General features: G+C 42.7%; 61 protein-coding genes (1 of these 61 cut by a window edge). 31 read left to right on the forward strand and 30 right to left on the reverse strand.

Features of this window, described 5'->3' with window-relative positions; genetic code table 11:
• The 9 genes from tssH to G337_RS0100800 all read right to left on the reverse strand — a co-directional run.
• Positions 1–36, reverse strand: the 5' end (the start) of a protein-coding gene (tssH, locus tag G337_RS0100760) for a type VI secretion system ATPase TssH (protein WP_028862170.1). 2,577 nt of this gene lie to the left of the window's left edge; the window shows 36 of its 2,613 coding nt (coding positions 1–36); the start codon lies at positions 34–36; its stop codon lies off the left edge, out of view.
• Positions 37–45: 9 nt separating this feature from the next.
• Positions 46–1,026 (reverse strand): type VI secretion system baseplate subunit TssG, encoded by a 981-nt coding sequence (locus G337_RS0100765; protein WP_028862171.1) that lies wholly within the window; start codon positions 1,024–1,026, stop codon positions 46–48.
• Positions 1,008–2,789 (reverse strand): type VI secretion system baseplate subunit TssF, encoded by a 1,782-nt coding sequence (tssF, locus tag G337_RS0100770; protein ID WP_028862172.1) that lies wholly within the window; start codon positions 2,787–2,789, stop codon positions 1,008–1,010. Before tssF ends, G337_RS0100765 begins: the two co-directional genes overlap by 19 nt.
• Positions 2,782–3,204: a type VI secretion system baseplate subunit TssE gene (tssE, locus tag G337_RS0100775; protein WP_028862173.1), complete on the reverse strand. Its 423-nt coding sequence runs from the start codon at positions 3,202–3,204 to the stop codon at positions 2,782–2,784. The genes tssF and tssE overlap by 8 nt, the downstream gene beginning before the upstream one ends.
• Positions 3,204–4,574 carry a type VI secretion system contractile sheath domain-containing protein gene (locus G337_RS0100780; RefSeq protein WP_028862174.1) on the reverse strand — a complete coding sequence of 457 codons (1,371 nt, stop codon included), beginning with the start codon at positions 4,572–4,574 and terminating at the stop codon, positions 3,204–3,206. The genes tssE and G337_RS0100780 overlap by 1 nt, the downstream gene beginning before the upstream one ends.
• Positions 4,575–4,613: 39 nt before the next feature.
• Complete coding sequence (tssC, locus tag G337_RS0100785; protein ID WP_028862175.1) at positions 4,614–6,095, reverse strand: type VI secretion system contractile sheath large subunit; 1,482 nt, start codon at positions 6,093–6,095, stop codon at positions 4,614–4,616.
• A complete protein-coding gene (gene tssB / locus G337_RS0100790) occupies positions 6,095–6,604 on the reverse strand; it encodes a type VI secretion system contractile sheath small subunit (RefSeq protein WP_028862176.1) in 510 nt (169 codons plus the stop codon). The genes tssC and tssB overlap by 1 nt, the downstream gene beginning before the upstream one ends.
• A gap of 83 nt (positions 6,605–6,687) precedes the next feature.
• Positions 6,688–7,206, reverse strand: coding sequence for an Hcp family type VI secretion system effector (locus G337_RS0100795; protein WP_028862177.1), 519 nt, complete (start codon positions 7,204–7,206; stop codon positions 6,688–6,690).
• Between the two features lie 43 nt (positions 7,207–7,249).
• Positions 7,250–8,608, reverse strand: a complete 1,359-nt coding sequence (locus G337_RS0100800) for a type VI secretion system protein TssA (protein ID WP_028862178.1) — start codon at positions 8,606–8,608, stop codon at positions 7,250–7,252.
• 926 nt (positions 8,609–9,534) lie between these two features.
• Here G337_RS0100800 and G337_RS0100805 point away from each other — a divergent pair.
• The 3 genes from G337_RS0100805 to G337_RS0100815 are packed head-to-tail and all read left to right on the forward strand — an operon-like array spanning position 9,535 to position 12,409.
• A complete protein-coding gene (locus G337_RS0100805; protein ID WP_028862179.1) occupies positions 9,535–11,541 on the forward strand; it encodes a type VI secretion system Vgr family protein in 2,007 nt (668 codons plus the stop codon).
• A complete protein-coding gene (locus G337_RS0100810; RefSeq protein WP_028862180.1) occupies positions 11,541–12,110 on the forward strand; it encodes a DUF6931 family protein in 570 nt (189 codons plus the stop codon). The genes G337_RS0100805 and G337_RS0100810 overlap by 1 nt, the downstream gene beginning before the upstream one ends.
• A gap of 2 nt (positions 12,111–12,112) precedes the next feature.
• The gene (locus tag G337_RS0100815; protein ID WP_028862181.1) at positions 12,113–12,409 is read left to right on the forward strand and encodes a PAAR domain-containing protein; all 297 of its coding nucleotides are present in this window, start codon (positions 12,113–12,115) and stop codon (positions 12,407–12,409) included.
• 86 nt (positions 12,410–12,495) lie between these two features.
• Here G337_RS0100815 and uvrB read toward each other — a convergent pair whose 3' ends face one another.
• Positions 12,496–14,508: an excinuclease ABC subunit UvrB gene (gene uvrB / locus G337_RS0100820; protein WP_028862182.1), complete on the reverse strand. Its 2,013-nt coding sequence runs from the start codon at positions 14,506–14,508 to the stop codon at positions 12,496–12,498.
• A gap of 952 nt (positions 14,509–15,460) precedes the next feature.
• Between uvrB and G337_RS0100825 the strand changes: the two genes are divergently transcribed.
• Both G337_RS0100825 and G337_RS0100830 read left to right on the forward strand, forming a co-directional pair.
• Positions 15,461–16,054 carry a YajG family lipoprotein gene (locus G337_RS0100825; RefSeq protein WP_028862183.1) on the forward strand — a complete coding sequence of 198 codons (594 nt, stop codon included), beginning with the start codon at positions 15,461–15,463 and terminating at the stop codon, positions 16,052–16,054.
• A gap of 224 nt (positions 16,055–16,278) precedes the next feature.
• The gene (locus G337_RS0100830; protein ID WP_037026792.1) at positions 16,279–16,839 is read left to right on the forward strand and encodes a peptidylprolyl isomerase; all 561 of its coding nucleotides are present in this window, start codon (positions 16,279–16,281) and stop codon (positions 16,837–16,839) included.
• A 70-nt stretch (positions 16,840–16,909) separates the two neighbouring features.
• On the opposite strand, the gene minE is transcribed toward G337_RS0100830, so the two are convergent.
• From minE to minC, 3 genes are read right to left on the reverse strand one after another with little or no spacing between them, the layout of a single operon-like run.
• Complete coding sequence (gene minE, locus G337_RS0100835) at positions 16,910–17,185, reverse strand: cell division topological specificity factor MinE (protein WP_028862185.1); 276 nt, start codon at positions 17,183–17,185, stop codon at positions 16,910–16,912.
• A 1-nt stretch (position 17,186) separates the two neighbouring features.
• Positions 17,187–17,999 (reverse strand): septum site-determining protein MinD, encoded by an 813-nt coding sequence (gene minD, locus G337_RS0100840; RefSeq protein ID WP_028862186.1) that lies wholly within the window; start codon positions 17,997–17,999, stop codon positions 17,187–17,189.
• Positions 18,000–18,012: 13 nt separating this feature from the next.
• On the reverse strand, positions 18,013–18,732 hold the full coding sequence (gene minC, locus G337_RS0100845) for a septum site-determining protein MinC (RefSeq protein ID WP_028862187.1): 720 nt from the start codon (positions 18,730–18,732) through the stop codon (positions 18,013–18,015).
• A 126-nt stretch (positions 18,733–18,858) separates the two neighbouring features.
• Between minC and G337_RS0100850 the strand changes: the two genes are divergently transcribed.
• From G337_RS0100850 to G337_RS0100870, 5 genes are all read left to right on the forward strand, one after another.
• A complete protein-coding gene (locus G337_RS0100850) occupies positions 18,859–19,158 on the forward strand; it encodes a YcgL domain-containing protein (RefSeq protein WP_028862188.1) in 300 nt (99 codons plus the stop codon).
• Positions 19,145–20,161: a lytic murein transglycosylase gene (locus tag G337_RS0100855; protein WP_037026796.1), complete on the forward strand. Its 1,017-nt coding sequence runs from the start codon at positions 19,145–19,147 to the stop codon at positions 20,159–20,161. The genes G337_RS0100850 and G337_RS0100855 overlap by 14 nt, the downstream gene beginning before the upstream one ends.
• 7 nt (positions 20,162–20,168) lie before the next feature.
• Complete coding sequence (locus G337_RS0100860; protein ID WP_028862190.1) at positions 20,169–20,609, forward strand: YcgN family cysteine cluster protein; 441 nt, start codon at positions 20,169–20,171, stop codon at positions 20,607–20,609.
• A gap of 99 nt (positions 20,610–20,708) precedes the next feature.
• The gene (gene arsC / locus G337_RS0100865) at positions 20,709–21,059 is read left to right on the forward strand and encodes an arsenate reductase (glutaredoxin) (protein WP_028862191.1); all 351 of its coding nucleotides are present in this window, start codon (positions 20,709–20,711) and stop codon (positions 21,057–21,059) included.
• 28 nt (positions 21,060–21,087) lie between these two features.
• Positions 21,088–21,486 carry a DUF2069 domain-containing protein gene (locus G337_RS0100870; RefSeq protein WP_028862192.1) on the forward strand — a complete coding sequence of 133 codons (399 nt, stop codon included), beginning with the start codon at positions 21,088–21,090 and terminating at the stop codon, positions 21,484–21,486.
• A gap of 17 nt (positions 21,487–21,503) precedes the next feature.
• On the opposite strand, the gene hda is transcribed toward G337_RS0100870, so the two are convergent.
• Together hda and G337_RS0100880 are read right to left on the reverse strand one after the other, a co-directional pair.
• On the reverse strand, positions 21,504–22,232 hold the full coding sequence (gene hda / locus G337_RS0100875; RefSeq protein ID WP_028862193.1) for a DnaA inactivator Hda: 729 nt from the start codon (positions 22,230–22,232) through the stop codon (positions 21,504–21,506).
• Positions 22,233–22,244: 12 nt separating this feature from the next.
• A complete protein-coding gene (locus tag G337_RS0100880; RefSeq protein WP_028862194.1) occupies positions 22,245–23,300 on the reverse strand; it encodes a DUF2066 domain-containing protein in 1,056 nt (351 codons plus the stop codon).
• A 298-nt stretch (positions 23,301–23,598) separates the two neighbouring features.
• Here G337_RS0100880 and purM point away from each other — a divergent pair, with 298 nt between their 5' ends.
• Together purM and purN are read left to right on the forward strand one after the other, a co-directional pair.
• Positions 23,599–24,639, forward strand: a complete 1,041-nt coding sequence (gene purM / locus G337_RS0100885) for a phosphoribosylformylglycinamidine cyclo-ligase (RefSeq protein WP_028862195.1) — start codon at positions 23,599–23,601, stop codon at positions 24,637–24,639.
• A 3-nt stretch (positions 24,640–24,642) separates the two neighbouring features.
• A complete protein-coding gene (gene purN, locus G337_RS0100890; protein ID WP_028862196.1) occupies positions 24,643–25,308 on the forward strand; it encodes a phosphoribosylglycinamide formyltransferase in 666 nt (221 codons plus the stop codon).
• Between the two features lie 132 nt (positions 25,309–25,440).
• On the opposite strand, the gene G337_RS0100895 is transcribed toward purN, so the two are convergent.
• Together G337_RS0100895 and G337_RS0100900 are read right to left on the reverse strand one after the other, a co-directional pair.
• Positions 25,441–26,118 carry an LrgB family protein gene (locus tag G337_RS0100895; RefSeq protein WP_028862197.1) on the reverse strand — a complete coding sequence of 226 codons (678 nt, stop codon included), beginning with the start codon at positions 26,116–26,118 and terminating at the stop codon, positions 25,441–25,443.
• Positions 26,119–26,120: 2 nt separating this feature from the next.
• Positions 26,121–26,483 carry a CidA/LrgA family protein gene (locus G337_RS0100900; RefSeq protein ID WP_028862198.1) on the reverse strand — a complete coding sequence of 121 codons (363 nt, stop codon included), beginning with the start codon at positions 26,481–26,483 and terminating at the stop codon, positions 26,121–26,123.
• A gap of 154 nt (positions 26,484–26,637) precedes the next feature.
• Here G337_RS0100900 and murQ point away from each other — a divergent pair, with 154 nt between their 5' ends.
• On the forward strand, positions 26,638–27,537 hold the full coding sequence (gene murQ, locus G337_RS0100905) for an N-acetylmuramic acid 6-phosphate etherase (protein ID WP_028862199.1): 900 nt from the start codon (positions 26,638–26,640) through the stop codon (positions 27,535–27,537).
• A gap of 75 nt (positions 27,538–27,612) precedes the next feature.
• On the opposite strand, the gene galU is transcribed toward murQ, so the two are convergent.
• The 4 genes from galU to rnm all read right to left on the reverse strand — a co-directional run bounded on the left by galU (position 27,613) and on the right by rnm (position 31,157).
• Complete coding sequence (galU, locus tag G337_RS0100910) at positions 27,613–28,437, reverse strand: UTP--glucose-1-phosphate uridylyltransferase GalU (RefSeq protein WP_028862200.1); 825 nt, start codon at positions 28,435–28,437, stop codon at positions 27,613–27,615.
• A 175-nt stretch (positions 28,438–28,612) separates the two neighbouring features.
• Positions 28,613–29,500, reverse strand: coding sequence for a 23S rRNA pseudouridine(2605) synthase RluB (gene rluB / locus G337_RS0100915; protein WP_028862201.1), 888 nt, complete (start codon positions 29,498–29,500; stop codon positions 28,613–28,615).
• Positions 29,501–29,670: 170 nt separating this feature from the next.
• On the reverse strand, positions 29,671–30,291 hold the full coding sequence (locus G337_RS0100920; RefSeq protein WP_028862202.1) for an L-threonylcarbamoyladenylate synthase: 621 nt from the start codon (positions 30,289–30,291) through the stop codon (positions 29,671–29,673).
• Positions 30,288–31,157: an RNase RNM gene (gene rnm, locus G337_RS0100925; RefSeq protein ID WP_028862203.1), complete on the reverse strand. Its 870-nt coding sequence runs from the start codon at positions 31,155–31,157 to the stop codon at positions 30,288–30,290. The genes G337_RS0100920 and rnm overlap by 4 nt, the downstream gene beginning before the upstream one ends.
• A 371-nt stretch (positions 31,158–31,528) precedes the next feature.
• On the opposite strand from rnm, the gene G337_RS0100935 reads away from it, so the two are divergent.
• The 8 genes from G337_RS0100935 (at position 31,529) to G337_RS0100970 (ending at position 39,375) form a co-directional block, all read left to right on the forward strand.
• On the forward strand, positions 31,529–33,130 hold the full coding sequence (locus G337_RS0100935; RefSeq protein WP_028862204.1) for an anthranilate synthase component 1: 1,602 nt from the start codon (positions 31,529–31,531) through the stop codon (positions 33,128–33,130).
• Positions 33,131–33,134: 4 nt separating this feature from the next.
• On the forward strand, positions 33,135–33,743 hold the full coding sequence (locus tag G337_RS0100940) for an aminodeoxychorismate/anthranilate synthase component II (RefSeq protein ID WP_028862205.1): 609 nt from the start codon (positions 33,135–33,137) through the stop codon (positions 33,741–33,743).
• Positions 33,744–34,766, forward strand: coding sequence for an anthranilate phosphoribosyltransferase (trpD, locus tag G337_RS0100945; RefSeq protein ID WP_028862206.1), 1,023 nt, complete (start codon positions 33,744–33,746; stop codon positions 34,764–34,766).
• Positions 34,760–36,166, forward strand: coding sequence for a bifunctional indole-3-glycerol-phosphate synthase TrpC/phosphoribosylanthranilate isomerase TrpF (gene trpCF / locus G337_RS0100950; RefSeq protein WP_028862207.1), 1,407 nt, complete (start codon positions 34,760–34,762; stop codon positions 36,164–36,166). Before trpD ends, trpCF begins: the two co-directional genes overlap by 7 nt.
• Before the next feature lie 295 nt (positions 36,167–36,461).
• Entirely contained in the window at positions 36,462–37,649 is a 1,188-nt protein-coding gene (gene trpB, locus G337_RS0100955; RefSeq protein WP_028862208.1) for a tryptophan synthase subunit beta, read from the forward strand.
• On the forward strand, positions 37,649–38,458 hold the full coding sequence (gene trpA, locus G337_RS0100960) for a tryptophan synthase subunit alpha (RefSeq protein ID WP_028862209.1): 810 nt from the start codon (positions 37,649–37,651) through the stop codon (positions 38,456–38,458). Before trpB ends, trpA begins: the two co-directional genes overlap by 1 nt.
• A gap of 42 nt (positions 38,459–38,500) precedes the next feature.
• Complete coding sequence (locus G337_RS0100965; protein ID WP_028862210.1) at positions 38,501–39,073, forward strand: septation protein A; 573 nt, start codon at positions 38,501–38,503, stop codon at positions 39,071–39,073.
• 2 nt (positions 39,074–39,075) lie between these two features.
• Complete coding sequence (locus G337_RS0100970; RefSeq protein ID WP_028862211.1) at positions 39,076–39,375, forward strand: YciI family protein; 300 nt, start codon at positions 39,076–39,078, stop codon at positions 39,373–39,375.
• Between the two features lie 134 nt (positions 39,376–39,509).
• Here G337_RS0100970 and dapD read toward each other — a convergent pair whose 3' ends face one another.
• The 3 genes from dapD to djlA all read right to left on the reverse strand — a co-directional run bounded on the left by dapD (position 39,510) and on the right by djlA (position 41,998).
• Positions 39,510–40,538, reverse strand: coding sequence for a 2,3,4,5-tetrahydropyridine-2,6-dicarboxylate N-succinyltransferase (gene dapD, locus G337_RS0100975; protein ID WP_028862212.1), 1,029 nt, complete (start codon positions 40,536–40,538; stop codon positions 39,510–39,512).
• A 134-nt stretch (positions 40,539–40,672) separates the two neighbouring features.
• Positions 40,673–41,200: a DUF2937 family protein gene (locus tag G337_RS0100980; RefSeq protein ID WP_028862213.1), complete on the reverse strand. Its 528-nt coding sequence runs from the start codon at positions 41,198–41,200 to the stop codon at positions 40,673–40,675.
• The gene (gene djlA / locus G337_RS0100985; protein WP_028862214.1) at positions 41,201–41,998 is read right to left on the reverse strand and encodes a co-chaperone DjlA; all 798 of its coding nucleotides are present in this window, start codon (positions 41,996–41,998) and stop codon (positions 41,201–41,203) included.
• Positions 41,999–42,266: 268 nt separating this feature from the next.
• On the opposite strand from djlA, the gene lptD reads away from it, so the two are divergent.
• Genes lptD through G337_RS0101010 form a run of 5 tightly spaced genes read left to right on the forward strand, consistent with a single transcriptional unit; the run spans position 42,267 to position 48,610 of the window.
• Entirely contained in the window at positions 42,267–44,636 is a 2,370-nt protein-coding gene (lptD, locus tag G337_RS0100990) for an LPS assembly protein LptD (RefSeq protein ID WP_028862215.1), read from the forward strand.
• Between the two features lie 10 nt (positions 44,637–44,646).
• Positions 44,647–45,966, forward strand: a complete 1,320-nt coding sequence (gene surA, locus G337_RS0100995; RefSeq protein ID WP_051302875.1) for a peptidylprolyl isomerase SurA — start codon at positions 44,647–44,649, stop codon at positions 45,964–45,966.
• The gene (gene pdxA / locus G337_RS0101000) at positions 45,966–46,949 is read left to right on the forward strand and encodes a 4-hydroxythreonine-4-phosphate dehydrogenase PdxA (protein ID WP_028862217.1); all 984 of its coding nucleotides are present in this window, start codon (positions 45,966–45,968) and stop codon (positions 46,947–46,949) included. The genes surA and pdxA overlap by 1 nt, the downstream gene beginning before the upstream one ends.
• 24 nt (positions 46,950–46,973) lie before the next feature.
• Positions 46,974–47,789: a 16S rRNA (adenine(1518)-N(6)/adenine(1519)-N(6))-dimethyltransferase RsmA gene (gene rsmA, locus G337_RS0101005; protein WP_028862218.1), complete on the forward strand. Its 816-nt coding sequence runs from the start codon at positions 46,974–46,976 to the stop codon at positions 47,787–47,789.
• Positions 47,789–48,610, forward strand: coding sequence for a symmetrical bis(5'-nucleosyl)-tetraphosphatase (locus G337_RS0101010; protein ID WP_028862219.1), 822 nt, complete (start codon positions 47,789–47,791; stop codon positions 48,608–48,610). Before rsmA ends, G337_RS0101010 begins: the two co-directional genes overlap by 1 nt.
• A gap of 30 nt (positions 48,611–48,640) precedes the next feature.
• On the opposite strand, the gene G337_RS0101015 is transcribed toward G337_RS0101010, so the two are convergent.
• Together G337_RS0101015 and folA are read right to left on the reverse strand one after the other, a co-directional pair.
• On the reverse strand, positions 48,641–49,909 hold the full coding sequence (locus tag G337_RS0101015) for a GGDEF domain-containing response regulator (protein ID WP_084605254.1): 1,269 nt from the start codon (positions 49,907–49,909) through the stop codon (positions 48,641–48,643).
• A 41-nt stretch (positions 49,910–49,950) separates the two neighbouring features.
• Positions 49,951–50,442, reverse strand: coding sequence for a type 3 dihydrofolate reductase (gene folA, locus G337_RS0101020; protein WP_028862221.1), 492 nt, complete (start codon positions 50,440–50,442; stop codon positions 49,951–49,953).
• A 164-nt stretch (positions 50,443–50,606) separates the two neighbouring features.
• On the opposite strand from folA, the gene G337_RS0101025 reads away from it, so the two are divergent.
• The 3 genes from G337_RS0101025 to G337_RS29125 are packed head-to-tail and all read left to right on the forward strand — an operon-like array spanning position 50,607 to position 52,270.
• Positions 50,607–51,596, forward strand: coding sequence for a DUF2333 family protein (locus G337_RS0101025; protein ID WP_028862222.1), 990 nt, complete (start codon positions 50,607–50,609; stop codon positions 51,594–51,596).
• A 22-nt stretch (positions 51,597–51,618) separates the two neighbouring features.
• Positions 51,619–52,032, forward strand: a complete 414-nt coding sequence (locus G337_RS0101030) for a hypothetical protein (RefSeq protein WP_028862223.1) — start codon at positions 51,619–51,621, stop codon at positions 52,030–52,032.
• Between the two features lie 34 nt (positions 52,033–52,066).
• Positions 52,067–52,270: a GDCCVxC domain-containing (seleno)protein gene (locus tag G337_RS29125; protein WP_483826408.1), complete on the forward strand. Its 204-nt coding sequence runs from the start codon at positions 52,067–52,069 to the stop codon at positions 52,268–52,270.
• A 147-nt stretch (positions 52,271–52,417) separates the two neighbouring features.
• Here G337_RS29125 and G337_RS0101035 read toward each other — a convergent pair whose 3' ends face one another.
• From G337_RS0101035 to G337_RS0101050, 4 genes are all read right to left on the reverse strand, one after another.
• Entirely contained in the window at positions 52,418–52,753 is a 336-nt protein-coding gene (locus tag G337_RS0101035; protein ID WP_028862224.1) for a PBPRA1643 family SWIM/SEC-C metal-binding motif protein, read from the reverse strand.
• 110 nt (positions 52,754–52,863) lie between these two features.
• Positions 52,864–53,328: a threonine/serine exporter family protein gene (locus tag G337_RS0101040; RefSeq protein WP_028862225.1), complete on the reverse strand. Its 465-nt coding sequence runs from the start codon at positions 53,326–53,328 to the stop codon at positions 52,864–52,866.
• The gene (locus G337_RS0101045) at positions 53,328–54,104 is read right to left on the reverse strand and encodes a threonine/serine exporter family protein (RefSeq protein ID WP_028862226.1); all 777 of its coding nucleotides are present in this window, start codon (positions 54,102–54,104) and stop codon (positions 53,328–53,330) included. The genes G337_RS0101040 and G337_RS0101045 overlap by 1 nt, the downstream gene beginning before the upstream one ends.
• Before the next feature lie 30 nt (positions 54,105–54,134).
• Positions 54,135–55,091, reverse strand: a complete 957-nt coding sequence (locus tag G337_RS0101050) for a methylenetetrahydrofolate reductase (protein WP_028862227.1) — start codon at positions 55,089–55,091, stop codon at positions 54,135–54,137.
• 170 nt (positions 55,092–55,261) lie between these two features.
• On the opposite strand from G337_RS0101050, the gene rsmE reads away from it, so the two are divergent.
• Together rsmE and gshB are read left to right on the forward strand one after the other, a co-directional pair.
• Entirely contained in the window at positions 55,262–55,990 is a 729-nt protein-coding gene (gene rsmE, locus G337_RS0101055; protein WP_028862228.1) for a 16S rRNA (uracil(1498)-N(3))-methyltransferase, read from the forward strand.
• A 28-nt stretch (positions 55,991–56,018) separates the two neighbouring features.
• The gene (gshB, locus tag G337_RS0101060) at positions 56,019–56,975 is read left to right on the forward strand and encodes a glutathione synthase (RefSeq protein WP_028862229.1); all 957 of its coding nucleotides are present in this window, start codon (positions 56,019–56,021) and stop codon (positions 56,973–56,975) included.
• Positions 56,976–57,149: the final 174 nt, after the last annotated feature.

Consider the following 57,149-nt stretch of genomic DNA (forward strand, 5'->3'; position numbering starts at 1 on the left):
TCGTTTAATCAGGCTTTGTAATTCAACGTTTATCATGCTTTTTCCCTATTTTTTTAACGGCATTACCACGTATTCTGAGCTTATCTGCCGCGGTGCAAGCCAGGTAGACTGAGCCAGACGAATGCTGGTTTTACTGTTTGTGGTGAGTTGTAATCCGGGCAGGTATTTACCAGCCACCTTGATTTTTAGTTTGAGCTTAATATCGACACCGATGTAATGGCGGATTAACGAATCAAGCGCATTGAACAGCTGCTTATCATTTCTAATTTGATTAAACTGCCGGTAATTGTTCGGTTTGACCAGTACATCCAGACGCTGAAAAGCAGTTACTGCACTTTTTCCAACTAAAGCACCGAATCCCAGCTGATTATTCTGCCCGTTTTTGCCCAGTTTAGTGAGGCTGCAGGGCAGCAGAGGCAGATAATCAACATCGCCGTACTGTACTTCAAAGTCATATTCAAAATAATCCGCCAGCAGCTCCTGCAGTGCATGCGGGCAGGAAAGTTTTAACCCCAGCAGTCCGGAATACTGAATCAGATGCGCAGCAGGCAGGCTGTGGTTATTACCCAGACCGCCGTATAAATTAGCTAACATAGTCGTTAATGACTGATCGTGAGACTTCCAGCTGAAATGCTCTTCTTCCGCCTGCGCAGATAAATTATTTTTTAATTCACTTTGACAGTGCAGCCGGTAATAGCGGCTGTTAAAACCATTGAAGAAATCAACCAGTGCATAATTACCCTGTTCAAAAAGTTCTTTCAATGATTCGCTGTAATTATAACGGGGCATCACTCCCTGACTGCCGGATAAAGCCGGCATATCACAGGTAAACTTCCATTTAGCAGCGCTCGGGTGCTGTACTTCGGTAATATCGGCCTGCTGATAAGCGGGCAGTAAATTTGCTGAAAATGACACTTCAGGCCTTTGCCCGAGACTGGCCGCATCATGCTTAACAAGCTGCATAGCGCAATGCAGTTCAAATGCCCCCGGGTCGTTAACAAGCTGATTTAGAGCATATTTCGGCACCCGGACCTCCTTGGAAAGACTTTATATTCGCCTTCAGTACCGGCAGTCAAAATCACCACCTGAGTAAAACTGTTAAAGCCGGCAAAATAAGCAAAAAAACGATCCAGCAGACGCCCTAACAATTCAACCCCGCCGCCTAACTCTTTACTATTAATGGTTATGCTTAGACGCGTTCCATAAGCAAAACAGCTTTTCCCTGAAATACGCACAGGTGCTACAACCTGTTCCTGCTCGAGTCCCCGGATTGAATTTATATAAGCGTTGTTCTGCGCACTGTCGTTATGATTGTATAAAGTAAGCATCGCTTTTAATGCTGATACCGGATCATCCGAGCCGAGTAAAGCATGATAATTAAAATGCAGATGTGCCAGCAGCGGCCAGGCATTCTGCTCCGATGCTGTAATTCTCACCTGACTGCTCGGACGGCGTAATAACTTTAAATCTGCCGGCAGCGAAATAGAATCACGACAGCTGACTTCGCTGGAAACCGACAGCTGACTTGCTAACGCACCATTGGAGCAGGTCGCAGAAATCAGCCAGGTACGAACATCACTGGCGGCACTGCTGTGATCCAGATCGGCGACACGCAGACTGCTTTGTAAACAGGTATCAGTCTGCCACTCCTGCAGCAGCTGCCACCTCTGTCCGATTTCCGCACCACGGTATTTCTCACCATACAATGGAGGCACAATACGGCTCTGCTGCTCAGTAACATCGGTCACCTGCTCAACGGCAAATAACTGCAGCTGCTGGCGGCCGCCCGCATCAAGCACTATCGGATACTTAGGCTGGCCGAAATTGATCGACAAGGGCTCAGTAGTTAAGCTGTGTAAATTAACAATAGGCGTACAGAAAAGATGGAAATTGTCGGCTCCCAGACTGCGCGACAAATCAACGGCCATCTCATCAAGAAAAATATGAATCTTGATTGTATTAGTCTGCGCATAACGTAATGACTGACCAAAATCTAACAAAACAGACTGAAAACGTTCTGCAAACATAAAGAATTCAGTGAGCAGTTTAAAGCCGCCGAAACTGCGTGAGCTGTAGGGAAGCACCTGATCCTGACCGCCAAAACCAACTGGACTTAGTGCATCAGCGCCGAGTTCAAGGCGCTGTTCGCCATACTGAATACAAACCTGTTTTATACCGGAAAAGAGGTGATCATAAAGCCTCAATACCGACTGCGTTTCACCACGAATAAACAGTTCCAGTGAGGACAAGTCGAGATCTGCAAACATAATACCCGGATCCGTTGTCTGCAGCTCAATCTCCAGCAGCGCAGTGGCATGCTCTGCACCTTTAGGTTTATCTACATCAAAAGGGGCCGTTGCCACCTGTGCCGCACTGAGACTAACCGGATACAAAACTACATCCTGACAGGTACGAAAAACAGTATCTTCAACCTCGCTGTCAGAAATGCCTAAATGCGTGCCTTTAGGAATAAAGTGTCTGGCACTGACATCCTCTAACGGGTTCATTTTCAAAATACTATATGAGGGGATCGGGCGCAGGTAATGCGGAAACAACAGGCGCAATAAGCTGTCAGTCAGCTGCGGAAATGAATCGTCGAGCTTCTGCTGCAGGCGGGCATTAAGCAGTGCCACACTGTCAATTAAACGTGATATCTGCGGATCATCAATACTGTCATCACTAATACCCAGTGATTTCGCAGAGCCGGGGTGACGGCGGCAGAAATCACCGGCTTCCTGGCGGATAAAAGCCAGCTCCTGTTCAAAATAGCTTAATAATGATTCAGACAAGATTGGTTTTCCTTACGTCTAAGCTGCTGGTCGTAAAATCAAGGCTGGAGTCAAAAACGACCAGCTCTTCGCCAAATTTACTACTGATAATACCCTCAATGCGAAACTTCAGTTTATTGCTGTCAGCCGTGTTTTCATCCAGCTCAACCAGCACCTCTTTTAAACGCGGTTCAAAGCGGATAATTAAATTTTTTACTTCATGCAGGATCCGGTCAGCGCTGCTTTTCCCCTGACTTAACTGCTGATTCGCCATACCGAATGCAGTGATAGAATTTTCTGCCAGCGGACTTATCTGCATGCCCTGCCAGACCGGAGCCCGGGCCGACAACAGAGCTGAAAGGTTTTCGATTATCGCATCACGAACACTGTCGATATCACCGTTCCACTGCTCTTTAAGTTTAGCCAGCAGACTCATTATGCTTCTCCCAGTTCACTTGCAGAAACATCGCTGCTCAGAGTGATATGCGTATCTAGCATCTCATACTGATACTGCGGCTGCAGTTTGATACGGCAGTGATAACGAGTTGCATCATTATGATCTTCAATAAAAGTCACTTCCGCATGTTTAAGGGGATAACGCGCCATAATGGTTTCATCACCATAATCAACGTTACTGATATAATTCTGCAGCCATTTATCCAGATCCCGCTGACAGCTGGCGGCACTGTCAAAGCTGCCCACCCGGTCGCGCATCTGCGCTTTAATATAGTGTCCAAAACGGCAGGCCATTAAATTGGTCTGCAGCATAGCGCTGGTTTTAGCCGTTTCATCAGCAGGTTTCCACACCGACTGATTGCTGAATAAACCAAGCTGACCGCTTAAATAAATACTCGATACGGGCACAAACCCCTGATCCGCCCAGAAGCCGTCACTTTCACAAAAAATATCAATACGCGCGCGCAGCGGTGAACAGATACTGTCTTTGACATCAATCAGCGCGCCGTAAGAGCCGCTTGTATCATGCGCTCTTAGGAAACCAAACCAGCTGATACGGTCAAACTCGCGGATCACGTTGGCAGCCAGCAGGTAAGCCGAGTTACCCCACAATACGCTGTGGTTACTGTTTTTCTCATTAAAAACGAAACCGGCAGAATAATTCTGACGCGGCTCTCGAATACGGTACTCAGGTAATACCAGATGTAAAAAACGGCTGGCACTGCGGCTGCGCAGCAGCTGCCAGCTCTGCAGATCCAAACTGTTTAAAATTCGTTTGATACGGCTATGGTCATGCATCAGCCTGGCCGGATCATCACCAAAAAAGTCATTCGCAACACCAAGCACTACAGGGCATAATGAACGCTCACCTAATTCAGCCAGCAGCTGCAGTGTATACAGATCATCAAAATCAGCATCCGCATCTAAATCGGACTGAATATGATGATCCGCAACCAGCAGTCCGAAAGGCTGACCGCCAGCAGTATCTAATTCATTCGCATAGGTTTTTTTAAATAATGCACTGCGGTTGACTGCAAATGACTGGTTAAGATCCGTTGACAGCATCTTCCAGCTGAAATCAAGCAGCTTAACTTTAATTCGCCGGTTAGAAACCGGCAGCTGCACTAAACTGTGCACTCCTGACCAGCTGGCTTCGAGTTTCTTAAACTGAGGGGCTTCAATAACAGCAGACAGCTGCTCACTCATCAGCTGATCCAGCTGCGTAATAATACGGCACAGCTGTACTTTGAAACGAGATGAATCCTGCTCCTGCGCGTGCTCTAACAGCATTCGCCACTGCCCTGAATCAATTAAGACATTGGCGAATGATGTTGGACTCTTTACTGCCATAGTTACTCCACTCGGGAGCCGAAGCTCCCGAGATTAAAATCAGCTTGGAATATTAGCGACCATGCGTAATGAGGTCGTTAATTCTTCCATCTGCAGCCACGGACGAAGATGTGCAACTGCAGAGTAGCTGCCTGGACGGCCGGCCTGCTCAACAACACTCACACGTGCTTCAACAAGCGGATACTGTGCTTTTGCTTCATTGCCGATAGCATTCGGGTTAACATACTGCTGAACCCAGTCTGTCAGTTCTTTCTCAATATTGCCTGCATCAATATTAGAGCCGACACGATCACGTCCCATCACTTTCAAATACTGTGCGATACGGCTGCTGGCCATAGTGTACGGCAGGCGCGCAGAGATAGCAGCATTTGAAGTCGCATCAGGATCTGTATAAGTTTTTGGTTTATGAGTCGTCTGTGCGCCCATAAATACCGCATAGTTGCTGTTTTTGTAATGAACCAGAGGAAGGAAACCAAGATCACTCAGTTCTTTTTCCCGTTCATCGGTCAAGTTAACTTCGGTTGGACACTGCTGCAGCAGATCGCCGCCTGGAGAGTCATAGGTAAAGTTAGCAAGATTTTCAACTTTACCGCCGTTATCTGCACCACGAATAGCAGTACACCAGCCGTACTTAGTATAAGCCTGGGTTAATAATAAACCGAATTCATAAGCAGCATTGCTCCATACAAAATCATCTTGTGATTCAGGAGCCGCTTTACCGTTAGCGTCCAAGCCCAGCTCTTCAAAATCAAAAGAACGTACAGGCACTGTACCTTTACCGTATGGCAGACGAGCAATCGTTTTAGGCATAGTTAACGCCACATAACGGGAGTCGTCACTGGCACGAAATGCATTCCAGCTCGCGTAGGCAGGAGAGTCAAAACCGGCCGCAACAGGTTTACCCTCATAAAAAGTCTCAAAAGAGTTAAAGTCAAACATGCTCGCACTTGCAGCCGCAATAAACGGAGAGTGCGAAGCGGCCGCGACTTCTCCCATGTAACGAAGCAGTGCAACATCTTCATCACCATAACCGAATTCATAATCACCCAGCAGCGCACCGTAAGGCTGACCGCCTGCTGTACCAAATTCCTGCTGGTAAATCATATTAAAGAAACGGCTGCGGTCAATAGCAGGCGCATCTTCAAACTGCTCAAGCAGCTCATCTTTAGTGTAATCGGCTAGTTTTATCTTCAGATCTGCACCCAGTTCACTGTTTTTTACCAGTTTCTGCAGACCTAACCAGGTACCTTCCAGCTTCTGAAAGTCTGGATTCTTCATTGTTGCAGACAGCTGTGAAGAAATTTTTACATCCAGCGCCGCAATTGCTTTTTCAATAGTCAGCGTTAAATTTTTATCCCAGGTCACAGTACCGTCAAGCGCCTGTGAAGTCAGAGAGGATAATAATTCTTTTGTTGTATCAACAGGAGTCTGAGTGGTGGCAGTAATCGCACGCTCAAGAAAACTTACTTCACCTTCAGCAGCTTCTGCCTGCTGAGCCGTTTTTTGTTGTTCAGTAGACATTATTCAGCCTCCCCTTTCTGCACACCTAGTTCACCGGCAAGATGCTGAATAGCATCCGCACTCTGCAGTAATTCTTTAAGCAGTTTTTCCAGATCGCGAGAACGATCCGCTTTGCTTAGTAACACTTTTAACTGGTTACGTGTTTCAACCAGCTGTTTTAAAGGCTCGATATTCTCAACAAGATTTTCCGGCTGAAAATCTTTCATTGATTTGAAATTAAGATTCACTTCAAACTGGCTGTTATCATCCGCTAATTTATTATCAACTTTATAAGATAAGCTCGGGTTAATCTGCCCCATTACTGAATCAAAATTATCTTTGTCGACCCCGGTAAATTCACGCTCTTCCAGATCCACTTTTTCACTTTCTGGTTTGTGACCAGAAAAATCACCAATTACGCCTACGACAAAAGGCAGTTCTTTGGTTTCTGTTGCACCATTTGTTTCTACGTCATACGTTATACTAACGCGGTTTTTGCTAACACGTTTGTGTTGTGAGTTGACAGCCATACTTCCCTACCTTTATTGAGCTATAATTAGAACCTGACAAAACTGTTGTTATGCGCCGCTTTAGCAGCGGCGCAGGCCGCAGGTTATTTAGCACCTGACAGCATCTTACCTTGCGGTACGTTATAAGAAACAAGACCGCCTTTTTCCATTTTACCGCCGTCGTCTTCATGCCAGTGCAGCTGATCTAACTGGATGTAAGACATTGAAATGCTTTCAAAAGGCTGAGAACCGTCAGAACCGCTAACGTTGTAAGAAACTACACGCGCTTTTTCTAACTTCACTTGAAAGTAAATATCGCTGCCTGAACCGTCGCGAGAAGGTTTAGTGAAAACGATTTCTACATTTTTACCTTCAAGACCTGGACTAAACAGGAAAGACAGCAGATCTTCCGATGCTCCGTCTGTTTCTTTAGTGATATTAACTTCACTCATAGCCACCATGCCCGAATCGGCATTTGTACCATTACCAATATCCATCGCAACTGAACGCACTGCGCCCCAGCTGTATGAACTTAGTGCAAACCAGCCGTCGCCTGGTAGACCTTCAACTGTTGCACCACCGGTAACTTTAACGCCTTCGATCCGCATGTAAATACTCGCCATAATAACTTTCCTCTTTATTATATTTAATTAATCACAGCTGCAACTACCACAGTGATTCACTGCTTGATTTCTGCTGTGTGTCTGGTGGAGCCTGGTTATCCGTTTTTTCTGTTTCAGGAACAGCAAAAACAGGTTTGTTATCTGCCGGCAGCTGACGCTGCTGTGCAGGTAGAACTCGCGCTGCGCCTGTGCTGTTATTATCATTAGGCAGCGCAGTTTGTCCTTGTTCATCTAATCCCGTTAAATTAAACACGCGATCTATAGTATCTTGTTGATTTGAAAGCAGCTCTGTCATTAATTCCGGCAGCGGCATATACCCCCAGCGGATTGACTTGTCTAACAGATAGGCCACCGGACTATGCGGTTCCGTCTGTCTGAAATAATCAGCAATTTCACGAAGCTGCTGAAATGCCTGATCTCGATTAAACTCCTGCTGTTTGGCCAGTGAAGTAAACGAGACGGGCGCAGGAGCCGATTGAGGGTTTTCCATCGCTGCATTCTCCACATTACAAATATTTTCAGCACTATTTTCTACATTCTCAGCGCTGTCCGGCACATCCTGTACAGGTGCCGTTACGGCCGGAGCTGACGATGTCGGTTTTAATCCCGATATAAATTCAACGGCCCGCAGCATCTTATCAATAATGCTGATTACAAATTGAAACCCGGGCGGTGAAAGTAAATACTGCTGACAAACAGCCTTAACCTGCTTTTCTATCGCTGCAATACTGTTTTTAAATTTCTCAAGATTTTCAATTAATTCCACAACCGGGGCGCGGTCTGCAAGTGCAGCTGCACGATAACGGCTGCGGATTTCAGCCAGATTGCCTTTATGCTCCTCACTTTGATAGCGGGAAAAGTCCAAATCAGCAATTAAAGGAGTCATCAGCAGCGGAGAGTATAATAATCCGCTGTCTTCACTTTCACCCAGCAGCTGTACAAAGGCTTTCACTTTAAAACTATTGATCTCAGCTTGTATTGCGCTTTCATCTGTGGATTTTATTTTATTATCCGGTAATATCGGCTGCAGCGAATCCCAATGAGAACTGACCAGCTCCTCAAGCCATAAACTAGTCTGCAGCGCACCGCTTAGGCTGGGATCAATAACCACCTGAGCAGCCGTCATCCAGCCGGCTAGTTCAATATCTCGAGATGAATCAGCAAATACATCCGCTAAGCTTCCTGATAACTGATTCCAGTTATTTTTATTATCTTCCAGCAGCGCATCCAGCTCATCAGCCTCAGGATTCTGATTAAGCTTTCGCAGCGACGTCTGCGCTAAATTAAATTCATTACGAAGCGGCCGGAAGGACTGCCGATCAGATTTTAAATACACACCGCAGAAATTATTTTCTGCCAAAGGCGATAACAGAGTCTGGCGCTGACTTTCAGTAAGTATCATCGTATCCATTACTTTATTTGATTAAAAGTTGTTATGTAAAAAGTGAAAGCTGTAAATCGAATATTTAAAAAGACAATGTTTATTATATCTACACTGCCAGTCTAACCCGCCTTATTTTGTCACCTCAAAATATATATATAACAAACACTAACAGTTAACTAACGAACTAAACAAGCATTTTTTCATCATAAAAACACTCAGATTACAGGGGCAGAAGCACACCGGTAAATTACTGCCGTCAGTAGGAATTTCAATTAGACCGGGCAAACGATAAAAGAAAAGCAAATTTCCATACCTGCAGCTGGTAAACTTGGGCTCACAGCACACTAACATACACAGCGGCTTGTTTGATAATACGGCAGTCTGAAAACCCAATTTTTCATTATACGTAATCCATACGCAATCTACCATAGCTCAGCGCATTAATCTTCTTACAAGGCACTGATATTAGGACACTGAAAGTGTTCTGCTAATTACGATTTTAATTATTCACTGATTATTTTTAAAATAAACATCCTGGATCACACTGCGTAAACTCATGTCTCCAGAACCCTATATTTCTTTTTGATTTTTGATCAAAAGCTCATATTGTAAGAAAGTGGCTTAATATCAACAGATATCCACTGTCACGTTCGTCAGGATAAATTTAAAATCAAAGCAGCCTAACTGACAATAATTACTTAATTGCAGAGAACAGATCAACATTAACAAATGTAATCATAAAAAATAGGCTTTACCCTTAAACAATGAATAATAAATTGCCGGAATATGTTCTGTGATAACATTTAATTCCAGCAGCAGGCACAAAACAAAGGTAAGCTAGATTTGCTTGATATTAATAGTTAAATAATAAGCCTGTCCCTCAATATGGATTCTGCTTTAGACGAACTGCCGGGATATGCACTATAACAATAAGAGAATTGAATATGTCAGTGACCAGTTACAATGAAAAAAACCGCCCTGTTCAGGCAAAACTGGATGGCAAAGGCCCGTACATAGTTACGCAGTTAACGGTAAAGGAACAAGTTTCAGGCAGATCTGATTTTAGCGCCGTTTTTTTCTGTAAAGAAAAAATATCCGAGAAAGTGCTGGGCAAAGTACTTGATATCCAGTATTCCCCCGGTATCGAAGAAGAGAGAAATAAAGCGCGCAGTTTTTTAGCTTTAATCTCGTCGCTGGAAAACATTGAATTTAATATGTCCAAGCAGCTTTATATGTACCGGGTTGAAGCGGTCGACCCGCTTTCTATTTTTGCCTACCGCACCACCAGCCGCACCTTTCAGGACATGACCAGCAAACAGATCATAGAAAAGGTTCTATCCGATTCCGGTCTTAAAAATTATTTCAAAGTATCCCCCCGGAGTGCCGGAATAAAACGCAGCTGCTGTATTCAGTTTAATGAAAGCGACTTGAATTTCATTAAACGCCTATTAGCCTCTGAAGGCTGGCATTATCACTGTAACCATCAAGGAAGCCAGCCCGTCGTTACCATTGCTGACAGCAACCAGGATTTTGCCAAAGCGAACGATGATAAGGTCCCTTTTATCGTTGAAGCTAAAGCAAAAACTTTTTCAATCACTCACTGGAACTATCGGGAACAGTTAGGTGTCAGTAAATTACTGTTAGCCGATCACAGTGAAGAGTTAGCCGAATGCTTAAACAGCGGCGAAAGAAACACCACATCCTCAGTAAAAAACAGTGCCTTAAGTGAATACTTTTTCGGGCAGGGTAACAGTGATAAAAGCACCATTCGTGATGCCGGAAAACGGCAGATGGAAAGCCGGGACTGCGGCAGAATAATCATTAACGCCCGCTCTTCGGTTCCATCATTAGGCGCTGGTTTATGCTTTACTTTAAGCGAGCATACGCAGTCCGAATATAACCAGGAATATCTGATCACCCGGGCAGAGCATTATTTTAACGGTAATGAAACGGGCACTAATATTGAATATACAAACAGCTTCCAATGCATACCTGCAGGCACACCATGGCGTCCGCCTTTTATCAATAAACCCTGCATAACGAATATTCAAAGCGCAGAAGTCACAGGTCCGAGCGGGGAAGAGGTCAATCAAGATAAATCCGGACGTATAAAAGTACATTTTCACTGGGATAAGGACGGTAAGAAAGATGAAAACAGCTCCTGCTGGATCCCGGTAGCACAGTCGACGGCAGGTAATGGATTCGGCATGCAGTTTATTCCGCGTATTGGGGATGAAGTACTGATCAGCTTTATTGACGGGGATCCCGACCGCCCGGTTGTTTCCGGATCCATTTATAATGAAAAAAATAAGCAGCCCTACAGCAGCGCCACACAAAGCGGCATAAAAACACGCAGCACTCCCAGCGGTAATAGTGATACCGCTAACGAACTGCGCTTTGAAGATAAAAAAGATAAAGAAGAGCTGTTTCTGCAGGCAGAAAAGGATATGACGGTTAATGTCAAAAATGATCTGAAACAGACCATCAAAGGGCTGGCTGATTTTGATATTGAAAAAACCCTAGACTGGAAAAGCAAAGAAGCAATGAGCCTGAGCAGTGAAGATGCACTCAATGCCAGCGCCAAAAAAGATCTGTCCTTAAAGTCAGATGCCGGGATCAGCTGCAGTGCTTCTAAAGGCGCACAGTTAAGTGCCGGCTCAAGCGTAGAAATCGACGGACAAAGTATCGAACTCTCTGGAAAAACCAGCATTAAACTATCCGTCGGCAGTTCATCTATTGAACTGAGTCCAAGCGGTATAAAAATTTCCGGTGCGCAGATTTCTGTCGCTGGACAGGCAAAAGCGGAAATAAAAGCGGCTATGGTTGATATAACCAGTCAGGCCAAAGCCAGTGTTAAAGGTGCAATAGTCGAAGTAAACGGGAGTGCTATGACACAGGTAAAAGCCGGTGCTATGGTACAAATTCAAGGCGCAATCGCGAAGGTAAACTGATGAGTTATTTAAAAATCCCCCACCACAGCGCGGCTGATATTCTCAGTCTTTATGAAGCAGGCGATGAATTTATCGAACTGGCTCAGCAGCACAGTGATCCGGCATCTTTAATTGACAGCGCTGTCGAGCAGCAGCTGTTCAGTGATGTTGTGATATTTATTGCGCACGCACTGCCGGTTCGAGAAGCGGTCTGGTGGGCATGCTGCTGTGCTGCCAGCAGGACAGACTGGAATGAAAATGAAGCCAATGCAGTTCGAGCGGCTAAAGCATGGGTCCACGCTCCCGATGAAACATCACGACGCCTTGCGGAGCAGATGGCGGCTAAAGCTGAATTACAGTCTGGCGCCGGCTGGACCGCGCAGGCAGCATTCTGGAGCGGCGGCAGCATGATAGCGGCTGGAGAGCCGGTTATTCCCCCGCCGGAATATTTATATTCTCATGCCGTTGCCGGCGCAGTTAATTTATCAGCGGTAATGCCTGACGGACAGGACGCACAAGCACGTTATGAAAACTACTTAAAAATAGGCTTGAATATCGCCAGTGGCGGAAACGGCCAGACAGGAGAATAACCATGCTGCCAGCAGCCAGAGCAACCGATATGCACGTATGTCCCATGCAGACCCCTGCTGTTGTCCCTATTCCGCATGTCGGCGGGCCGTTACTGCCGTTACCGTCAACGGTACTGATAGGTAATATGCCGGCCGCCACTTTAGGTCAAATGTGTGTCTGTGTCGGGCCGCCGGATTCCGTGATAAAAGGCAGCGCAACCGTATTAATCAACAGCAAGCCGGCTGCCAGAATGGGAGATACTACCGCTCATGGCGGCACAATTGTACTCGGCATGCCGACCGTCCTGATCGGCGGTTAAACTGCTGATTCCGAGATAATCGGCTTTACTCTTTGCTGTATATGAATCAGAGAGATAAGCCGGTTATAAAAACGCACAGACAGCTTCTACCCCATAGTCACCAGCAGTTCATGCAGCTTTGCTACTTCGTCCCTTATTTGAGCCGCTTTCTCAAACTCTAAATCTTTAGCATAAGCAAACATCTGTTTTTCTTTTTCAGCTATCTGTTTAAGCACATCCTGCTCGCTGCTTATATGATAATCAGCTCTAGATTCCGCAACTTTATCCTGCTTAGTTTTAGCTTTTTTAAGGTTACGCTGTCCGAGCTGCATTACATCATTGACTTGTTTTGTTAATCCCTGCGGAATAATACCGTTGTCCCGGTTAAACTCATCCTGCAGCGCCCGTCTGTCTTCTGTTACTTTTATAGCTTTGTGCATAGATCCGGTAATACGGTCGGCATAGAGAATCGCTTTACCTTTTAAATTACGCGCGGCCCGGCCCATGGTCTGAATCAGCGAGCGTTCTGAGCGTAAAAAACCCTCTTTATCTGCGTCTAATACTGCCACTAACGACACCTCGGGAATATCCAGTCCTTCGCGCAGCAGGTTAATGCCTATTAGTACGTCAAAAATGCCCAGGCGCAGGTCACGAATAATCTCCACCCGTTCAACCGTATCAACATCTGAATGCAGATAACGCACCTTTATACCGTGTTCATGCAGATATTCAGTAAGATCCTCTGCCATACGTTTAGTCAACGTCGTTACCAGAACCCGCTCTTTAAGGGGAATACGCAGATTAATCTCAGAAAGCAGATCATCAACCTGGGTATTAACCGGACGTACTTCAATTTCCGGATCCAGCAGACCGGTCGGACGAATAACCTGGCGAACGATATCTCCCTGAGATTTATCTACCTCATACTCACTGGGTGTGGCTGAAACATAAATAGTCTGCGGGGCGAGGGCTTCAAACTCTGCAAATTTAAGCGGCCGGTTATCTAAGGCAGAAGGTAAACGAAAGCCGTAATTAACCAGGTTTTCCTTACGCGAGCGGTCTCCTTTATACATAGCACCAATCTGCGGCACTGTCACATGACTTTCATCGATAATTAATAAGCCGTCTTTAGGCAGATAATCAAACAGCGTCGGCGGCGCATCACCATGACCTCTTCCGGACAAATAGCGAGAGTAATTTTCAATACCCGAGCAGTACCCCAGCTCATTCATCATCTCAATATCATACAGAGTGCGTTGTGAAATACGCTGTTCTTCAACTAATTTATTCTGCTCTAAAAATTCTTTTTTCCGTTCATTTAACTCCTCTTTTATAGCGTCAACTGCTTTCAGAATCTGCTCTCGAGGTGTAACGTAATGAGTTTTAGGGTAGATAGTAACACGCGCAAGCTTATCTAACTGCTGACCAGTCAGCGGGTCAAAGACACTGATGTTTTCAACTTCATCATCAAACAGCTCAATACGAAAAGCTTCCTTTTCTGAATCAGCAGGAAAAATGTCAATCACTTCTCCGCGCACCCGGAAGGTACCACGGCTTAACTCAGTTTCATTACGGTTATATTGTAAATCAACTAAACGCTGCAGGATTTCGCGGCTGGAAATGATCTCCCCGACACTCAGATGAAGCATCATCTCTAAATAAGCACTAGGATCGCCTAAACCATAGATAGCAGAAACAGACGCCACCAGCACCACATCTTTGCGCTCTAACAGCGCTTTAGTTGCCGACAGACGCATCTGCTCGATATGAGCATTAACAGCGGCATCTTTCTCAATAAAAGAATCTGAGCTTGGTACATAAGCTTCAGGCTGGTAATAATCATAATATGAAACAAAATACTCAACCGCATTATCCGGAAAAAACTCTTTCATCTCACCATACAGCTGCGCGGCTAAGGTTTTATTAGGAGCAAGGATTAATGTCGGACGGTTGAGCTGTGCAATGGTATTAGCTAAAGTAAATGTTTTACCCGATCCGGTTACCCCGAGCAGGGTTTGAAAAGCCAGGCCCGACTCAATACCTTCCACTAACTGCTCGATAGCCTGAGGCTGATCACCTGCGGGTGAAAACGACGATGATAACTGAAACTGTTTTTCCATAATAACCTCAAGTTTAGAACACGGCATATCTATCCTTCTGAGCAATTGAATATGCATCCTCAATAACTGAGGATAGAACTGACAGTTTAACATATCACAAGTACAGATAACTGTGCGCATAACAAGGTGTACAACGGTAATTAACAGCGCTTCAAGCAGCTGCGCAGAAGAAAACACCTAAAAAACACCCATTAGCTGCAATTTATATTGGAAAGTCTCTTTTTTACTTATTATATGTAAATAATCAGCCTCTATATGCAGTTTTAAATTTAAGATCTTTACCCTCGACTCAAGGCATATTCACATTTTTTATATGCAATAATGATAAATAACCTTTAGCTTAGGTTTATAAAACGAACAATAAAAACTCCGCTATTTAACTAATTGTCAATTATTTTTTTCAATTTAATTTAAAAATAATTCACAGAAAATTATTGACTTTCAAACAAACAAATAGTGCAGAAAAAACATCAAACAAAAACTATTTACACTCTATTGACATTGCTAACTCATTGTATTTAAAAGCAGTTTTATTTTGTTTGTTTTTAGTGCAAGGTAAAGCAAAGCAAGTGATAACGGGGGCTTCAGGCACTTTTACGAAAAACTCCCACAGAGTTATCCACAGAAAAAGTGGATAACCCGGGTAAAGCCAGAAACCATCAGTGCTGCAGTCCGACAATGTACTTTTCGTCAGGATCTTCTTTAAAGCTTGAATATTGTAAGCTGGTCATATTTTATACAAAAACACAAAATACTCATAAATAATAACAACGCCTGTCAGGCTGTAAAAAAGAATCAAAAGCACAACAAGATTAACCTTAAAGGAGCACTTATTTAACAAATAACATAACAGCAGCTCAAAAAGCCTGCTTTTTATGCAGTAAAAAAAACAGACAAATCAAACCGATTTGATATGATCTTTATCCCTCAATCTGTTATAGGAATTACTATTATGCTTAACCCACGGCTCAAACCTGTCCGCCTGCTGACACTTATACTAAGCAGTGCTTTATTGTTCTCCTGCAGCGGCACTCCCACAAGCACGCAGCTGCAGCCTCAATTATCCAGCATTGATAATAATAAAAGCCTTGAGAGCAGTATAAACTGGTCTGTAAGCAGTCAGGATCGCCGTATTGCGCATTATTTAATTGAAATAAGCACAGGAGATGATGCGGCAGTTCTTATTAATGAATCGGCAGGCAGTAAACAAATTATTGAACAGGCTCTACGCAGACAATGGCTGAAACAGGGCATGACTCTAGTGTCATCCAGTCCGTATCAGATAGATATTCAGGTTATTAAACTGCTGTCACAGGTAAAGCAGTCAACTCTTAGTCATGAAATAGATTCGAATATCGTTATAAAAGTACAGCTAAACTCCGAAACTAAAACATTCAGCAAAACATTTAAGGCGAAATATTCTGCACAGGCGCCGTTTCAAGCTGACATAGATGAATTAAGTGAAAAATTAAATACTCAGTTATCACAACTTTTGAATGAAATAGTTCAGGATCCTGAGCTTAAGAGTAAACTTCTGCAACTTTAAAATAATACCAAACCCACTAATTTTCTATTCATTGATGCTTGTTAAAATGGACGCTAGCTTCGTTCTTGATTTTGTAATTAGAATAACTAGTTACTGCAATCAACGCCTTGCTTTCATCCATTTTTCCTACGCCTAAATAGAACACCTAATTAATGGAATTGGTATAACTTAAGACAAGTACGGAAATAACTATTTCCATATATAGCCAGTCAAGGAATTAAATAATGAAACATTTTCTATCTGTATTTTTACTTTTAATCAGCAGCTCGGTATTCAGCGCAGATAATCCCGTCGTTGAAATGGATACTTCAGCAGGCAAAATAATTATTGAACTCTTCCCGGAACAGTCACCAGAAACGGTTGCGAACTTTTTAGCTTATGTTGAAAGTGACGGTTTTAAAAAAACCACTTTTCATCGGGTCATTAATGATTTTATGATCCAGGGTGGTGGTTTTAAAGAGTCGGGACAAAGAGCGCCGTCTTCAGCACCGATTAAAAACGAATCCTTAAACGGTTTAAGTAATAAACGCGGCACGATTGCAATGGCAAGAACCGAAGAGCCGCATTCAGCAACGCGCCAGTTCTTTATTAACCATAAAGATAACGGCTTTTTAGATGCCAACGGCGGCAAGTATGGTTATGCCGTATTTGGCAAAGTAAGCTTAGGCATGGATGTTGTAGATAAAATTGCAGTCGTTGATACAGGTATTGCAGACAGGCCGCTTCGTATGGTTATCATCAACAGCGTGAGTTTAATAAACACAGAGCCGAATAAGGCAGAATAAAAGTCAGGCAGGAAATTAAAAGATGCGGCGGCTCAGCCGCATCTTTATCTTTTATCACAGCATATTCTATCTAAAAAGGTGTGTGCTGCTTCGGTAATGCAACATTTACTTCCAGTACAGAGATATCATCATCTGCTTTATCGGTAAACTCACATTTTACGTCATTGCTTGAAATCTCCATATATTTACGAATTACAGCAACAATCTCTTTCTGCATTTCTGGTAAATATGCAGGTCTGGCCGCTGATGAATGCTCATGTGCAACAATAATCTGTAAACGGTCTTTAGCAAGTTTGGCGCTGCCTTTTTTAGGCTTTTCCTGTCTGAAATATTGTAATAATCCCATTTTAACCTCCAAATATGCGGCTTAAAAAACTTTTCTTTTCATAGGTTACAAAACGAAGATCCCGCTCTATACCCATTAAACGATCCACCGCATCCTGGTATGCTTTACCTGCATCACATTCCTGATTCAAAATGATAGGTTCGCCTAAATTCGATGCATTTAATACATCCTGTGATTCTGGAATCACACCTAACAGATCGATACCTAACAGATCGTCGATATCATCAATACTTAACATCTCTTCTTTTTCAACACGCTCCGGGCAGTAACGGGTAATTAACAGATGCACTTTAACCGGGGTCAGCTGCTGTTCAGATCGATATGACTTACTTGAAAGCATACCGGTAATACGATCTGAATCACGCACTGAAGAGACTTCAGGGTTAGTGGTTACCACCGCTTCATCTGCAAAGTACAAGGCCATCATCGCACCTTGTTCGATGCCGGCCGGTGAATCACAAATGATATATTCAAAACCGTCGGCTTTTAAATCATGAATGACTTTTTCCACACCTTCTTTGGTTAACGCGTCTTTATTCCTGGTTTGCGATGCCGGCATAATGTAAAGATCACTGCTGCGTTTATCTTTAACTAATGCCTGCTGCAAATTTGCTTCACCGTTAATCACATTAATCAAATCGTACACAACACGGCGTTCACAGCCCATGATCAAATCTAAATTACGTAAACCGATATCAAAATCAATAATTACGGTTTTCGCACCAGACATTGCAAGACCGGTACCGATTGCCGCACTGCTTGTTGTTTTACCGACACCACCTTTACCTGATGTCACGACAATAACTTTTGCCATTATTATTCCTTAGCTAATTAATCTGACTTAAATTTGTTAATACGATCTGTTCATCTTGTAATGAAACGATGCTGCTTTTACCGGCAAACTCATGCGCTAAATCATCACTCAGTTTATAAACTCCGGCGATGGAAACCAGTTCAGGGCTGAGTGCCTGGCAGAAAATTGAAGCGCTCTGATCGCCCATAGCACCGGCTAATGCTTTACCGCGTAATGCGCCGTAAATATGAATATTGCCGTCAGCAATCACCTCAGCCCCGGCACCAACATCGCCGTTAATAACCAGATCACACTCTTTAGCATAAATCTGCTGACCGGAACGAACTCGCCCAGTATGAATTTTAGTCTTTATATAACTGCTTAATACAGGCGGCTCGGCTTCAGCTGCCGGCACTTGTTGTTGTTCTTGTTCAGTTTTAACTGCAGCTTTGGCAGCATGACGCCTTGAGCTGCGTAAAACAGCAATATTCTGCGTATTGATAAGCTCTTTCTGAGGCTCTGATAACTCTCCAGAAATGCCCACTAATAAAAATCCCTGTTCACTCACGACATTCTTTAACTGGGTAAAATCTAAATTCAGCGTTTCACTTTCAATATTGACGACAACGGGAGCATTGCTGAAAAAATCAGGGGCCATCATACGTTTTTTATTAAGCTCTTCTGCTAATATAGAAAGCTCTTCACTATCAACATTCACCACAAGCAGGGTGAAATTTAACGATTTTAATGTCATAACTGTCCTGTCTTTATTCATCTTTATGATTTGACTTAAAATTCAGCTAATTTCTATAAAAATTAAAGCAGATAACATGTTATAGTTTGCAGCCAAAATAGGCAAGTAAAGGGCTGAATTAGTATTATGTTATGTGCTGTATATAAAAGTATTCGCAAACCGCAAACCTATCTTTTTATCGCTAAAAGAGATGATTTTTCACCTGTTCCCGATCCTCTTTTAGAACAATTCGGTCCGCCGCAGTTAGTTTCTCTGCTAAATATTAAAAAAGATACAAATCTAGCCCTTGCAGATGCTGAAAAAGTACTCTCTTCGATTGCCGGTAATGGTTATTATCTGCAGCTTCCTCCTCCGCCTGTTAACCACTTAAAAGAACATAAAAAGTGGAAAAAACAACAACAAGGGATCCAAGATGAAAATATATAAATTTACCGGTTTTTTCTCTGTGCTGAGTATCTGTTCCGCATCCTTAATGCTTCAAGTCGTTAATGCGGCCGAGGTAGAAAAAATCCCTTTTGAAGAGTACGTTGAAAATATCAAAATTGAAGCCAAAGAAAACGGCATTGATGCGGCCGTTGTTGACCGTGCCTTTACTGACGTAGAATTTTTACAGCGCAGTGTCAAATCAGACAAGGAGCAGCCGGAATTCAAACTGACCTTAGATACCTATATTCCCCGCGCGGTGCCTGACTGGAAAATAGAGCAGGCGCGGGAAGCTTACCAGAAGCATTATCATCTGCTCCATAAAATTGGTAAAGAGTACGGTGTACAGCCGAGGTTTATTGTTGCTCTGTGGGGTATTGAAACCAATTTCGGCCGCTTGACCGGCCGTCATTATATTATCTCATCTTTAACAACAATGGCTTACGAAGGACGTCGGGAAGCGTTATTTAAAAAACAGCTGTTTGCAGCATTAACCATTTTAGAAGAAGGCCATATCGAGCAGGATAAATTTATCGGTTCATGGGCCGGTGCGATGGGTCAGGTGCAGTTTATGCCGACTTCCTACCTTAACTATGCGGTGGATTATGACGGTGACGGTAAAAAAGATATCTGGAACAATTATTCAGATGTCTTTGCTTCGGCCGCTAACTATTTAAAAACTGAAGGCTGGAATTATGATGAAACCTGGGGACGTCAGGTTTTATTACCCGAGAATTTTGACAGCGAATTAGCCGGCATCAAAAAACAGAAAAAACTTGCACAATGGCAGGAGCTGGGAGTACGACGCTTTGACGGCACAGCTCTGCCTAAAGTTGATCTTGATGCATCAATTGTTATACCCGATGATGCCAGCGGCAGGGTTTACCTTGCCTACAACAACTATAAAGTATTAATGCACTGGAACCGTTCATATTACTTTGCAACAGCGGTCAGTTATTTATCTGAACGAATTAATCACCCGCGCATTACAGCTCCAACTGAATAAGGTACACATGAGTAACTTCTGGGAAAAGAAAACACTGTCACAAATGTCACAACAGGAGTGGGAATCACTTTGTGACGGCTGCGGTAAATGCTGTTTAAACAAAATCATTGACGATGACACCGAAGAGCTGCATTTTACTAATGTGGCTTGTCATCTGCTGCATACAAAAACATGTAAATGTAGAAAATACCAACAGCGCTTTAAGTTAGTTAAAGACTGTGTAAAAGTTTCACTCGATGATATTGAGCAGTTTCACTGGCTGCCGGCAAGTTGCGCCTACCGCTTATTAGTTGAAGAAAAACCATTACCAGACTGGCACCCTTTAATTACCGGCAGTCAGTCGGCAATGCATAAAGTCGGATGCTCAATTCGAGGAAAAATCATTTCAGAAACAGCAGTGGATCCTGAAAATCTCGAAGATTATATTGTTACCTGGCCGGCAGAATAATTCTTATAAACACGGCGGTTAAACTTAAAGTGATTATATCCGGCTGCACAAGCGGATAAATACAGCAAAGTAAAACCGCGACTTCCAAAAGGAATAAAGATGACCGATATTACTATTTACCATAATCCGCGCTGTTCAAAGAGCCGTGCGGCATTAGCCCTGATTGATAATAAAACAGATAACCTAACCGTGGTTGAATACCTGAAAACACCGCCAAGTTTAGAAACGTTAAAACAGATTATTGAACTGTTAGGTTTCAACAGTGCAAGACAGTTAATGCGTACTAACGAAGATATCTATAAAACGCTGGCATTGAAAGATGTACAGGATGAAGAGAAACTATTACAGGTTATGCTGGAAAATCCGAAACTGATTGAACGCCCTATTGTATTAGCAAACGGAAAAGCAGCTATTGGACGCCCGCCGGAAAGCGTTCTGGATATCATTTAATGTTATTACCCGCAGCCGGAAACTAACTATGAATAAAACCGAGTTTTTTAAATTACTGGCAAAAACCGGCTATTTCGGACTGCTTATTTTTGTTCCTGCCTGGCACCTGTGGCTGTCACCGCCGGCGCTGGGTATCAGTCCCTGGCTGGTTACTGCGCTGTGGTTTGTACCTTTATTATTCCCGCTGAAAGGAATTTTGCAGAGCAATCCTTATACATATGCCTGGAGCGCTTTTGTTGCTCTGTTGTACCTGATGCACAGTATGGTTATTTTATTAACCGATCCGGCTCAGAGGATGCTCGCTGTTGTTGAGCTGATACTGACCTGTTTATTTCTCTCCGGTAATATCTACTTTGCGAAATACAGAGGGCGAGAAATGGGCTTGAGCATCCGCAAAAAGAAGGCTGCACAAAAAATTAACAAGTAGGTTGTAAAGTCTTAGAGTTAAAGCTCTAAGACTTCTTTAACAAAAGGAATAGTAAGTTTACGTTGTGCTTCAAGCGAAGCATTATCTAAACGATCCAGTGTTGTTAACAGCGTATTCATATCTCGTGATAAACGATTCAATAAAAACCGTCCGACATCAACGGGCAGTTTCATACCTTTCAGCTGCGCCCGCAGCTGCAGCGCTCCCAGTTTTTCTTCATCATTCAGCGGCGCTAAATGATGACAGGCTCCCCATTCAAATCGGGACACAAGATCATTGAGCTTTATACCTAACTGTTTGGGCAGATCACCGGCAGATAATACTAAACTGGCCCCCGGCGGACGGTTGTCTTTATTGTCTAACCAGCGGTTGTAAAAATCAAAAAGTGCTTTTTCCCATTTTTTATCACCGGCGACTGCATCTACATTATCAATACACACCAGAGTGACTCTTTCCATATTTTCAAAAATATCCAGGGTCATGCCCTGATAGTGATGCAGAGGGATATAAGCAACACTGTCGCCGCGCTCGTCAACTTCACTGCATAAAGCATGTAACAGATGTGAGCGCCCGCTGCCGGACTCTCCCCACATATACAGGACAGGTTCACCGAGCCCTACCACACTGTTTTTCAGCTGAGTCAGTAAAGCGGCATTTTGTCCCGGGTAAAAACTCGCAAAAGTTTCATCATCAGGAAATTTAAGTGCTAATAATGGATATTGAAAGCGTAACTCATCTTGAGGCATGGGTTTCCTTAATTAACGCCAGTAAAAATGAAATTTTTCATTATTAGAAAGATCTTCCTGCAAAGCCGGCTGGACTGACAGTGCATTTGCAAAACTATGCAGACCGCCGTTAACTTTAACATTAATTGTGACCTGCTGATCTTGTACTGACACAACTTCAAATGAAGCAATAGCTAATAACCCGGATAAAAGATCATTCACTTTTGTTAACTGCGCTAATGAAGTAATACCTTTAATATAAATGGTTTGTTTAAACTTCTCATCTTCGCTTTCCAGCACCGCATACTGCCCTGCATAATAATCCGCAATAGAATTAGTCATTTTTGCCAGAAGCTGTGATTTCTCACCGTAAATTTTATCTGATAATAATATTTCGTTTTGTTTAGTCAGAGTGTCAGACTGGACTAATACCCAGTCTAAATACCAGTTATCTTGCGACACCTTTTTCAAATTAGCGGCAACAAAATGATTCATTGCATAACGTGCACTGGCGGCTGCAATCGGCGTATAAAAACGCCCGGCAACATCAGATACAGATAATGCCAGATTATCATCCAGATCCATTAAAGGAAACTGCAGAGTAATACCGCGATCATGCTGCTGGGACTGCAGCAGTGAAGAGAGTTTCGATTCTGTACTGTTATTAATCATATAGTCAGAAAGCAGTTTACGAGTACCCTGCTCATCTTTAATTAACCAGACTAACGTTGTCGGCCGAGTATCTCCCCAGACAGGCTGCTGCATATCCTTTAACGCCTGATTGATTTTACGCTGATCAAAAACGGCAAAAAAGTAACGCTGCTCTTTAAACATTCGGTAACCAAACTGAGATAACAAAGTCTGCACTTTTTTTAACAGCAGTTTACTTTCAGCCAGTTTAACCACCTCAGTATTACCGGATACTTTTACCAGCACTTGTTTTAAAGCCTGTTTTTTGAGCAGATCTTCACTCTGTTTCCCGACAGCAATATTGCCCTGATAAGGGTTATCAAATTGAGCGGCAGATAACTGCGATGTAAATGCGATAAGCAGGATAAACAGACTGCGTGTTAAGAAAATGAATTTCATTAAGTTAACTACCATTTTAAATAATAAAACTTGATCATAAGCAGATCTAACTCTATTGCAAGATGATAATTATAATAAACGCATTATATTCACCAACTAACTGAAACTTAAATCAATTCAGCTCCTTTGAAAATACAGATAATTCCCCCGGCTGGAGAAAGATTCACCATAAAGCAGAAAATCAGTGCATAAATAGTTAGCTCCCAGGCATATAGATGCTAAAATGCCGCCAGTTCCAATTCATCAAACTCTATAAAAGCCTAAACAGCTTTTTCAATTAATTTTGCGGGGAATGCAAGTGAGCAACGACAAAACCTCTTTAAGCTATAAAGACGCTGGCGTAGATATTGACGCGGGTACAGCATTAGTTGAGCGTATTAAAGGTGTAGCTAAACGCACTAAACGACCAGAAGTTATGGGCGGATTAGGTGGTTTCGGCGCATTATGCCAGCTACCAACAGGGTATAAAGAGCCTTTATTAGTTGCAGGTACTGACGGTGTCGGTACAAAACTGCGTTTGGCAATTGACCTTAAAAAACACGACACTGTCGGTATTGATTTAGTGGCAATGTGTGTAAACGATCTTATCGTTCAAGGTGCAGAGCCTCTGTTTTTCTTAGACTATTACGCAACAGGTAAACTGGATATTGACGTAGCTGCTGATGTTGTCACGGGTATCGGCGCCGGCTGTGAACTTTCTAACTGTTCACTTATCGGCGGTGAAACTGCTGAAATGCCGGGCATGTACGAAGGTGATGATTACGATATCGCCGGTTTCTGTGTCGGTGTGGTAGAAAAAGCTGATGTTATTGACGGTACTAAAGTGGCGGCTGGAGATGCTTTAATCGCGGTGGGTTCAAGCGGACCGCATTCAAACGGTTACTCCTTAGTGCGTAAAATTTTAGAAGTATCTAAAGCAGATACCAGCGCGCCGTTCGGTGATTCAACGCTTGGTGAAACTTTATTAACACCAACTAAGATTTACGTTAAGTCCACTCTGGAATTAATTAAAAACTGTCCGGTACACGCTATTTCACATATTACCGGTGGTGGTTTCTGGGAAAATATTCCCCGTGTATTACCTAAAGGCAGCAAAGCGGTGGTTGACGGCAGCAGCTGGCAATGGCCTGCTGTTTTCAACTGGCTCCAGGAAAATGGTAATGTAGAAACAGAAGAGATGTACCGAACATTTAACTGTGGTGTTGGTCTAATGATCGTTGTTCCTGCTTCTGAAAAAGAAAAAGCAGTAGAAATCCTGACAGCTCAAGGTGAAAATGCCTGGGTATTAGGCCATATCGAAGATGCCCGTGAAGATGAAGCACAAGTAGAGATTAAATAAAAAATGAGCACGACTTTACCCAGCAAAAAAATTGTTGTACTTATCTCAGGTACCGGAACTAATCTGCAGGTTATCATTGATAAGCTGCATAACAGCACCATTGCAGATCAGCACATTGAAGTTACAGCCGTAATCAGTAACAAAAGTGACGCCCTAGGTCTGCAGCGCGCTGCTGATGCAGGCATCAATACTCAGATAATAGCCAGCCAGGGTATCGACACCCGTGAAGAATACGATGCTTTATTAACTGAAGCACTGGATAAATACCAGCCGGATTTAATTCTGATGGCCGGATTTATGCGTATTTTAAGCACAGAGTTTGTTAATAAATACCTTGGTAAAATGCTTAATATCCACCCTTCACTGCTGCCTAAATATCAAGGAACCAATACACACCAGCGTGTCATTGATGCCGGCGATCTCGAGCATGGTGCAAGTGTGCATTTTGTAACACCGGAACTCGACTCAGGTCCGACGGTATTACAGGCTAAAGTACCTGTTTTTGCTGAGGATAGTGCAGAAGATCTACGCGAACGGGTGCTTACTCAAGAGCACTCTATTTTCCCGTTAGCCGCTCAGTGGTTTTTAACCGGACGCTTAGCAATGGAAAATAACCAGGCAATACTTGACGGCAAACTGCTGCCGCAAAATGGTTATGCAGCCGATTAGTGATAACTGCTTATAATATCAGCCAAAAGCCGAAGTTAGACTTCGGCTTTTTTATACTTATACCATTCCGTCTTGCTATCACACATTTTTCCGGCGCAATTTCAAACCATTTAATTAAGTGAAAGGATATTGTTAAAAAAGCAGTGCATATAACAGCGGCATCAGTAATGCCGACAAAACGGCACATATAATCAATGCAATCGAAGAAAATGCTCCCGCTACTTTATCAACTTCCAGCACTTTAGCCGTACCCAGCGCATGTGATGCACAGCCGACCGCAATACCCTGCGCCTGTTTATCTTTAACACCAGAGAACTGCAGAAATCCAAGCCCGATACTTGCTCCAATTATTCCGGCAAAAATAACCATAGCGGCCGTTAATGAGATGATTCCCTGCAGGCTTTTACTAATTTCCATGGCGATCGGTGTGGTCACCGACTGAGGCGCAAATGATGCGGCTGTAATTAAATCCGCTCCTAATAAAGGCATGATATAAAAAGCACAGGCAAAGGCTGTCAATACAGAAAGCAGGCAGGCGGACAGTATGATATTCAGTTTAGCCTTGATAAGGTGAAGCTGCAGATACAGGGGTAATGCTAATACAACAACTGCCGGCTCTAATAAACTGGTTAGCAAAAAGGTGCCTTTTTCATATTCCGCATAATCTAGGCCAAGAAGAATATGCATCACTATCAGGCTTAAAATTGATAATAAAACCGGGTTAAAAAACGGCCAGGGTTTATAAGCATAAAGACGTTTACCGGCAAAAAAGATCAGCAAGGTTAAAGGAAGCGCTATATATAAAAACAAAATCAGACCTCTTTATTTCTATTAAGATACTGAAAAAAATGCCCGACTAATAACATAATGAGCAGCGTGGTAAAAAACAGAGAAAACACAATAACCAGCCAGTGAGTAAAAATTAATTCCAGGTAATTCAACAGACCGACACCTATTGGAATAAACAACAGCGCCATATATTTTAAAATAAAGTTACCCGACATTAAGATCCACTCAACTTTGACCAGCTGTACTGATAAAGCGATAAACAGCAGAATCAAACCGATAATACTGCCCGGAAAAGCAATAGGCAGATAACTGCTGATTAACTTACCGGCGGCCAGAAAAAGCATAATCAACAGAAAACCACGAAAAAAATCAAAAGCACCTGCCATAAGGGTACTCAGTCTGGGACGTCCTAACCTGTTTTTACATTTCATAATGTGATATTGAACTCGTTAGTATAATTAAGTTTGTTATTATATATAAATCGACAAGTTAACGCTCTTATACTTAGCCATTTACCCTATTAAAATACAGATTAAACCTATGTCTATTGCAAATATGATCACTGAAAGTTCTAACCCAGCCAGCAGCAGTATTGATACCTTATCAACCTTGGAAATGCTGACTGTCATTAATAATGAAGATCACAAAGTTACTGAAGCAGTACAGGCCGTTTTACCGGAAATAGCACTCGCAGTTGATTTAATCAGTTATGCTTTTCAACATGGCGGACGGCTTGTCTACTGCGGAGCAGGCACCTCGGGGCGCTTAGGTATTTTAGATGCCAGTGAATGCCCGCCTACTTTCGGCAGCGATCCGCAGCAGGTAATAGGAATAATTGCCGGCGGACATCAGGCTATTTTAAATGCAGTCGAAAATGCTGAAGACAATCAGCAGGCTGGACAAACTGATTTAGAAAATATTAACTTTACTGAACATGATGTACTGATTGCTATTGCAGCCAGCGGACGAACGCCTTATGTTTTAAGCGCTATGTCCTATGCTAAATCCCAGCAGGCAAAGGTAGTAAGCATTAACTGCAATCCGCAAAGTCCCATGTCGAACATTAGCGATATTGATATCTGCGCCGTTGTCGGGCCGGAAGTTATCAGCGGATCTTCACGCATGAAAGCCGGCACAGCACAAAAACTAATTTTAAATATGCTCAGCACCGGCAGCATGATCAGAACGGGTAAGGTATTCGGCAATTTAATGGTTGATGTAAAAGCCAGCAATACAAAACTGCTTGAACGGCAGAAAAATATTGTTATAAAAGCGACAGACTGTACATATCAGCAGGCCGAGCAGGCGCTCCTGGAGAGCAGTAATCATTGTAAAACCGCCATTGTAATGCTGTTAACCGGCAGGGATGCATCGCAGGCAAAAACATTATTAGCAGAAAAAAACGGTTTTATACGCAGGGCAATTCAGGAAGCTCCCTAGTTTCTAGATATAAAGTTTCTAGATATAAAAAATCCCGACTTAGCCGGGATTTTTTATATCTCTACATTTTACTGATTACTCATGGTAGAGATTATCGTATACATAATTCGTTGCTTCAATAAAACCAGGTACACTGCCGCAGTCAAAACGTTTACCTTTAAATTTGTAAGCAAGTACACAGCCTTTCTTAGCCTGCGTTAATAAGGCGTCGGTGATCTGAATTTCACCGCCCTTACCCGGGGGAGTCTCTTTAATAATATCAAAAATATCCGGTGTTAATATATAGCGGCCGATTATGGCCATATTACTCGGCGCAGTACCCGGCTCAGGTTTTTCAACCATATCATCCACACGGTAGATATCATCTTTAATCATTTCGCCTTTTATCACACCGTATTTATGGGTCTCTTCATCGGGCACCTCTTCCACTGCCACAATTGAACAGCGGAACTGGTTGTATAGCGCAACCATCTGCTTTAAAACACCTTCATCTTCATTGACACAAAGGTCATCCGCAAGAACCACTGCAAAGGGTTCATCACCGATTAACTTTCTGCCGGTTAAAATAGCGTGTCCAAGACCTTTCATTTCACGCTGGCGAATAAAAGTAAAATGCGCACTGTGCATTATGGAGCGAATGTCCTTCAGCTGCTCTTCTTTTGCGGTACCGCTGATCTGGTGCTCTAATTCATAATTAATATCAAAATGGTCCATTAATGAATGTTTGCCGCGGCCGGTAACAATACACATACCGGTCATGCCTGCTTCTAACGCCTCATCAACACCAAACTCAATTAAGGGTTTGTTAACAATCGGCATCATCTCTTTAGGCATTGATTTAGTTGCAGGTAAAAACCGGGTTCCGTAACCAGCTGCTGGAAATAAACATTTTGTTATCATGAAATCTCTACTTATTTTTATTTAATAAATTCATTATATTACCTAATACAAATTTAGCATTGTTTGATAGGTTTGACACCCGGCTAATTAAGCAAAATGCGAGGCTAATTTTCTTAAACATACAAAAAAGCATACCTTAAGTATGCTTTTTGGATGGTTATTATAACCGCATTGATTATTTACGCGTACGGCTGGTACTGCGGCGGCGTTCACCTGCTTTGCGGTGCTGCGTATGTTTTTTCACCGCGCGGCGGATACGTGCCTGGGTATTTTTCACTTTCTTTTCATCAACACGCACCTTAGTTTCCGTTTCTTTAGGCATATCAACTAATTTACGCAGGTAATTAACCTCTTTCAGGTTAAGCTCAGACCAGCCGCCCTGCGGCAGCTGCTTATCTAGGTGAATATTACCGTAACGAACACGCATTAAACGACTCACCTGCACGCCCTGACTTTCCCATAAACGACGCACTTCTCGAGTACGCCCCTCAGTTAATACCACATGGTACCAGCGGTTAATACCTTCACCACCCGCTTCTTTACCGGACTCTTTAATAGATAAAAACTTAGCTTCACCGTCTTCAAGCTGCACGCCCATGCGCAGGCGGTTAAGCATAGCTTCATCCACTTCACCAAATACCCGCACTGCGTATTCACGTTCAACTTCATGACTCGGATGCATCATTTTATTGGCAAATTCACCGTCGGTTGTGAACAATAACAAACCGGATGTATTAATATCTAAACGACCGATTGAGATCCAGCGCGCCCCTTTCAGATGTGGCAGACGTTCAAAAACGGTTTTACGCCCTTCTTCATCGCTGCGCGTACAGATTTCACCTTCCGGCTTATTATATGCCAGAATTCGGCAGACAACATTTTCCGGCGTGGTGCTTTTTATAATATGCCCGTCAACACGAATAACCTGCTCTTCGCTTACACGTTCACCAAGCCCGACCACTTTACCATCAATACTGACACGCCCTTCCTGAATAACCACTTCCATTTTACGGCGTGAACCAAGTCCTGATCGTGCTAATACTTTCTGTAATTTTTCACTCATATTCTATTTCCCTTGGGTAATTCTCATTATGCCAACCCGGCACTGGTTATTTTAAGCAGTCTCGGTGTTGGAAGTGCTCATTTATAATAATAAATTCCGCGCTTCCGCCTAGAGACAGCATAAAATACCGGCGTGCTGGTAACTCTTTATTAAACTTTATCTAAAATGTACTATTGAAACGGGGTTAAATCACCGGCACCTTCACGGGTGATAACCACATCATCATCAGAAAAATCAATCACAGTGGTTGGAGCTTCGCCCAGATAACCGCCGTTTAAGATTAATTCAACCTGATGCTCTAACTGATCGCGAATATCTTCAGGATCAAATTCTGTACTGTCTTTACCCGGAAGAATCAAACTGGTGGTCATTAACGGCTCACTTAACTCTTCAAGTAATGCTAATGCAATAGCGTTATCCGGAATACGAATACCGATAGTACGTTTAGCCGGATTCATTAGACGTTTAGGCAAATCTTTAGTTGATTTAAAAATAAACGTATAAGCGCCCGGGGTATTATTTTTTAAAGCCCGGTAAGCCTGGTTATCCACACGTGCATAGGTGGCAATCTCCGCAAGATCGCGGCATACCAGGGTAAAATTATGCTTTTTATCTAAATCACGAATTTGACAGATTTTATCCAGACCGCGTTTATTATCCATAGTACAGCCTAAGGCATAACCGGAATCGGTCGGATAAATAATAACCCCGCCTTTTTTTAATATTTCAACCGCCTGTTTCATTAAACGAATCTGTGGATTTTCTGGGTGTACGTAAAAAAACTGACTCATAATATAACTTCTTTTTTTTCTGATAATAACAAATAGCTCGGCCAGTCAAACCAGACTGGTTTTGCTATGTCAGGTAAATGCAGTGCCTTACCTAAATCCCGCCAGCGGCCGACAAAATGAAAATCGCTGCCCTGTGAAGCTAATAAATCATATTCCTTGCTCCACATTGCTAATTGTAGGCGCATCTGCGGTGACTGCTGTCCCATTGCAACTTCCATCGCATCACCATCAGCCTGTTTAAACTCGGTAAATAAGCGGCGCATCCACTTATTTGATAAATGATAATGATTCGGATGTGCTAAAACAGCCTGTCCGCCGGCAAGGTGGATAACGTTAATTGCCTCTTCCATAGACACCCAGTTATGCGGCACATAACCGGTATTACCGCGGCTTAAATATTTATCGAACACTTTAGGAAATGTCGGAGCAGCACCGATTTCAACTAAATAACGCGCAAAATGAGCACGCGTAATTGCTCCTTCACCAGCTAAGGCTTTTGCCCCTTCATACACGCCGGGAATTTTAGCTTTTGCAAGACGGCGCCCCATTTCAACAGCACGAGATTCCCGTTTATCTTTCTGCGTTTCGATTAATGTTAATAAAGCTTCATTGTCAGGGGCGATATTTAACCCGACCACATGGATTTCATGATTCAGCCAGTTAGTGGTGATTTCAATACCGTTAATCAGGGTTAATTTTAATTCCTGCTCAATAATAACCTGCCGGGCCTGCGCTAATCCGTCAACACTATCGTGATCAGTAATTGCTAACATATCCACCTGCCGGTTGACAGCTCGTACCACTAATTCCTCAGGTGTCAGCTGTCCGTCTGAAGCATTACTGTGTGAGTGAAGATCAATTAACATGAATATCCTAAAAATCACCTTGACATTAAAGGCGGAATCGCAAAAAATGGATGTCTAAATTTATGGGACGCATGATATATGATTTTAAATACAATTACTCTTAAAGATTATTCTTGGTGGCACTCATTCTCTTAAGCGAGCAATGAGGTTTTTGTATATTTAAAATTTTCCCAAAAAACCAAATTTAAAAGCTCGCACATTGCGGGCTTTTTTTTTATCTAATTCCGCACAAATGTAAGAGTAAATTAAAAACCCGATAAAATAGAGAAAGCTGATGAGCAAAATAAAAAACATCCTGAAACAGTCCTGGCGATGGCAGTCATAAATCTTTAGCAGACGATTATCGACTTAATTTTAAAGGACAAAGACAAATGAATACTCTACACCCGATTGGGGTTTTAAAAAGCATTGAAAATAGCTGTGAATACATTAGTGATTCACTGGGTTTATTCCAGAGCATAACAGCAGACAGCAGTAACCACCTGCTTTTTGATTCAGCAGAAATTGAAAGTAAAGCACATCTTAAAAGCTTAATGCTGCTTGATGCCTGTATGAAAATAACCTGTCACGGATTGGTCGTTACCTTTGATGCCATAACCGACAATGGTAAAGATTTATTAACTTTTATTACTCCGCAGTTTTCAATACAGCTGATCACTTTTCAGTCAGCAGATCAGCTGCAGCTGACCTTTCCAAAATCCGACAGCAGCGGTGATGAAGAGCAGCGTTTAAAATCAGCTTCTCCGGTTGACGCACTGCGTAGCCTTATTGATAATATTAAAAAACAATCCTCACATAACCAGGCCCTGTTTCTTGGCGGGGCTTTTGCTTATGACTTTATCGCCACTTTTGAAGATTTAACGGATGTTCCCGACAGTGACAATATCTGCCCTGATTTTATGTTTTATGTTGCAGAAACGCTGTTAATTCAAGATCATCAGACACAGCAGTCAGAAATTATAGGCAGTGTTTTCGGCGGCTTATATTCAGATGAAAATGAAAAACGCATCCAGGCCCGCATCACTGAATTACAAAGCTTATGCAGCAGCTATAAACCGCAGCTTAAAGCACAAGTACCGCTGCAGGGAAAAGTCAGCTGCGATGTATCCGATGCCCAGTACTGCGCAATTGTTGAAAAGCTGAAAAAGAACATTATTAAAGGTGATATTTTTCAAGTTGTACCGTCTCGCAGTTTTTCATTATCCTGTCCTAACCCTATTGCGGCTTATGCAAAACTTAAAGAAACCAATCCAAGTCCGTATATGTTTTATTTAAAAGACAGTGATTTTGTTTTATTTGGTGCTTCGCCTGAAAGTGCGATTAAATATACTCAACAGAGCAAAGACGTTGAAATTTACCCGATTGCCGGTACACGCCCCCGTGGTTTTAACCGCGACGGCTCTATCAATAAAGATTTAGACAGCCGTTTAGAGCTGGAACTGCGTTTAGACCGCAAAGAAACCTCTGAGCATTTAATGCTGGTTGATCTAGCTCGTAACGATGTTGCCCGCATTAGTGAGCCCGGCACCCGCCATGTGGCAGATCTGCTGAAAGTCGACAGATACAGCCATGTTATGCATTTAGTATCCCGTGTAGTCGGCAAGCTGCGTGATGATTTAGATGCCCTGCATGCTTATCAGGCGTGCATGAATATGGGTACCTTAGTCGGCGCACCGAAAATTCGCGCGTCGGAACTGGTACGCCAGGTTGAGAAAAAACGCCGCGGCAGTTACGGAGGCGCCGTGGGATATATTAACGGTAAAGGTGATATGGATACCTGTATCGTTATCCGCTCCGCTTTTGTTAAAGACGGTATTGCCCAGGCTCAGGCCGGCGCAGGCATTGTTTATGACTCGGTGCCGCAGTCAGAAGCCGATGAGACACGCAGTAAAGCGGCCGCGGTATTAAATGCAATCGCACTGGCACACGGCACAACATTAAAAGCAGTCAGTACCACAAACGCGGGAGAATAAGCAGATGAAAACAGCTAGAAAACAAACACTCTTTTTTCTCGATAACTTTGATTCATTTACCTACAACCTGGTAGATCAGTTTAAAGCACTGGGGTATCCGGTAAAGATTTATCGTAACAGTCTGCCGGCTGCGCAGATTAAGGCATATATCGATGCCTGTGAAAATGAAGCGGTTTTAATTCTTTCCCCCGGCCCCGGCACGCCAAGCGCCGCCGGCTGCCTGATTGAATTAATCGGATTATGTAAAGCTCAGGTTCCCATGATCGGCATCTGTTTAGGTCATCAGGCATTAATCGAACAATACGGCGGCACCATCGGGCAGGCAGAGCAGATTATGCACGGTAAATCTTCATTAATAAGTCATTGCGGTGACCGTATGTTTGCCGGTTTAAGCCAGCCGCTTTCGGTTGCCCGTTACCATTCTCTGCTTGGTACAAGCGTTCCGCCCTCTTTAGAAGTGGTCGCTGACTTTAACGGCATGTGTATGGCCGTTTACAACCAGCAGGATAGAGTGATCGGATTTCAGTTTCATCCTGAATCAATTTTAACCTGCGAAGGTGCAAAATTATTAGAAACCAGCTTAGAGCTAGTCACAAACACGGAGACCCTTTAAATGAGTCAGTTTAATGTCCATCAGGTTTTAGAACAATTGTATGCAGGTGAGTCGCTTAGCAGTGAGCAAAGCCAGGCCTTTTTTGAGCAGGTGGTAAAAGGTGAAATCGATCCGGTAATTTTATCTTCTGCATTAACAGCATTTAAAATAAAAGGCGAAACGCCCTTAGAGATAACCGGAGCCGCCAATGCTCTGCTTGCACAGGCCAAAGCTTTTCCCCGCCCTGACTATGAGTTTAGCGATATTGTCGGCACCGGCGGTGACGGTCTGGGCACCATTAATATCTCCACTGCAAGTGCATTTGTAGCAGCGGCCTGCGGCCTGAAAGTCTGCAAACACGGCAGCCGCAGTGTATCAAGCAAATCAGGCTCTTCTGATTTACTAGCAGCCTTTGGTATTAACCTTAATATGAGTCCGGAAACGGCGCGTCAGTGTTTAGATGACTTAAATATCTGTTTTATTTTTGCCCCTCATTATCACGCGGGAATGCGCTTTGCAGCTCCAGTTCGCGCGGCCCTGAAAACCCGTTCAATATTTAATGTCTTAGGACCACTGGTCAATCCGGCTCGTCCTGCATTCGAATTAATGGGCGTCTATACACCAGAACTTTTAAAACCGATTGCGCAGGTGCATAAAGAACTGGGCATGAAACGGGTAATGGTGGTCTTCGGCAGCGGTTTAGACGAAGTTGCAGTACATGGTCAAACTCAAGTCGCTGAACTTATTGACGGTGAAATAAAAGAATACACATTAACACCTGAAGATTTCGGCGTTGAACATTACCCGGTAGAAGCTATTTTCGGCGGTGTTCCGCAGGAAAACAAAGTCATTATCGAGCAGATCCTGCAGGGTAAAGGCACAGATGCACAGCAGGCTGCAGTTGCAGTTAATGTCTCTGCATTATTAGTACTTAACGGCAAAGCCGATAACTTTAAACAAGGTGCAGAAATGGCCCTAAATATGATGCAGACCGGCAAGCCGCTGCAGCTTGTACAGCAGCTAGCGGAGCAAAGCCAATGTTAAACGACCAGAGCTTACAAGACACCATTCTTGGAAAAATTGTTGATGACAAAATTGAATGGGTGAAAGCACGTAAAGTACAGCAGCCTTTAATTAAGTTTAAAGATGAACTAACCATGAGCAGCCGTAATTTTTACGGTGCACTGCATCAGGATAAAAGTGTATTTATCCTGGAATGTAAAAAAGCATCACCTTCCAAAGGATTAATCCGCCAGGAATTTGATTTAGATCTGATTGCCGGTACTTACAAAAACTACGCATCGGCAGTTTCAGTCTTAACCGATGAAAAGTATTTTCAGGGTGATTTTGAATATGTTACTAAGGTCCGCGAACAGATTGCGCAGCCGGTTTTATGTAAAGATTTTATTATCGACCCGTACCAGATTTACCTGGCCCGTCACTATAAAGCCGATGCCGTTCTATTAATGCTGTCGGTATTAGATGATGATGCTTACCAGGCTTACCGCGATACAGCACACAGCCTTAATATGGGCGTATTAACCGAAGTCAGTAATGAACATGAGTTAATACGTGCAGTTGCCTTAGATGCCAAAATCATCGGCATTAATAACCGTAACCTGCGCGATTTAAGTATTGATCTCAACCGTACTAAAGAGCTGGCAGCTAAAATACCAAAAGACCGGGTAGTTATTTCAGAGTCCGGTATCTATAACCATGCGCAGATAAAAGATTTAAGTAAACATGCGGATGGTTTCCTGGTGGGCAGCTCGATTATGAGTCAGGCAAATATTGACCAGGCCTGCCGCCGGCTGATTCTGGGCGAAAACAAAGTCTGCGGCTTAACCCACCCGCGCGCGGCGGCTGATGCTTATAAAGCCGGGGCGGTTTACGGCGGACTGATATTTGTTGAAAAATCCCCTCGCTTTGTGGATATGGAAGAAGCACGCCTGGTAATGTTGGGTGCGCCGTTATCCTATGTAGGGGTATTCCAGAATGAAGATCCGGAACTGATTAGTTATACCGTAAAACAGCTTGGTCTACATATTGTGCAGCTTCATGGTAATGAAGATCCGAAATACATTAAAACATTACGCGCGCTTCTGCCTGAGCAGTGTGAAATCTGGAAAGCTCATGGTATAAGCTGCAGTCTTCCTGATTTCGAAAAGTTTAATGTACAGAAACACCTGCTTGATACACGTATGGGCGAACAGAGCGGCGGTACGGGTCAGGTTTTTGACTGGTCACTGCTGGAGCAGGCCGGCTTAGATAAAAGCAGCATAATGCTGGCGGGCGGTTTAACACCAGAAAATGCGCGGCAGGCGGCTCTGATAGGCTGTGCCGGTTTAGACTTTAACTCCGGTGTTGAAAGTTCGCCGGGTAAAAAAGATAAAACTAAATTAGATGCTGCATTTGCAGCAATTACAAGTTACGTACAACGTTAACAGTACAATTTTAGAGGTTATATAGAATGGAAAAGTTAAATCCTAATTGGGGCAATTTTTCCTAGGTATATGAGATGTATGTTTCACAACCTTTCACCACAAAAATATTATTAATTATAAGATCATCATGTCTTATATAAAAATTAAAAGGTTCTAAAAATGGAAAAGTTGAAAACCTAGTTGGACCAATTTTTTCTGGGCACATGATATGTATGTTTCACAACCTTTCACTCAAAAGATATTATTAATTATAAGATCATCATGTCTTATATAAAAATTAAAAGGTTCTAAAAAAATGGAAAAGTTAAATCCTTACTTTGGACAATTCGGCGGCATGTACGTACCACAGATTCTTGTGCCGGCATTAAAACAGTTAGAAGACGAGTTTCTAAAAGCACAAAGCGATCCGGAGTTCCGTACCGAGTTTTCAGAATTATTAACAGAATATGCGGGACGCCCGACTCCCCTTACTTTATGCCGTAATTTAACTAAAGGTAAAAAAACTAAACTTTACCTTAAACGTGAAGACTTACTGCACGGCGGTGCACACAAAACTAACCAGGTGTTAGGTCAGGCGCTGCTGGCAAAACGTATGGGTAAAAATGAAATAATCGCAGAAACCGGTGCAGGACAGCATGGCGTTGCCACCGCCCTAGCCTGCGCATTACTCGGTTTAAAATGTAAAGTTTATATGGGCGCAGTTGACTGTGAACGCCAGAAACCCAATGTCTTCCGTATGCGCTTAATGGGCGCAGAAGTGATTCCGGTAACATCCGGTTCATCAACCTTAAAAGATGCCTGTAATGAAGCATTGCGTGACTGGGCCGGCAGCTATGAAACAGCACATTATTTATTAGGTACAGCCGCCGGACCGCATCCTTTCCCGACCATTGTTCGTGATTTTCAAAAAATGATCGGTGAAGAAGCCAAACAGCAGTGTCTAAAAAAAGAAGGTATATTACCCAATAAAGTAATCGCCTGTGTCGGCGGCGGCTCTAATGCGATTGGTATGTTTGCTGATTTTATTGACGATGAAAATGTAGAATTAATCGGTGTTGAACCCGGCGGTCACGGTATTGAAACCGGCGAGCACGGCTGCCCTATCTCCTACGGTTCAAAAGGTATTTTCTTCGGTATGCACTCACTGATGATGCAGGACAAGCATGGACAGGTGCAGGAGTCTTACTCTATTTCAGCCGGCCTGGATTTTCCATCCGTCGGACCGCAGCACGCTCATCTTGCAGAAACCGGCAGAGCTCAGTACGTCAATGCAACCGATGACGAAGCATTAGAAGCTTTCAAAATCCTTGCAGAGCAGGAGGGTATCATTCCTGCACTGGAATCAGCACATGCACTTGCGCATGCCCTTAAAATTATCGAACATGATGATAAAGAACAGATTATTATTGTTAATTTATCCGGCCGAGGTGATAAAGATATCTTCACTGTTGCTGAAATTTTTGAACAAAAAGGAATGATCTAATGAGCAAACGTTACGCAGCTTTATTTAACCGCCTTGAAACAGAAAACCAGGGTGCATTTGTTCCTTTTGTCGCGATCGGCGATCCTAACCGGGAACTTTCGCTGAAAATTATTGATACCTTAGTAACAGCCGGTGCCGATGCGCTGGAGCTCGGTATCCCTTTCTCCGATCCGGTAGCCGACGGAGTCGTGATTCAAGATGCATCAACACGTGCTTTAGATTCAGGCATAACACCGGACAGCTGTTTTGAAATCATCACAGAAATCCGCAGGCAGCATCCGACAGTGCCGATCGGTTTATTACTATATGTAAACCTTGTATACCGTAACGGCATTGAAAATTTTTATCAGCGCTGCGCAGAAGCGGGTGTTGATTCAGTGTTAATTGCCGACGTACCGCTGGAAGAAAGTGCCCCTTACCGCGCAGCAGCTGCTAAATTTAACATTCAACAGATTTTTATTGCACCGCCCAACGGCTCTCAAAAAACACTGCAGAAAGTAGCTGAGCTAGGCTCTGGTTATACCTATCTGCTAAGCCGTGCAGGTGTAACGGGTGCGGACGCAAAAGCCGGTATGCCGGTTGAGCATATGTTAGAAACATTAAGTCAGCATAATGCAGCACCGTCTTTACTAGGTTTTGGTATTTCTAAACCTGGTCAGGTCAAAGAAGCTATTAAATCCGGCGCTGCCGGTGCAATATCTGGCTCAGCTGTTGTTAAAATTATTCAGGCTAATCTGGATAATCCGGAAAAACTGCTTGGTGAAATGCACAAATTCATTAAAAAAATGAAAGCTGCTACCTATAAGTAAAACGGTAAAGTGGGCTTGCCCACTTTTTAAAAAGAGATAAACATGAAACAATTTTTTGAATTTATTCCGCTGATCATTTTCTTTGCTGTTTATAAAATGGTAGATATTTATGCGGCAACAGCATCATTAATGCTGACAACCGGTCTTATGCTGGCGTTTAACTATTTCAAAAACGGCAGACTTGAAAAAATGCATATTGTTACTTTTGTAATGGTTATGTTGTTTGGCACCTTAACACTGGTTTTACATGATGATGTATTTATCAAGTGGAAAGTAACCGTAGTTTACGCTCTGTTTTCACTAGCCTTATTGGTTACCCAGTTTATCTTTAAAAAGCCTGCTGTCAAACAGATGCTCGGCAAGGAATTAAGCCTGCCCGATAATATCTGGAATAACCTTAACCTTGCCTGGGCGGTTTTCTTCGCATTATTAGGTGTTGTTAATGTCTATATTGCATTCAGCTTATCAATGGAGGTATGGGTAAACTTTAAGGTATTCGGACTGCTGGGTGTTACGCTTGCATTTACCGTTTTAAGCGGTGTTTATATCTACAAATACCTACCGGTTCCAGAGTCGGAAAAAGAAGCTTCAGCTAATAAAAATTCAGAGGAATAAATATGTTATACGTTATCTTTGCACAGGATGTTGAAAACAGCTTAGCACAGCGCAAACAGGCTCGTCCGGCGCATCTTGCCCGTTTACAAGAGCTGGATAATCAGGGACGTTTATTAGTTGCCGGCCCTAATCCAGCGATTGACAGCGAAGAACCTGCACAAGCAGGATTCAGCGGCTCCACTGTCATTGCTCAGTTTGCTTCCTTGCAGGATGCACAGGCCTGGGCGGATGCCGATCCCTATGTTGAAGCGGGTGTTTATGCAGAAGTGATTGTAAAACCTTTTAAGAAGGTTCTGCCTTAGTTTGTTAGCGGCTAAATCTTTAATAAAACCAGCACCTGCTGGTTTTATTTTATCTACACAGCAGTATCTCACTGAGCAGCAGATATAAAAAAGGGTTACCAAAGCAACCCTTATACAAATAATGAAAGCTACGGTTAGTTTGAATGCAGCATGCTGTTTAACTCTACAGCGCTTTTATTTGCTAAACATTCAATTTGACCGGTCATTGAGTTACGACGAAAAAGCAGATCATCTTTATTTGCCAGTTCACGCGCTTTTGCAAACCCGGCTTCTTTTCCTTCATTATCAAGAATTTTTATTTTCGAACCAGCCGTTACATATAAGCCCGATTCAATTGTACAGCGGTTACCAAGCGGAATACCAAGGCCTGCATTAGCACCAAGCAGACTGTTTTCACCAATAGCAATAATCATTTTACCGCCGCCGCTTAATGTGCCCATAATAGATGCGCCGCCGCCGATATCACTGCCTTCACCCACCATAACACCAGCAGAAATACGTCCTTCAACCATGCTTACACCCGTTGTACCTGCGTTAAAGTTAATGAAACCTTCATGCATTACCGTTGTGCCTTCTCCAACATGCGCACCTAAACGTACACGAGAAGTATCAGCAATACGTACGCCGTTCGGCACAATGTAATCAACCATTTTCGGGAATTTATCAACGCAGTCAACAGTGATTGTTTCACCGTTTAAACGCGCTGCTATTTGACGGTCCGCTAACTCAGGAAGATCAATAGCACCTTTATTTGTCCAGGCTATATTATGCAGCACACCAAAAATACCATCTAAAACCAGGCCGTGCGGTTTAACTAAACGATGCGAGATAAGCTGCAGTTTCAGATAGCCCTGAGCAACAGTTACTGGTGCTTCATCCGTCGCTAAAATAACTAATATCAACGGCTGGCAGGATTTAGCAGCGGCGGCTGCAAAATCAGCATTAGCTTCCTCATCTGCACCGTTAAATGCGGCAGCCAGCAGCTCTGCCACTTCAGGTGTAATTTCAATTTCCTGATTGCCTTGCTCATAACCGACTAAGCCAGCAATAACAGCAACAAGATCATCACTTGGATTTAATAGGGGGTTAGGGAAAAATGCTTCAATAATTTTCTGGTCACGGTTTTTAGTCGCAGTACCAAAAGCAAGTGCAAATGTAGACATGAATTAAGCTCCGATTTATAAGTCTGAATAAACTCTATCACCATCATGGTGACTAATTATTAGCAGTTCATCATAAAGAAGCAGATCACAGATTTAAAGGGTTAAATGCAAAACTAAGCAATTAATTAGTATATCTATCGCTTTATAGAGCGTAACAGAAATGCTTTATTTGTAAGTAAGCGAAGGAAATAAAACAAAAATTCCAACATCATTGTAGAGGAAAGCGCAAAAACCAAACCAACGGTTATCGCATTTTTATTCAGTACAATATCGGCTTGATAATTATTTTTTGTTTCAATAAATAAAGGGCTGTTTAACTTAGCGAGTAAATAATAAAGACGGGAGCTAAGGGGAGAAAGCAGTCTGTCTTTCTGCTCCTGCAGATAATTAAAACGCGCCATTAAGTTTTCAATAAGCACTGCTTCATCTTGAAACAAATTTTCACTGCTGTTTTTATGTTTAATTATCAGCGCCTGCAGGGAGCCGCCAAAATACAAGTCGGCAAGGTTCTGATACTGTTGTAACTGCTGTTCTGCTTCAATATAATGCGCATCTAATCTATGCTCATACTGCTGTAAAAAGTTAGGTACCTGTATCCCTAATAACAAGGTTAAAGTAAAAACAAGTTTTAAACTATAACGCTGCATTAGGGATAAAAGCATTTATTTAAAACCTCGGTTCTTACGAAGCGTCTCGTAAGCACGCTGAATATCCTGGGCTTTTTCTTTGGCAATCACCATCATCTCCTCAGGCAGACCTTTTGAGGCTAACTTATCAGGATGATGCTGGCTCATTAACTTACGGTAAGCACGCTTAATCTCTTTATCTGTAGCCCCTTCTTCAATACCCAGGATTTTGTAAGAGTCTTCTTCACTAGCCTGCGGCTGCTGTCCCTGATGAAAATGCTGCTGACCTTCGAACATCTGCAGTAATCTGTCTAACTCAAAACGGGAGAACCCCAGCAGTTCAGCAATGGTATATAAAATATTTTTTTCATTGTCATGCAGCGTCCCGTCAGAATAGGCAACCTGAACTTGAATACCCAAAAACATCTGCAGAACATTACGGTCCCCTCTAACCATCTGGGCAAACTCAGAAAGCACTTTTTCAAGCGGAAAATCAGCTTGTTTACCAAAGGAAAATGAAGCTTGAGCCTGACTGCGGGCTTCTCCCTGCAGGCGCATTTGGTCCATATAAGCATTAGCCACTTGAATGTCCGTCTGTGTCACCTGCCCTTTGGCTTTAGCAAGGTGTCCCATCACCGAAAACGTACTGTCAAAAAATAACTTCTGCCGTTCCCGGCTGCTGACAGCACTGCCAAACAGACCGTTTTGAATATTAAAATTGATCGCCATTGCGCGGTCAAAACGATGACCTAACCAGATACCCAGTAACATGCCGAATATATGCCCGAACATAAAACCAAAAAAACCGCCGAGTATTTTTCCCCAAATACGCATAACCAGAAATACCTTATTAAATAGAAGTGTATGAATATACCCTGTCCACTTGAAGACCCAGGACTCAGAAGATCTGAGTATATAGAATGCAGTCATTTTGACTAACTATTTACAGTTTTGCCAATTATTTAGGCAAAACAGATGAATTTAGCATATTTATGACTAACAATGATTGGAGCCGTCTTAAGTTTGCTCTATTATAGCAGGCTCAAATTTTCTTTAGTTATGCTTAGCGTTTTCAATTTCTAAGCGCCTTTGTGAGTTGTAAATGTTAAAATTATTACCATTATTTTTGATTGCACTGCCTTTTTCTGCGCTTAGTGCTGAACAGACAATAGAATCAGACTCGGATACCAGTATTAATAATGAAGCGCTTAGTGGTAATAGCCCGGCTGTAGAAACATCAACAAAAGAGCCTCGTTCTACGGAGTTTTTCTTCCGCCAGTGTTACCAGAATGTTCCCCCGGTAACTGAAGATCCCAATAAACTTCCAATGGAACAAACCCCGGTTAATATAGAAGCCCGTACTTTAAGCGGCTCTCCAGATAAACTGGTTTATCAAGATGATGTAAAGCTCAGACAGGGAGATAAATATTTATCTGCCGATAAACTAACCTACTTTGTTGAACAGGAAAAAGTAAACGCCGAGGGTAATGCCAACTTTATTAACGGCAGCGTAACCCTGGATGCAGATTCGATTGAAAGACGGCTAAAAACCGACCAGACACTGTTATATCAATCTGATTATCAATTCCACGGACGGGGCGGGCGAGGTAATGCGGAGCGCATTTACGATAACGGCCAGGATCTTTATGAGCTTAACTCTTCAACATACAGCGCCTGCCCTCCTGGAGATAATACCTGGACTATCGATTCCACAACGCTTTATATTGATAATGAAGCAGAAATGGGCAGCGCCTACAATGCAGTGTTAAGAGTAAAAGATGTACCAGTTTTTTACTTTCCATATTTCACCTATCCGACTACTGACAAGCGAAAAACAGGGTTATTATTTCCCACATATGAAACATCCAGCACTAACGGCACAACAATAACTCAGCCGCTGTATATCAATATTGCGGAAAATATGGACGCCACTATTACACCAACCTATATGTCGGAGCGTGGCACCTTAGTGGCTGCCGAGTACCGATATCTTCTCGATGCAGGCTCAGGTAAAATGCAGGCGGAATACCTTGGTGATGATCAACTGCGTGATGAATCACGTTACTTGTACCACTGGAATCACAGTGTAAGTTTTGCCGGAAACTGGAGTTTTAGCGCCGATTACAACCGGGTAAGTGATGATTATTATTTCAGTGATATAGATACCGACTACGGAACCCGCAGTGATAATCAGCTGCTGCAGACCGCTAAACTGCGTTACACAGAGGAAAGTTGGAACAGTGAATTAGAGGTGCGTGACTTTCAAATTTTAGGGGGAGGTGATACACCGCATAAAGTAATGCCGAAACTGGCATTAAGTGCTTATCAGCCTATTGACTGGAAAAGCCTGCAGCTGGACTGGTATTCAGAAATCTCAAAATTTGAGCATGATGATGATAATGTCTACAAGGGTACACGTATCCATCTTGAACCGAAATTATCACTGCCGCTTTATTACAACTCACTGTTTGTTAACAGCGAACTTAAATATATGCTGAGCTTTTATGAACAGACATTACCGGAATCCAATAAAGAATCCTGGTACAGTGATTTAGATGAAAATGTCAGCCGCTTTATCCCTTCTTTTAAAATTCATTCCGGTATTAACTTTGAGCGTGAGTTTACAGCATTTGATAATCAATACCGACAAACCTTAGTACCGCAGGTGCAGTATTTATATGTTCCCTACCAAGACCAGTCAAATATCGGTATTTATGATACCACCACTATGCAGCAGGATTATTACGGTTTGTTCCGTGATAACCGTTATTCAGGATACGACCGCATTGCCGATGCAAATCAGCTGACCTTAGGGGTATCAAGCAGCTTCTTAAATGCACGCGGCAGAGAAAAGATGCGCATTGCTGTAGGTCAGAATTTTTACTTCTCCGAATCAGAGGTCGAGCTGCCGACCAGTGACGGTGAAGATCAGACCGCCAGCCGCTCATCAATTATTGCCGAGCTTGATATAAACTTTGACAATGACTATTTCTATCACGGCGGCATTGAGTGGGACAGTGAAAGCAATGTTATTAACAGAGCAAACTCAACTTTTGAAAAACGCTGGGCCTCAAATACCTATGCACAGTTAAACTACCGCTATATTGCCAACCAGGAAGATACAAGCTCATCTACACAGGTGGCTAATTTAGTTAATCAGTTCGGCACCAAAATCAACTGGAGCATCAACTCGCAGTGGACATCATATGCCAGCTACTATTACGATATGGAATATAAACATGCCTATGAAAGTATTATAGGAATCAATTATCAGTCATGCTGCTGGGCTTTGGGTTTGTCCTACGATAACCATATGCTTCCATACTATGGTTCGCTTGATACAATTACGGAAGATTACCAGACAGAGCGAAGTTTTAAATTAACTTTTGAACTAATGGGATTAGGCGGCGTCGGATTTAGTTCCGGAGAGCAGGGTCTGTTCGATTACGGCCGCCCTTTTTACTTAAAATAATGGATACATAATGAAATTAATAAAACATATTCTTTTGCCTCTGGTCTGCGCCTCGCTGCTGACTTCTCAAGTTTCTGCCGAGAGTAAACCATTAGATAAAATCGAAGCTGTGGTTAACCAGGAGGTTATTTTAAGCAGTGATATTAAACGTATGCAGGCAGAGTTGCAGAAACGTTACCAGGACAGCGGCAAAAGTTTACCAAGCGGCGATAAACTAACCAGACAGATTCTTGATAAATTAATATCTGACCGTCTGCAGCTGCAGATTGCAGAGCGTATAGGCCTGCGTATTAATGATGCGCAGCTGCAGCAGACACTAGAGCAGATTGCTGAAAATGAAGGTAAAACACTAGAGCAGCTTCAGGATGAACTGCTGAAAAACGGACAGAATTACTCAGCCTTTGTAGACAGTATCCGCAATGAATTAACAGTAAATGAAATTCGCCAGGTTCAAGTGCGCCGTCGTATCAACATTTCCGACCAGGAAGTTGAACAGATGGTAAAGCGTATTAATGAACAGGGAGCAAAAACCACTAAGTATCATTTTGCGCATATTCTGCTGAAAGTAAATAAAAACGGCTCAGCTCAGGAGCTTCAGTCTGTGCAGGAGCAGGCAGAGCAGATAGTTGGAAAAATAAACCGCGGCACAGATATTTCACAACTGGCTATTGAATATTCACAGGGGCCAAAATCTTTAGAGGGCGGTGACTGGGGCTGGCGTGCTGTTAATGAAATCCCGACAGCATTCGCCGGCACATTTGCCGATAAAAACCCTGCAAAAGGTGAACTGATCGGTCCGTTTCAGACCGATCTGGGGATACATATCATTAAGATCCTTGACAAAAAAGGCTCTGAAAATATTATGACCGAAGAAGTTAATGCTCGTCATATCCTGATTAAATCTAACATTATTCTTAGCGATAAAAAAGCCGAACAGTTACTGGCTGAATACCGTCAGGGAATTATTGACGGAACAGAAACATTTGCTGATTTAGCCAAGCAGCACTCTCAAGATCCAGGCTCTGCGGTTAAAGGCGGTGAGCTGGGATGGGCAGATCCGAATATGTATGTTCCTGAATTTAGGGATTTAGCACTGTCACTTCCTATTGGTCAAATCAGCAAACCATTCCGTACTATGCACGGCTGGCACATTCTGCAGGTTATGGATAAGCGTAAGTCTGACACAACGGAGCAGGCGACCAAACAAAAAGCTTACGGTATTATATTTAAGCAGCGTTTTCCGGCAGAAGTTTACGCATGGATGAATGAAATCCGCCAGGAAGCTTATATTAAAATAAACAATCCGAATTATATCATTGAGGCACAATAATGATTAAGCGCCTGATCATTACCGCAGGAGAGCCAAGCGGCATCGGCCCTGACTTAATGCTTCACTTAGCTCAGCAGAGATGGCCTGTTGAGCTGGTTATCTGTACAGATAAATACCTTCTGGCAGAGCGGGCATCTCTGCTCAATGAAAAAGTAACAATCCTTGATTATGATCCGCAGAAACCAGCTGAGGTTTCCCAGCCAGGCACATTAACTGTTGCACACATTGCGCTGGCAGAAAAAGTGCAGGCTGGAAAATTAAATCCAGCAAACGGGCAGTTTGTTCTCGATACCCTTAAATTTGCCAGCCGAGGCTGCTTATCAGGTGAATTTGCCGCCGTTGTGACTGCGCCGGTACATAAAGGCATTATTAATGATGCCGGTGTTTCTTTCAGCGGACATACCGAATTCTTTGCAGAGCAGGCAGATATTGATTTAGTGGTTATGATGCTGGCTACAACTGGACTGCGTGTTGCTTTGGTAACCACTCACTTACCTCTCGCAGATGTATCTAAAGCCATTACTGAAAAACGTCTGTCTGAAATAATTTATATTTTAAACAAAGAGCTGCAGACAAAATACGCTATTAAACAGCCACGCATTTATGTCTGCGGTTTAAACCCCCATGCCGGTGAAGGCGGCCATATGGGGCGTGAAGAGATAAACACCATTGAACCGACACTGAAAAAACTTCGCCACCAGCAAATTGATTTAATTGGTCCGTTACCTGCCGACACACTGTTTCAGGAAAAATACCTTAAAGATGCCGATGCAGTATTAGCCATGTATCACGATCAGGGTTTACCTGTCTTAAAATACAAAGGTTTTGGAAAGTCGGTCAATATCACACTAGGCTTACCCTTTATCCGCACATCTGTTGATCACGGCACGGCATTAGATCTCGCCGCCACTGGTAAAGCCGATGCAGGCAGTTTACTATGCGCGGTCAACGAAGCGATCACCATGATACAAAGTAAAAATTAAAGTAAGAAACAAGGCAAAATTACAATGAATGATAAAACACACCTAGGCCATACCGCCCGAAAACGTTTCGGACAGAACTTCTTACACGATGATTATATTATTGATTCGATTGTGGCGGCGATTGCACCGCAAAGCGACGACAATATTGTTGAAATCGGCCCGGGTTTAGGCGCACTAACGGAGCCGGTGGCTTCGAAAGTGAACCGCTTAAATGTGGTAGAGCTGGACAGAGACCTGGCCGAGCGTTTAGTCAAACACCCGACTTTAGCTAATAAACTTAATATCACTCAAGCTGATGCGATGCAGTTTGATTTTGGTCAGTTAGCCAGTGCAGAGAAACAGCTGCGTGTATTTGGTAACCTGCCGTACAATATATCAACACCGCTGATGTTTCATCTGTTTGAATATGCCGATAAAATTTCTGATATGCATTTTATGCTCCAGAAAGAGGTGGTTAACCGCCTTTGTGCCGGACCAAACTGTAAGGCTTACGGGCGTTTAAGTGTTATGGCGCAGTATTACTGTAAAGTCATTCCGGTATTAGAAGTACCGCCGACGGCCTTTATACCCGCTCCTAAGGTTGAATCGGCAGTAGTACGCCTAGAGCCCTATGATACACCGCCGTTTGTTGCCAAAAGTTTAAAAATATTAAACCAGGTATGCTCAATGGCTTTTAATCAGCGCCGTAAAACCATACGCAACGGCTGGAGAGATTTATTAACCGTTGAACAGCTGCAGGAAATTGGCATTGATACGGGTAAACGGGCTGAAAATATTAGCGTCGAAGAGTACGTTAAAGTAGCTAACTATGTTTACGATCAGCAGCTGAACGCAAAATAATGGCAACTTATATTGTTGGTGATATCCAGGGCTGCTGCGACGAACTGCAGCAGCTGTTAGCACTGGCCGACTTTGACCCTGTCTATGACGAACTGTGGTTAACCGGAGATCTGGTTGCACGCGGCCCCAAGTCACTGCAGACACTGCGCTTTGTTAAAAGCTTAGGGGACAGCGCAAAAGTTGTATTAGGCAATCACGATTTACATCTGCTAGCTATCCATCAGGGTATTCACCGCAATAAAGAAAAAGATCAGCTTAGCGATTTATTAAACGCACCGGACTGCGAAGAGCTGCTGCAGTGGCTTCGCCTGCAGCCGCTGCTGCTTCGCCATCCTGAGTTTAATTTTGTGATGGTACATGCAGGAATTTCACCGCAGTGGACAATTCCACAAGCTGAAAAATATGCACAAGAGGTCGAACTAAAACTGCATAGTGAAAACTATAAGCCGCTGCTTGAAGATATGTACGGCAATCATCCACAGTCATGGAATGAAGAGTTACAGGATATAGAACGTTTACGTTTTATCATTAATGTATTTACGCGCATGCGCTACTGCTTTCTGGACGGTTCTTTAGAGTTTGCAAATAAATTAGCACCGAATCAGACCGACAGCAGCTCTCTTAAACCCTGGTTTGAAATAAACACGCTGGATCAAAGCAGTGAAATACTTTTCGGGCACTGGGCTGCATTATTAGGCAAAGTCAGTAAGAATGGTGTGTACGGCTTAGATACCGGCTGTGTATGGGGAAACAGTTTAACCATGCTGCGCTGGCAGGACAAAAAACAATTTTCACTAAGCTGCCCTGTTCATAGCGAGTAATAACCTTCTGTCTAACAGAAGGTTATCAATCTATTCTGCTAATATCACCTGATTACGGCCGTTTTCTTTTGCCTGGTATAAAGCTTTATCCGCCCGGCTTAGCGATGACTGCAGACTATCTTCTCTGCCGCTGAATACACCGATACTAACAGTTACTTTAAACTCAAAACCGTCTTCTAAAACAAAGGTCTCATCCGCAATCCTGGCAGCCAATGTCTGCAGCTTGAGCAGCGCCTGCTCGGGTGTTTTATCGCACAGTAAAAAGCAGAACTCTTCTCCGCCGAATCTGGCCGCAATATCTTTTCCGCTAAACTCATCCTGTAAAATTCTGCCAATTTTTGCCAGAACAGCATCTCCGGCATCATGACCATAACTGTCATTAACTTTCTTGAAAAAATCTATATCTAATAATGCAGCCGATATAGTCGACTGCTTGTTTTTCTGGGACTCAAATAACAGATTACCTTCATCAAAAAAATGGCGGCGATTGAAAAGACCGGTTAGATGATCCCGGGCGGCTAAATATTTTAATTCGCGAATATGTTCAAGCAGTTCCATATTCTGATTAATTCGACAGAAAAATTCTTCTTCGAGAAACGGTTTGGTGAGAAAGTCACTGCCGCCTAGTTTAAGGAAACGGGCTGAAAGCTGATTGTTGCCGAAAGTCGACATGCCGATAACGGCCATCTCCTGACTGCTGTATTTACTGCGGATCTCTTTAGTCAGTTCCAGGCCGTCCATCACGGGCATATTAAAATCAGTTAAAACTAAGCTGATATTATTCTTTTCTTTAAGTATCCTTAAAGCTTCAGGACCGTCATGTGCTTCCTGGACCTTAAACTGATAAATAAGCAGCAGTTTTCTGATATAGGTGCGTACGCTTTTAGAATCATCAACCACCAGCACTTCGAGTTTTCTATTACGCTCCAGCTGATTTAATAATGAAACAACATAATCGACGTTAGTGCGCCCCTCTTTTAATACGTAATCAACAATTCCCTGAGTGTAAATTTTATTGCGGAAGCGTTCATCCAGCTTTCCGGTAAAAATAATCGACGGAATATTATACTGTACAACATAATCAATAACTTCACCGTTCGGCGCATCGGGCAAATTGACATCAAGCAGAGCGGCAAAAAAAGAATATTTTTTTTCAGCTAATAGAACTTTTAACTCGGCAAAATTTTCAACCGAGACAACCTTAAATTGTTTAGCGGATTCAATGCTGCGTTTTAAAATGCGGGTGAACATCAGGCTGTCTTCCACCACCAGAATATATTTTATTGTTTCTTGTGCCACAGCTTTGCCCCGCAATATAAATTCAGCTAATTAAATATAAATCATTCCACCCGTTCTAATGTAACAAACTGGTAGTTATGAGCATTCTTTTGATCTGCAAAGTGTGCTTCAGACTCAACTTCAGACCAGTCCGCGGCAGCCTGATAATCCGGGAACTGTGTATCCCCCTGAGTTTTTAAATCAATAAATGTCAGGTATAAACGCGCCGCCCGGTTTAAAAACTGCTGATACACAGCGGCACCGCCGATCACCATCACTTCCTCGACTCCCTGTACAAGCTCCAGAGCCTGGTCAACAGTCTGCACACAGCAGACACCTTCTATCTCAAGACTTTCATCACGCGTTAAAACGATGTTTTTTCTGCCTGGAAGCGGACGCCCGATTGACTGATATGTTTTGCGTCCCATAATAACGGGTTTGCCTAAGGTCACACGTTTAAAAAACTGTAAATCAGCCGGTAGATGCCAGGGCATTTTATTATCTAAGCCGATAACCCGGTCTTCAGCCATAGCGGCAATCATAGAAATTTTCATATTATTCCTTATTCTTTATACTCTTTTGCAAGATTACCATAATATTCACATAAGCTTGTTTATATTGAGAATATTTAGCATTAGATCAGCATAAAATAGTTAGTATTTGATATGATGATTAAATCTTTATTTTATCTACAGACACCTGTTAATAGGAATTAAACATGACAATTTCACTAAAAAAAGGGATTCTTAGCGGCCTGGTGGTAATCTCACTAGTATTGTGGTTAATTTCCCTGTGGTGGGGATGGATGCCGTCAACCTATGATGTCAAAACTAAGGTAGCAGAAGAAGCAAAAATCAATAATCATGATATTGTTCCCGGTTACACCACAACCACAACATTGATCGATATCACCAGCTGGTTAACTGAAAAACCAGGCGGTTTTTTAGCAAATGATGTCACCCCTCCCTCGCTGCTGATGGATAATATGCCGGCTTTTGAATACGGCGTACTGGAACAGATCAGAGATTTAACCCTAGTGATGCGCTTAGATTTCAGCCGCTCACAGTCGCAGTCAAGTGGTGATAAAGACTTAGCGGCAGCACAGAGCAAGGTTAATATATCTCATAAAAACTGGGCATTCCCAAGTGCCGAAGGTGAATATAAAAGTGCCGTAGATGCTTTAAAACGTTACCGCAGCAGACTCGCCTCTAAAGATGAAATGGATGCACAGTTTTATACCCGAGCAGATAATTTAAGCGGCTGGCTGCGTGAAGTTGAAAAACGCTTAGGCGCGATCTCTCATAATTTAAGTGCCAGTGTCGGCCATGATCGTTATGATACCACTTTAGCCGGAGACCCTACTGCAAAACAGTCAACCCGGAGTAATGAACAGGTTTCAGTAAAAACGCCCTGGTTTAAGATTGATGATGTATTTTATGAAAGTCGCGGCTCAACCTGGGCGCTTTTACATTTTTTAAAAGCAATAGAGATAGACTTTGAAGATGTATTAGAAAAGAAAAATGCACAGGTGAGTCTGAAACAGATTATTCGTGATTTGGAGTCAACTCAGGATACTGTCTGGAGTCCAATCATTTTAAACGGCAGTGGTTTTGGCCTTGTTGCAAATCACTCATTAGTTATGGCAAATTATGTTTCCCGGGCAAATGCAGCACTTATTGATCTGCGCGCATTGTTAGAGCAGGGTTAGTTTTTAATAATAAGGATTTTTTATGAAAGGTGCAGGCGGCACATCAGGCGGTATTGGTACATTTTTCATCGGTTTAATCATGATGAGCGGTGGTTTTTATCTTTTACTCAATGCTATTTCGGTTACATCAAATTTTGCATTAAGCACACGTTTATACGGATTTTCAGCTGCCGGCGGGCATTTCGGCATTACCAGCGGTATGGTGATGATTCCATTTATCTTCGGCATCGGTTTGATTTTTTATAACAGCAGAAATATTATCGGCTGGTTATTAAGTTTAGGTTCAATAACCGCTTTAATATTCGGCGTGATCTCATCGATTCAGTTTAACTTCAGAAGCATGAGCGCGTTTGATTTAATTACCATACTAGTACTTGCTGTAGGCGGACTTGGTCTGTTTCTACGTAGTTTAAAATCATTTAACGATGTCGATTAACTGTTTATAAGGGAGCAGGCTTATCTGTGAAGTTATTTTACAAAGTAAACTTACCTGCCCTTTTTGCGGCTTTCAAAAAAATGAAGTAATGCCGGTCGATGCCTGCCTTTATTTTTATGAATGTACATGCTGTAAAAAGTTATTAAAACCCAAAGCGGGAGACTGCTGTGTATTTTGCTCCTATGGCACCGTGCAGTGCCCTCCAGTGCAGCAGCACAAATCCTGCTGTCGGAAATAACAGATACAAAAAAGCCGTTAGTAAATTAACGGCTTTAACAAAAATTATAAATAGAAACGTTAATAATTAACGGCTTCAGCAAAATAAACATAGAAACGTTAATAATTAACGGCTTTAACAAAAATTAAAAAATAGAAACGTTAATAATTAACCGCAGCACTTCTTGAATTTTTTACCGCTTCCGCAGCTGCAGGGATCATTACGTTTAGGTAATTTTTCAAAAGTCATCGTTTTAGGTTTATTTAAAAAACCTTCAAGCTCTACAATATTCTCAGCGCAGTCTGCATTCACTTCAATATCAGCAGACAAAGTATTTTCCAGAAGAATCTGTTCAATTTCAGCTTTTCTAACTTCACTGTTTACTGTTAATGTCAGTGGAGCTTCTTTTGTTCCGGCTTTTACAGCACGTTTTGTATTAAACCCATAACTTGAATGTTTGGGTTTTTTCTCTTTCTTACCTTTGAAGAAAAATTTATCTGACATTATAAAACCTATATTTTAAAAATAATTAACAGCGCGAAGCTTACACGAATAGCAGTATAAACGGTAAAGATAAATTCAACTGCACACAGTTTTGTAAAACCTATTAAAAGTTAAACAATCGGCCGGCCTCGATAAATTAATATCGACGGCAGCGCTAAACCAAAACTAAGAGCACCAAGGATAAACAACGTGCGCAGGCCGTTTTCAACAATAACCTGCATCAGCTCCAGGCTGTATCCGCCGGAATTTAATTCAACAATACCGATAATAGTGGTAAATGCATAACTGCCGGGAATCATGGGAATAATAGAAGCAACAGTAAAAACCGGACGGGGAATAAGATGTTTACGCGACCAGTATAATCCTACAAATCCCATGCTGCTAGAGGCGGCTAATGTAGCCCACTCAATAGGGATACCAAAATGCATCAGCAGATGACGAAGGCTGTGTGCAAATGCCCCGCCGACCGCACAGTAAATCAGCATCTTCTTCGGCACATTAAATACCATGGCAAAACCGACGGCCGGGATCCAGGCAAACCAGGCATCAATAATTAATAATTTTAATAATTCCATTAACTTATCCACCCGACAACGCCGGTTAATGTCATCGAAGCAACAATACCAATCGCCACACTAATGCTTAATAATGTTGCAAATACCCAGCGCGCAATACCGGTACTGATATGCCCTTTAAGCATATCGGAAACGGCATTAATCAGCGGAAACCCCGGCACTAATAATAAAACGCAGGCAGCCATCGCAATCTGCGGCTCTTCACCAAAGTCATATATCACCCCGAGGCTGGAAATTGAAGTGGCAACAAAAGCAGCTAATGCAAAATTAACAAAGGGATTATGATGGCGGTGGGCAAGTTCCTGGCGTAATATCATCGCCCCGGCAGAGGCAAAAAAAGTGGTGATATACACAGGCATATCTCCACCAAAAAAATGACTGAAGCTGGCGCATGAAAAACCGATCATCAGCACCACTAACCAGCGGTTGTATTTCATCGGTTTTAAACGCTGTAAACGATCTTTTACCTGAGCTGCATCCATTAACTGCTTTTCAGCCATCACGCAGATCCGCTGTACATCACAGACCATCTGCATATTAATGCCGCGGTCATAACAACGACGGGTAGTGGTTATACAATTGCCGTTAAATAAGCTGGTAATAACAATAGAATCCGAACTGACCGACAGCTCTATACTTTGCGCTCCAAGCGCAGTACCAAGACGCTGTGTTGTCTGCTCAACCAGACGACTTTCAGCACCATGCTGATGTAAAATCTGTCCGGCTTTTACAGCTATTCGTGTTAATTCGGTTTGTTGTTCTCTGCTTAATTCCATTTATCTGCCTTTTGTACAACCGCTAATAAGTTATAACTGCGACTCTGCTAATTTAAGATCTAAGGTCGCTTTTAATAATTTGAATAATAATATAGCAGCATCAATCTCTTCTTTGCGGTTGGTTAAACTTTCAATATTTAATCCTAAAGGAATATCTAAAGGCAGGCAGGCCTGCAGAATCTGTTCAAAATTATTACGACTGATCAGCAATGATTCTTTAAGCGGGTTTTCTGACTGTAAAATACGTAAACTGGTCGCTTCAGGTACCGATATCCCCAGCCACTCAATAAACTCCAGGGTTTTTGCGCTGCCGCATGGCGAAAAAGTCAGTACGACACGCTTGGGTTTAACCCCTTCACTTTTACATTCCAGCGCATAACGAGTCAGCAGATCAATGGTTGCCTGCGCATTATAAACAGCCTGAGAGATAAAAAACTCACAGCCCTGCACTTCCTTAGCACGCAGACGTAAATGTTCATCTCCTTTGCTGATATGACGTTCAGCTATGGTGACACCGCCGAGGTGAAAATCTAAATTATGCTCCTTTAATGTCTGGTAAGCATCTGACAAAGACAGTTTAATTTCACCTTCTGAGGAGGGACTGCCGACTAGAACAATATCGCGCACCGAATACTGATGCCACGCATCAGACAGCCAGTTAGAGAAATCAGCGGCATCGCGCTGCGAAACACTTTTATAAGTGATCACAGGTTTAGTTGATTTATCATGCAGTAATTTTGAATATAAACGCGAGTCGTGAGTATATTTGAAAGGGAAAGGACGCGGCTTATCTATTCGTGATGTTTCATCCTGAATATCATAAACAATCAGTCCGTCATAATCTATCGACTCCAGTCTATTCAGTAATTTATCAGCAATGCCCGATACTAAGGCAATATCAGTATCCTGCTTAGGAGGCGTGGTACCAATAAAATATACCCCTTGTTTGGGGTCACTGGATTTATTCTTTAAAATCGAATCATACATAACAATATTCCTAAACCTATAATAACCATAAATTGTCGCATATCTATGCACTAATTGAAATCAACTCGCTGATAAAGTGAGTCATCAAGAAAACAGCAGCAGGCAATAGTTTTCTGTAAAGTTTTCGCGGTATACTTAAGACCATTACTCATAACAACAATAGAATACTTATGCGCAACCCTCGATTTTATGATCCACAAACTTTAACCCTGTCCAGTGAAATATTACTTGGCGACGATGCCACGCAGCATATTCGGGTTTTACGCTTGAAAGCGGGTGCTGAAATTATTCTCTTTAATGGCTTAGGCGGGCAGTACCAAGCAGTCTTAAAAGATGTACAGAAACGCTCCTGCACTGCGCTTATCACCTCTTTTCAGGAAACCAGTAATGAAAGCCCGCTGCACCTGCATCTAGGACAGGTTATTTCTCGCGGTGAGCGGATGGAATTTGTAATTCAGAAAGCCGTTGAATTAGGCGTTAATGAAATAACGCCGTTATTAAGCGAGCGCTGCGGGGTAAAACTCAATAGAGAACGAATGGAAAAGAAACAGCAGCAGTGGCAGAAAATAGCCATTGCAGCCTGCGAACAATCCGGGCGAAATATTGTACCGACTATTCATGCGACGACGACTTTACAAACCTGGTGTGAAAGTCAGGATCAGGCAGTAAAATTAACCCTTCATCCCCGCGCTGAATATTCAATTAATACTTTACCTGGTGAAATCAGCCATATTCGTTTATTAATCGGCCCGGAAGGCGGATTAACAGATGAAGAAATCACCTTGACTGAAACCCTGAATTTTACCGAGACCTTATTAGGTCCGCGAATTTTGCGTACTGAAACCGCAGCACTTACAGCAATAACAGCTCTGCAGTGCCGTTTTGGTGATCTTGCATAACTATTTACAGCCCCACAAAGGAAAGAAAATGACAATTAAAATCGGTATCGTCATGGATCCAATCTCTGACATTAAAATCCATAAAGACTCTAGTTTCGCAATGTTACTGGAAGCTCAGTCCCGAGGCTGGGAGCTGTATTATTTAGAAATGCAGGATCTGTATCTGGATAACGGGCGCTGTTTCGCCAGCAGTAAAAAACTGAGTGTTCAGCGTGATGCAGATAACTGGTATCAGCTCGAAGAAGCCGTTGATCACCCGCTTTCTGATTTAGATGCAGTGCTGATGCGTAAAGATCCGCCTTTTGATACCGAATATATCTATGCGACTTACCTGTTAGAGCGCGCCGAAGATGAAGGCTGCCTGATTGTTAATAAGCCGCAGAGTTTACGTGATGCCAATGAAAAGCTCTTTACCGCCTGGTTCAGTGAATTCACCCCGACAACTCTAGTGACCCGCAGCACGCAGAAGATCCGTGATTTCCACGCCAAGCACAAAGATGTGATTTTAAAACCCCTTGACGGTATGGGCGGCGCTTCTATTTTCCGAATTAAAGAAAACGATGCTAATATCGGCGTGATCATTGAAACCCTGACGGAGCATCAGCAGCGTTACTGTATGGCACAAGCTTTTATACCGGAGATTAAAAGCGGCGATAAACGCATTTTAATCGTTGACGGTGAACCTATGCCCTATGCATTAGCACGAATACCAGCAAAAGGAGAAACACGCGGTAATCTAGCGGCCGGCGGCAGCGGTGTAGCACAGCCTTTATCGGAAAGTGACTGGCATATTGCAAATACCATCGGACCTAAATTGAAAGAAAAAGGACTTATTTTTGTAGGGCTTGATGTTATCGGTGACAAAGTGACTGAAATTAACGTCACCAGTCCAACTTGTATTCAAGAAATTGATAATGCTTACGGCACCAATATCAGCGCCAAGTTAATGGATGCGATCCAAAAACGCGTTAATAACAGCAAATAAAGATATACTCCAGCCGATTGAAAGTGCAGCATCTTCAATCGGTTTGCTTTTAAAACTATAAAATAAACATAAAAACAGTTATTTGTGCATCATTTATGCTTTATTTATGCACCAGCTGCAGTCAGCTAAACTGAGCAACAAAAACTAAGTAATATCTGTAAATGCTGCCATACT

The organism is Psychromonas aquimarina ATCC BAA-1526 (assembly GCF_000428725.1).
GTDB lineage: Bacteria > Pseudomonadota > Gammaproteobacteria > Enterobacterales > Psychromonadaceae > Psychromonas > Psychromonas aquimarina.

Excerpts from the sequence above, each read along its gene's own strand:
- tssE (WP_028862173.1), bottom strand. The coding sequence starts at position 3,204 with ATGAGTCTGCTGGCTAAACTTAAAGAGCAGTGGAACGGTGATATCGAC.
- G337_RS0100780 (WP_028862174.1), bottom strand. The coding sequence starts at position 4,574 with ATGGCAGTAAAGAGTCCAACATCATTCGCCAATGTCTTAATTGATTCA.
- tssC (WP_028862175.1), bottom strand. The coding sequence starts at position 6,095 with ATGTCTACTGAACAACAAAAAACGGCTCAGCAGGCAGAAGCTGCTGAA.
- tssB (WP_028862176.1), bottom strand. The coding sequence starts at position 6,604 with ATGGCTGTCAACTCACAACACAAACGTGTTAGCAAAAACCGCGTTAGT.
- G337_RS0100795 (WP_028862177.1), bottom strand. The coding sequence starts at position 7,206 with ATGGCGAGTATTTACATGCGGATCGAAGGCGTTAAAGTTACCGGTGGT.
- G337_RS0100800 (WP_028862178.1), bottom strand. The coding sequence starts at position 8,608 with ATGATACTTACTGAAAGTCAGCGCCAGACTCTGTTATCGCCTTTGGCA.
- G337_RS0100805 (WP_028862179.1), top strand. The coding sequence starts at position 9,535 with ATGTCAGTGACCAGTTACAATGAAAAAAACCGCCCTGTTCAGGCAAAA.
- G337_RS0100810 (WP_028862180.1), top strand. The coding sequence starts at position 11,541 with ATGAGTTATTTAAAAATCCCCCACCACAGCGCGGCTGATATTCTCAGT.
- G337_RS0100815 (WP_028862181.1), top strand. The coding sequence starts at position 12,113 with ATGCTGCCAGCAGCCAGAGCAACCGATATGCACGTATGTCCCATGCAG.
- uvrB (WP_028862182.1), bottom strand. The coding sequence starts at position 14,508 with ATGGAAAAACAGTTTCAGTTATCATCGTCGTTTTCACCCGCAGGTGAT.
- G337_RS0100825 (WP_028862183.1), top strand. The coding sequence starts at position 15,461 with ATGCTTAACCCACGGCTCAAACCTGTCCGCCTGCTGACACTTATACTA.
- G337_RS0100830 (WP_037026792.1), top strand. The coding sequence starts at position 16,279 with ATGAAACATTTTCTATCTGTATTTTTACTTTTAATCAGCAGCTCGGTA.
- minE (WP_028862185.1), bottom strand. The coding sequence starts at position 17,185 with ATGGGATTATTACAATATTTCAGACAGGAAAAGCCTAAAAAAGGCAGC.
- minD (WP_028862186.1), bottom strand. The coding sequence starts at position 17,999 with ATGGCAAAAGTTATTGTCGTGACATCAGGTAAAGGTGGTGTCGGTAAA.
- minC (WP_028862187.1), bottom strand. The coding sequence starts at position 18,732 with ATGACATTAAAATCGTTAAATTTCACCCTGCTTGTGGTGAATGTTGAT.
- G337_RS0100850 (WP_028862188.1), top strand. The coding sequence starts at position 18,859 with ATGTTATGTGCTGTATATAAAAGTATTCGCAAACCGCAAACCTATCTT.
- G337_RS0100855 (WP_037026796.1), top strand. The coding sequence starts at position 19,145 with ATGAAAATATATAAATTTACCGGTTTTTTCTCTGTGCTGAGTATCTGT.
- G337_RS0100860 (WP_028862190.1), top strand. The coding sequence starts at position 20,169 with ATGAGTAACTTCTGGGAAAAGAAAACACTGTCACAAATGTCACAACAG.
- arsC (WP_028862191.1), top strand. The coding sequence starts at position 20,709 with ATGACCGATATTACTATTTACCATAATCCGCGCTGTTCAAAGAGCCGT.
- G337_RS0100870 (WP_028862192.1), top strand. The coding sequence starts at position 21,088 with ATGAATAAAACCGAGTTTTTTAAATTACTGGCAAAAACCGGCTATTTC.
- hda (WP_028862193.1), bottom strand. The coding sequence starts at position 22,232 with ATGCCTCAAGATGAGTTACGCTTTCAATATCCATTATTAGCACTTAAA.
- G337_RS0100880 (WP_028862194.1), bottom strand. The coding sequence starts at position 23,300 with ATGAAATTCATTTTCTTAACACGCAGTCTGTTTATCCTGCTTATCGCA.
- purN (WP_028862196.1), top strand. The coding sequence starts at position 24,643 with ATGAGCACGACTTTACCCAGCAAAAAAATTGTTGTACTTATCTCAGGT.
- G337_RS0100900 (WP_028862198.1), bottom strand. The coding sequence starts at position 26,483 with ATGGCAGGTGCTTTTGATTTTTTTCGTGGTTTTCTGTTGATTATGCTT.
- murQ (WP_028862199.1), top strand. The coding sequence starts at position 26,638 with ATGTCTATTGCAAATATGATCACTGAAAGTTCTAACCCAGCCAGCAGC.
- galU (WP_028862200.1), bottom strand. The coding sequence starts at position 28,437 with ATGATAACAAAATGTTTATTTCCAGCAGCTGGTTACGGAACCCGGTTT.
- rluB (WP_028862201.1), bottom strand. The coding sequence starts at position 29,500 with ATGAGTGAAAAATTACAGAAAGTATTAGCACGATCAGGACTTGGTTCA.
- G337_RS0100920 (WP_028862202.1), bottom strand. The coding sequence starts at position 30,291 with ATGAGTCAGTTTTTTTACGTACACCCAGAAAATCCACAGATTCGTTTA.
- rnm (WP_028862203.1), bottom strand. The coding sequence starts at position 31,157 with ATGTTAATTGATCTTCACTCACACAGTAATGCTTCAGACGGACAGCTG.
- G337_RS0100935 (WP_028862204.1), top strand. The coding sequence starts at position 31,529 with ATGAATACTCTACACCCGATTGGGGTTTTAAAAAGCATTGAAAATAGC.
- G337_RS0100940 (WP_028862205.1), top strand. The coding sequence starts at position 33,135 with ATGAAAACAGCTAGAAAACAAACACTCTTTTTTCTCGATAACTTTGAT.
- trpD (WP_028862206.1), top strand. The coding sequence starts at position 33,744 with ATGAGTCAGTTTAATGTCCATCAGGTTTTAGAACAATTGTATGCAGGT.
- trpCF (WP_028862207.1), top strand. The coding sequence starts at position 34,760 with ATGTTAAACGACCAGAGCTTACAAGACACCATTCTTGGAAAAATTGTT.
- trpB (WP_028862208.1), top strand. The coding sequence starts at position 36,462 with ATGGAAAAGTTAAATCCTTACTTTGGACAATTCGGCGGCATGTACGTA.
- trpA (WP_028862209.1), top strand. The coding sequence starts at position 37,649 with ATGAGCAAACGTTACGCAGCTTTATTTAACCGCCTTGAAACAGAAAAC.
- G337_RS0100965 (WP_028862210.1), top strand. The coding sequence starts at position 38,501 with ATGAAACAATTTTTTGAATTTATTCCGCTGATCATTTTCTTTGCTGTT.
- G337_RS0100970 (WP_028862211.1), top strand. The coding sequence starts at position 39,076 with ATGTTATACGTTATCTTTGCACAGGATGTTGAAAACAGCTTAGCACAG.
- dapD (WP_028862212.1), bottom strand. The coding sequence starts at position 40,538 with ATGTCTACATTTGCACTTGCTTTTGGTACTGCGACTAAAAACCGTGAC.
- G337_RS0100980 (WP_028862213.1), bottom strand. The coding sequence starts at position 41,200 with ATGCTTTTATCCCTAATGCAGCGTTATAGTTTAAAACTTGTTTTTACT.
- djlA (WP_028862214.1), bottom strand. The coding sequence starts at position 41,998 with ATGCGTATTTGGGGAAAAATACTCGGCGGTTTTTTTGGTTTTATGTTC.
- lptD (WP_028862215.1), top strand. The coding sequence starts at position 42,267 with ATGTTAAAATTATTACCATTATTTTTGATTGCACTGCCTTTTTCTGCG.
- surA (WP_051302875.1), top strand. The coding sequence starts at position 44,647 with ATGAAATTAATAAAACATATTCTTTTGCCTCTGGTCTGCGCCTCGCTG.
- pdxA (WP_028862217.1), top strand. The coding sequence starts at position 45,966 with ATGATTAAGCGCCTGATCATTACCGCAGGAGAGCCAAGCGGCATCGGC.
- rsmA (WP_028862218.1), top strand. The coding sequence starts at position 46,974 with ATGAATGATAAAACACACCTAGGCCATACCGCCCGAAAACGTTTCGGA.
- G337_RS0101010 (WP_028862219.1), top strand. The coding sequence starts at position 47,789 with ATGGCAACTTATATTGTTGGTGATATCCAGGGCTGCTGCGACGAACTG.
- folA (WP_028862221.1), bottom strand. The coding sequence starts at position 50,442 with ATGAAAATTTCTATGATTGCCGCTATGGCTGAAGACCGGGTTATCGGC.
- G337_RS0101025 (WP_028862222.1), top strand. The coding sequence starts at position 50,607 with ATGACAATTTCACTAAAAAAAGGGATTCTTAGCGGCCTGGTGGTAATC.
- G337_RS0101030 (WP_028862223.1), top strand. The coding sequence starts at position 51,619 with ATGAAAGGTGCAGGCGGCACATCAGGCGGTATTGGTACATTTTTCATC.
- G337_RS0101035 (WP_028862224.1), bottom strand. The coding sequence starts at position 52,753 with ATGTCAGATAAATTTTTCTTCAAAGGTAAGAAAGAGAAAAAACCCAAA.
- G337_RS0101040 (WP_028862225.1), bottom strand. The coding sequence starts at position 53,328 with ATGGAATTATTAAAATTATTAATTATTGATGCCTGGTTTGCCTGGATC.
- G337_RS0101045 (WP_028862226.1), bottom strand. The coding sequence starts at position 54,104 with ATGGAATTAAGCAGAGAACAACAAACCGAATTAACACGAATAGCTGTA.
- G337_RS0101050 (WP_028862227.1), bottom strand. The coding sequence starts at position 55,091 with ATGTATGATTCGATTTTAAAGAATAAATCCAGTGACCCCAAACAAGGG.
- rsmE (WP_028862228.1), top strand. The coding sequence starts at position 55,262 with ATGCGCAACCCTCGATTTTATGATCCACAAACTTTAACCCTGTCCAGT.
- gshB (WP_028862229.1), top strand. The coding sequence starts at position 56,019 with ATGACAATTAAAATCGGTATCGTCATGGATCCAATCTCTGACATTAAA.